A 57,671-nucleotide genomic window follows, 5' to 3' on the forward strand; every position below is an offset into this window, starting at 1 on the left:
TTATTTTATTTTTTATTTCTGGGTGTAGTATTGCTAAACATAAGTCCACTTCCTATGATATTAAAACGAACACCAAAAAAATCATCAATGCTGATTCCAAAACTTGGATTTTCAACGAAGCCATTAATTCTAAACAAACCAGATTTGGAGTTTCCGGCAAAATGGATACTTCCGTCGTAACTAAAGCCAATGATTTAGATTTATGGACTACTTCAAAAGGTGAATTCAAATCTATTGCTACAGGATACAAACAAACATCTTTCTCCGAATGGAAGAAACTATCACGTAAACAATATATGGAATCATACCAAAAAAAGCTTCACTATATGTCTGTCAAACAAGTTAATGAAGCTCTGAAAGCTCTAGGTGCTAAATTCGAAATTAGTAAGATGACTGATCTTATTTTTCTAAAACCTGAAATTGGTGATTTAATGCTAAATCAGGCATTTGTTGCTAAAGGTCACAAACTATATGCCATTGATATTCAATACATGGATGTTGAGCAAACCACCACTATTGAACGTGGTAAATCCTTTGTTGACACCCAAAACAAAAAATCAGCTAAACATTTAGATGTAAGCAATCTTAATGGAACTTGGATTGCTCCTGAAACAACGACTAGTGCCAATGATTCTGGAAAGCTTTTAGTAAAGGATGGTTACCTTTATCAACACCGTTATAGTAGTTTTGAACGTTCAGCTATTCAGGATTTGAGTAAATATTCACTAATCTCTTTAAATCAAAATTCAACTTATGCCTTACAAAAAAGAGAAGCTGCTCAAGCTGGGTATCAGTTATCACGTGACACTGTCGCTAGTGGTGATAGTCTTGGTTATTTATATCTCTTTACTAACAAAAAAGAATTGATCCGAATCGGCGCTGGTCAAACAACAAAATACCAAAAAACAAGTGACACTATTTCTTCAACTGATCTACCACAAAACCAAGTCGATATTTTCACTAGAGTTGATACTGCCAATCCTAAAAATGCTGCTTCAACCATAACTACTAAAGCGGGTCCCTCTGTTGTCGGTATTAGTTCCAGTATTAAATATTTAACTGATTCTGAGGCTGGTCAAATTATCAACGAACAAGTAGCCCAATAAACTGTCAAAGGACACATAATCCGTAAATAGATTATGTGTCCTTTTCGTCTAATTACTGTTTATGATATGAAAAGTATCGTTTACGACAAAATGCATTAATTACCTATTCGTTGCATAAAATATATATGGAAAGGGTGATTAATGGAACTGGATTTTATCGACCTCTAAGTTATCATTTATTGTCTAAGAATTATTAAAGAAATGAAAGATTTATCATTATCCAACTATATTTCACCTAAAATCATAGACATAAAGGGTAAGTTACAGGGTCACCTATTTATTTTTTAGAAATTATATTTTTCACATTAAGGGGATACAAAAATGAATAAGAAAAGAATCATCTTAGCTTCAACACTAGCTGTTTTAATAGCACCAACAGTTTTAGGAAACATTTCAAATAATGCAACCCCTCCAGTTCAAGCTGCCACAACTACTACAGACAATACCATTAAAAATCCAATTGGTACTGTTGATTATGGTGGTGCCTACACCGTTGATGCCAATGGTAAGCAAACAAGTCTCTTCCTTTCTGGTAAATCATCTTGGAAATTAGGTAAATCTGTTCTTATCAATGGACAAAGATATTATGAAGTTGCTACTAACAATTACATTAGTTCCGAACACATTACTCTTACTGATGGTATGCCCGTTGTAAATCCAACTATGGTTAAACCAGCTGTTGATAATCAAATCGGTACTTTGAGCTATGCCGTTAAATTAGTTGATGCTCAAGGAAATCCAACTGGTAGAACTTTACCTGCCGGCTCATCTTGGAGATTAGGCAACATGTACAATATTGGCATGAATACCTACTATCAAGTTGGAAATAACGAATATGCACTTGAAAATGGCATTAAAACAAGCATTGCTAAGCCTGCTAACAACCAAAGCAACACTAACACAAGTACTGATACTAACGCTTCAGGTCAAATTGGTACGGTAACTTACCCTGCACAAATTGTAGACGAAACTGGTCATTTATCTGGAGTAACTCTACCTGTTGGTTCTTCTTGGAAGTTAGGCAAAGTTATCGGTATTGGTATGAATAACTATTATCAAGTTGCTACTAATGAATACGTACCTGTTAAAAATATTCAGGTCAAAGGTACTTCAAATACCGTTGGACAAAGTACCCCTGTAAATACAACTATCAATTTGTACAGTGCTTCATACATTCTTGATGATAATGGTAATAATACTGGTAAAACTCTACCAGCTGGCTCTTCATGGCATACTGATCAGAAAAAGACAATGAATCATTATATCTATTATCGTGTCGCAACTAATCAATGGGTAACTAACGGTGGCTATGAAGGCAGTTCCAATAGTATCTACTCCAACGGTCCTATTACCATTACTCTAAATAAAGATATTACACTGTATGACACTTCAACTAACTCGTTAACTAGAACACTTCCAAAAGGTAGTTCTTGGAGAGTTAACCGCTCCGTTCAAAATAGTAAGGGTCAATACTTTGTTCAAGTTTCAACTAACGAATGGCTCCCCTTCAATGACGGATCGATTCAAGATTATGCTGGTGGTAATACAATTGTAAGTGGCTTAAAGTATGCTGCTGCGATTGAACCAACTTTTGCTACTGACGTAATTAAATAGTTTTTAACACACTATGAAAAACAGCATCTTTTTAGAAAACTCAATACACTCTGTATGTATTAAGCAATCAAAATTGATGTTGTTTTTTATTTTGAACTGAAATATCTTTTCGATTGTAAAGCATACATCTTTAATTTATATTACGAATACGCAAATAAAAATTAAGTTGGTGATCTTTTGCAAACAAATTATAAAGGAAACGTATTTTTTGATCTAGACGGAACCCTACTAAATAACCAATCTCAAGTCGAAGATTCAGTTGCTTCTGCTGTTCGTCAGTTAAAGGAAAATGATTATTTACCTGTTATCTGTACTGGACGTGCGCCTATTGAAATTGAAGCAGCCACAAGTGTTACTGGTATTGATACTTACGTTACCTTAAACGGTGCCTTGGTCGAATCTCAAGGTAAAACCATTTATAGCAATGATATTAAACCTGACGTAATCAAAAATATAATAGATATGGCTCATAAAAATGGCGATTCCCTCTTTATGCATGCACACACTAGAAACTCTTTGAGTGCTCAAACGCCCTTTATTAAAGAGTTCTTTCATGCACTAAAACTAGAAATTCCTGAAATTGATCCTGATTTCTACAAGAAAGACGCTATTCCAATGTTCGTTGTCATTACTGATGATGACGGTAAAAAATATCAAAAAGAATTTCCTGAACTTCAAATCTATAATACTGGCTACCATTCGCTCGATACAGTTGCCAAAGGTGTCTCTAAAATGAGCGGTATCAAACACTTACTTGAAGAATTAAATATGAAAGATAAAACAGTCTATGCTTTTGGTGATGGTGCTAATGATATTCCAATGATTGAATTTGCTGACTACGGTATTGCAATGGCAAATGGCATTAATGAAGTTAAAGACATCGCGACTTACATTACTACTGAAAACATTAATGGTGGCATCGTGAAAGGTTTAAAGCATTTCAATCTGATTTAATTCGTAATCAATTTTGTGACAATCAAAACAACTAATGCCAATACTAAAGTAATAATTGTTGATCCAACTATCATCAAAAGCTGCTCTTTCCAATAACCTTTTTGACTCTTTAACCTTTCTTCAGGATTAAGGCTCTTATTCTCTGTAAAGGCTACAATTTCTTTAAAGGTCTTAATATTGTGTCTCTTCTTAATTAGCTCCACTTTAATAGAAGCCCCCATACCGATTGCTAATAAGACAATGGTTATACCAAGGCCCCACCATGACAAAGTGTAGGTCAGTGGAATTCCAACCACTACTCCTAAAATTAGAAAGATTAGCATGACGCCCGTCCAAACACCTGTAGTATGAATATCGATTTCTTTTCGCATAACTCCGACATCCCCTTTTATCAGTTCATCTATAGAGATATGGAATAATGTACTCAAAATAAGTAGATTCTCAATATCGGGATAACTCTTGTTATTCTCCCAATTAGAAATTGTTTGCCGAGAAACATAAATCTTATCAGCTAATTCTTCTTGGGAAAAGTTAAATTGCTTTCGATATTTTCTGATTTCCCAAGGGAAATTTATTGACCCTTACCCCCTTAATTATTTAGATTAAACTGTCGGGAGTTATTCCACTATCAAAGTTATTTGACATCGACCATTTTAAAGACATAACGGTGTTATATTATTTTAATCGAAACTAAAAAATAGAGATAGGAATTTTTTCAATTCCTACCTCCATTTTTTGATTACAAAACAAATTTATTGATAACTTCAGCCAAAGCATCATGATTATTGTCAGCTTCTGTTATGTATTTAGCGACCTCTTTGACACTATCAATTCCGTTAGCAACACTAACTGGCAAACCAACAGCTTTAAGCATTGGTAAATCATTACTATTATCACCCGCAGCAATAATTTCTTCTGGTTTAATACCTAATAATTCACCTAATTGAACTGAAGCACTACCTTTGTCGATTCCGGCTGGGTTGAATTCAACATAGCGATCTGATGAATAAGTTACAGCATAGTCGTTATAGCCAACTTTTGCTTCAACAAGCATATCAATAGGTTTACGTTCAGGCATTGTTGGTAGAGCCATAATAACTTTCATAATGTTGTCATCTTTGAATTGATCAAAATCAGCATTTTTCATCTCTTGGAAACTAACACCGCGATTCTTCAAATAAGCTGAATCTTCAGGAACTGGATTATAAATGTAAAGCTTATCTTGTGTATATACGTGTGTAGCGGCCTTTTTATTGGCTGCTCCCGCTTCAAAAACAGTCTTAGCAACTTCAAATGGCATCGCATTAATAGCTATAGGACGATTATCCTTATTTTCCAAAATCAATCCACCATTATAAGAAATTGAATATTGGTTAGGTTGATTTCTTAAGTGCATTGTCTCTAAATCATTTTGGAAAGAAGTATAGCTTCGACCTGAATTAGGAACAAAATAAACTCCCTTAGCTGCAGCAGCTTGAATGGCCTCTGCATTCTTAGCAGACAAACTACCATCATCATTCATTAAAGTTTCGTCTAAATCACAAACAATCATTTTATACATATTTTTAAATCCCTCTCAGTTATAAGCTTACCTATTCACTCTATCGAAGTGAGTAAGTAAAAGCAAACGCTTTCCTAAAAAATGGGAGTCAAATTACCAAATATTCAGACGTTGTGTTTTATCCAACCACATGCCATCTGTTTTTTTAATATCAAAAGCTTTATATAAATCATCCATATCCTGCGCAATAATATTACAACGTAAGGGTGCTGGTGAATGCACATCTACCGACAAAAGCATCTCATTAACCTGTTTAGTTGACTTAATTCGCCAATTAAGCGCCCAATTAACAAAAAACACTTTACAATTAAAATTTGGTTGTGCTTTAGCTACTTCCAAAGCACAGGCCAATCCCCCGACGTCAGCAATATTTTCACTCACTACCAAAGCTCCATTAACCTTTTTACCCATATATGAAATACCGTCAAACTGATCAATCATCTTCTGAGTTAAACTTTGAAAATTTTCATAATCCCTTGAAGTCCACCAGTTCTTCATATTCCCTAGTTCATCGAATTTAGCGCCATTGTTATCAAAAGCATGTGAAATTTCATGCGCTATTACCGAGCCTATTCCACCATAATTTTGACTAACGGTTTGTTTCAAATTATAAAATGGTCTTTGGAGTATGGCCGCCGGGAACGTTATATCATTGGCTGAGGGATTATAACTTGCATTAACTTCATAACCAGACATATTCCATTTGGCTCTATCAAAGGGCTTATAATATTGTTCAAACATATTTTGGATTTCTAAAATTCTTAAATGACGAACATTTTCATATAATGATTTTCCAGTATCAATAATGAATTTATTGTAAAGTGAATCAAGTTTTTCCGGATAGCCTATTTTAACGATCATCTTATCTAATTTTAATATAGCATTTCTCTTAGTAGCCTCACTCAACCATTCATTCTGTGCCAATCTCTTTTTATATGTATCAATAATTTTAGCAACCATACTAAGAACATCCTTCTTAGCACCTTTACCAAAATGCTTTTTTCCATAAAAAATACCAATTGGTTCACTAAAAAGACTGGTAGTTAAGCGACAAGCATACTTTTCACGCTTCTCTACACCGTTAACCCCCATCAATGCACTTTTGTATTGACTAATAATCTGCCGACTAGGTTCATCAATCAAATCGGCATTCTTCATTAAAAAGCTAACTAGCATCCATGCCTTAACTTCATCAAATGTATCATCATTAACCAATTCATTAAAATGATTAAAGTAACGTGGTTCCCCAATAATTATTTGTTTTGGTTCATCACCAATTAAATTCTTAATTATTGCTTGTAAATCTATGTAATTCGATTTTTTACCAAAATCTATAAAAGAGACAGGGTTATAAATATTAGGATAATCTGCCCATTCTTCCGGATTCTTAACCATTGGCAATAATCTGCGATCAAATTTTAGGGCCTTCTCAACCGTTTGAGAAACAAATGTATCATCATATCCTAACTTGATCAGTAAATCTTTAGCCGCTTGGGAATATAAATCCAGTAATCGCTTACCGATTGAATTACCGGCATCATAATAAGTTTTATCTGGCAAAATCAATTTAGCCCCGGCAGCATAAAATGACTTCTGAGAATTGTCTTTCATATTTTCATGAACTTCTATAATTAAGGGCAAAATAAAATCATTTTCAATAAAAAAATTTAATTCACTACTCAAATCATTCAAATCATTCATATTATTTATTTTTTCTAAATCATTCTTAATAACGTTGGATTTTTTTAATTCCAATGCCATTTCATATAATTTAACTGCCTGGAGTATAACTTTATCTTGAATGCGTTCAGTTCCTGACAAGAAACCATTCAGATCACTTCTTAAACTCTTTTCAACATTAAAGAATAAATTGGGAAAGGTACCCACACGTGGGTAATCCTTAGGTATAACTGCCTTTCTTAACCAATGACCATTGACTGCTAAATATAAATCATCTTTAAGGCTAGTTGATTCGGTACTAATTATGTTACCGGCTCCTCCAATTATATTGCTTCTTAACACCTGATTCACCTTCGCTTAAACTAATTTTGTTATATTATATCATCAAATTAGGAATAAAATAGTACAAATTTTAGGAATAATTAATTTAATTAACATTTCTCTAATAAATATTATTAGGTAAACTTAAAAAATAAAGTATAATTGGTATATGCCTAAATAATTCAAAATTATAAATTGAAACATAATTATATTAACACAAAGAAAGCCCAGTATAGTAACCATTTTTAATGATCACTACACTGAGCTTTTTTAACACTGCAAAACAATTGGTCTAGTCTTTTAATTTTACTAAAAATTCAATTATGATACTTATTTATTCTGACCGATACTACCGCTAGCCAATAACATCATCATCTGAATAGTAGCTGGATAATAATTATTTGTCGGTATTTCAGCTGTTAAATATTTTGTATAATTATGTTTTAATTTCTGATCAGAAAGTACTTGAGATGCATAAGCCACTGGAGCTGTAAAAGCGATATTAGTATAAGCCTCGACTGCCTTACCATTTAAAGTATAAACTGCCGTAATTTTCTTCTTTGATGCAAAGAAATCACACATTTTTTGAGCGATGGCTTTACTTGTCTGACTATGATTCAATTGATAATCATAAGCCACTCGCCACGGTATTCGACAGGCATTAAATCCATACTGGGCATCATACTGAGATGCTACTTGGTTAGCCTTAACACTACCTAATTTCAATTGTTTACCTTTAACAGTAACAAAATCAGCCATCAAACCAGTTTTATGTTGATTGCTCAATTTTTTTAAGGCATTCTGACTACTTTGAACTACTCTTGTCCAACTGCCATCTTTAGTATAACTGGCAAACTTACGGAAATAAGCCGTCATTAAATCAGATGTTCTAACCAAATCAGCTGATTTACTGGCAGTTGCCCAATCACCAACTCGTGGCAAATTCGTCGTAGGATTGATCTCATATTTCTTAATAGCACTCAACAGCTGATTAGCCAATTGATTATATTTCAAATCACCTTTACTGCCCCACTTCTCATCTGCCAAAATCAGAGCATAAGCAATATCCAAATCACCGTCAGTCGCACTAGTTTGTTCTGCCTTAGTGCTGAGCATTTTGCCATCTTTTTGATTTTGACGCCATGACATCAAAGGATTATCCGTACTAATCTGGTGGGCTAAATAATAACGAGTTAACTGATCAAACGATTTTTGACTCCCAAAGCCTTGTTTAGCTGCCATAACAGTAATCAGCATCCCATAACCCTGAGCCTCAGAAAGAGTCTGTGCTTTCTTAGCAGTATTAGTCTTAACATACCTTTGTTGACCAGAACCTTTTAAATAAGCTTTCTTCCAAGTACGATAACGAGACTTAATAGTTGCCGTACTAACATTCGAGGTACTCTGTGGTGACTGAGTATTATAAATTGCGGTTCCAATTGCGAAAGCAACCAAAATAATCAGTCCACTAAGCAGCCACTGATACTTATGTTCCTTCAAATTACTTTTCCCCCATTAAAATCTTTGTGTCTTATACCATTGCGTATGACGTTTACCAGTAATTTTATCTCGTAAAATGGCCCAAAAGGCTGCAATTGAAACGATGATAAATAGTTGCGCATAGGTAAAGTATGAGACTAACGTATAGAAGAAATTCTTCACCGTCTCTTGTCCATAATCACTTGCTAAGGCAATATTCATCTGTAACAAATATAGGAAAAACATCATTAGCCAGTTAACCATAAATAGAACTGATAGCGGTGTTCCCAGCGATACCAATTGATGAACTTGTGGAAAGATAGTCTGCACTCCCGCTAAGATCATATTCAAAATAAAAATCGTATTTGAAATAATAATTGCGGCATTGAACCAGAAAAATGTACAAACATAATAGAAAACTTCCAATTTGATTCGCCAAGATGTGCGATCAAACAGATGCTTTAAATTATCCAAAATGACCTCATAATTACCACGAGCCCAACGTTTACGTTGATTGTAATAAGCAAAAAGCGTTTCAGGTTCTTGTTGGAAAGCTTCAGCTCGATGTGCCAAAGCAATCAATTTTCCAGAACGCATTAAACTAAACGAAATAGCAGTATCTTCTGTTAAGGCACCATTATTCCAACCACCAATCGATTGAACTATTTTCTTATTGATAATGAAATTGGTTCCCGGTATTCGACCAATTTTAAAAAGCTGCCAAAGACCTGTATGTTGAATTCTTTGTGTATTGACGATCTCCAAGTTAATACAGCGAGTTAAGAAATTTTGCTGGTAATTACGTGTCTTGTTACGACCAAATGCCGCAGCATAACGTTCAGGATTCTCTAAAACCTTCTGAACTAGAAAATAAAGTGCATTCTTTTCTGGTGCCGCGTCAGCATCGTAAACACCCAAATACTCACCTGTCGACACTTTTAAGGCATCATTTAGGACTCCAGCTTTCCCACCAGTACCAGTTCTTTCAATAACTCGAAAATTATGATTCTTAAACTCTTTGATCTGTTTTAATTCACGAACTCTATCAGCTGTATGATCATTACAATTGTCGGCATAGACTAACAGTTCAAACCGATCAAGTGGATAATTTAGACGCAAAATTGATTGTACTGTATCTTGAATTACCAATTCCTCATTATGAGCTGGTACTACTAAAGTTACCCTTGGATAACGTTTTAATGGCGGACCATTAACAATATTAGTATGCTGTAAATGTTTGAAAATAAAAATTACCCCACCACTTAAAGTAACTACGGTCATAAAAATCGATAACCAAATGGTAATTATTGCGATGACATATAAATTATCGATCATGCTGTTTATCCTCCGTATTAAAACGACGGATAGTTAACTTAAAGATTTGCCACCAACTGATCGATAAGATAACAATGACAATTCCAAAAATAATTGTAACTACTAAACTGAATGAAAAGAGCCAATTTAAGCTTCCTAAGACCATCTAATTCTCCCTCAGAGATATTCTTTAACGATATCTGTTTCTGCACTACGTTCCAATTGTGTCAACGTATCCTCAACATTACGATTCTTAACTCTATCTTGACTAGAATAAGTTATTTGTCCCATTCTTAACACCAACGCGTTTCTAGCCAATCCAAATTCTTCAGCAATATCATCAATGTGACTCTTAATTTTTTTCTTCATAATTGGTGCATTATCAGCACCCAACATTGGTGATAAGATAACAAATCTACCAGCACCAATATAGTACAAATGATCAACCGTAAATAACATTCCATTCAAATGTTCTGCAGTTGCTCGTAACAAACGATTGAATTTTTGATTACCCAAGAATTAACTATGTTTTCAAGAAAATCTATTTTGACCATCGTTAAAGTAAAACGATAATCTTCTTCATGATAGAAGACTAGTTTCAACTCTCTAGCAACAGCAATATTTAAGGCTCGTGCATTCAAAGCGCCCGTAATCACTTCCAAATCAGGTTTTTCCTGTTGTAACTGTGCTAATTCAGCAGCCAAAGCTTTCCGCTTCAATAATTGGTGATCTAATAAATACATTAAGTAGGTAGTTAATGGTGTAATTGTCAATAAAGCAACCGCTGGCCACAAGTACAATTCTCTAGTATAGGGAATCATCAACATTAATCCTCCAGCACACATGCTGACAAATGACAGAACACTTCCTAAGATAATGTATGTTGTCCGTCCCAAAAGTAATCCTAAAATGAATACTAACGATACAATCAAGAAGTTCAACCATGATCCATCAATGACACTTAAGTACAATAAGGTATACTGATAAATCAATATCAGGAGCATCCCCACAAAGACCATGTTGTCGACTGATTTAAACTTCATTCACTCATCCTCATTTATAAAAATATTTATCAATTCATTCCAATCAATCTAGTTAACAATAATTATTAGGCATTGTCAAAATGATTGTCTACCACATTTGGAAAAAATTGACCTACTAAAAATAACTTTAATTTTCTATTTTTTGAACCACTTCATTTATTATAAAACAAAAGCCAACCACAACAATAGTTTTGTGGTTGGCTTATTAATTTATCCGTATCCATTAAATTCTTTCGAACCAAGTTAGACCTGCTTGCGTAGCACTCCATTCAATACCTTCACACTTAGAATTGATTCTTCTGGCTTCATAGTATAAATCAATCAAAGCTTTAGGAAAGTTCTCACTGTCTTTCATATACTCACTAGCAATGTATTTACATATTAATGAAGAAATTTGATCAATATTCTGTTGATTTTTTAATTCGTTAATAAATTGACCAAGTACTTTTTTTAATTTCGTCCATCTTTCAACCTCAAGACCATTGTAAGCATCCTCTAATCGATCCAAAAGTTTTAAATCTATCTCTCTTAATTCTCTTTGTTTTTCCGTCTTATTCATTCGTATATTTCCCCATTAGAATATATTTTTCGAACAAAAAATTTGAATACATTCTAATTATTGTTGTTGATATACATTAATAGCAATGAATACACTAATTGAATTTTTCATATATTTTAAATATAGATTAATCGTTATTTTATTTGTATTGTTTTTCTTTAAAAATAAATATGGTCAAAAATCCACATACGATAAAAGGCAATTCCCATTTATATAACTTTAAAAATGCATCTGTTAATTGATTATGAATATGTTGCTTCACATCCTTAAAGATGCCTTTCAATTCATGATTGATAGTTTTAACTTTATTCTGTGTTGCTATTAAAACTTTTTGATACAATTGTTGCTTAATTTTCGTTGGCAAAATTATACCAGCATCGGATTTAGTACCGATAATGATTTTCGTTTGAGTTTTTGCCAATTTAACTGTTTGATCAGTTCCTATCTGTGGTAGTTTGATACTTTGTGAATTAATTTGACTGGTACTATCATTTTCTTTAACTCTATTAATCATTTTATTTTGTACTGTCTTAGGTAACTTGGAATCCTCTATTCTATCAGTCGCATAAGAATGAACATTTTGTTTGGCCGAATCAATATTGCCATCTAATAATGATAGAAAGAGTGCAATACCAATAATCACACCAATATTTCTAACAACATTCAGTACGTTTTGTGCTGCCGTCAATTCTGTTCCTTCTAGGCTACCTACTGCAATCGACATGGCAGGCCCAGCTATTGAACCAATGCCTAAGCCCAATAAGATATCAACTAAGTAAAGTTGATTATAACTATTTTTCAAATTTAAATGACCCATAAAATATACTGCGATGCCTAAAATAATAATACCGAATCCTACTAATACCCTGCTGTTAACTTTCCCCACCAATTTGGTTGCGATTGGAGTTGAGAACAATAACGTAATTGACATGGGAGTAATTAATAAAGCAGCATGAAGTTCTGAAACACCAATAACTTTAGTTAAAAAGGTTGGAATGATGCCAATAAAACTAGCCATAACAATAAAGGTAATCAAAATTACTACGTTAGCACCAACATAATTGCGATTCTTAAACAATTTCAATGGAATAATAGGCTCACTACTATGTTGCTCATGATAAAGAAAAATCATGAATAATAGTAAGGACGAAACCAAACAACCAATGGTTTCAAAGCTGATCCAACCCCAATTTTTACCTTCTACTAACGATAAAGTTAACAAGAATAAAAATCCAGCAATTAAAATTGTTCCACTGAGATCAATCTTAATTTTCTTAACCTCTTCATTCTTCATTGAAAGTAACAGTAAATTCATTGTTAAAACAATTGCTACTAATGGAATATTAATTAAAAAGACCCAGTGCCAACCAAAATATTGAGAAATAAAACCACCAATTGTAGGTCCAAGTGCGGCACCTAAAGCTTGTGTAGCAGCAAAGATAGCAATTATTTTATTACGTCTATCTTTTTCAACTTGTCTGAAGCCTAAAATCATCCCTGACGGTAACATTATTGCTGCACCAATACTTTGAACTGAACGGCCTATTAATAATACATTCAAGGATGAAGCTAAACCACTAATCATTGATCCAATAGCGAATACTATCAAAGCTATATTCAATAACTTGACATGTCCAACAATATCGCCAATTCGACCAAATGGAATTAAAAAGGAAGCAAATAGAATTGTATAGATATTAATAGCCCAAGATAAATCGGTTAAAGATACGTGCAATCCTGATTGAATTTCCGGAATAGCGATATTCATAATATTTGTATCCAAAATTACTAAGAAACCTATAACCGATAAAGTTAAGATAATCAGTTTCTTTTTCATTGTCATAATATTCACCTTCAAGTCTTTATGCTGTAACTTATGTATTTTTTTGATACACTTGTTTCAACAAGAACATTATTAAACATTTCAGCTTGTAAATATATTTAAATCGCCTGATTTTAATGGATTGGAAGTTAATGTTATGACTAGAGACACAAATGGTAAAAATGTAACACGTATGCAATTACAAACCAGAATCTGGATCAAAGATGCACTCATGCAATTGTTGAAAGAATATTCATTTGACGACATAACTGTCAAACAGATTGTTTTAACCGCTAAAATATCTCGACCAACCTTTTATCGTAATTATTCATCTAAGAAAGAGGTCCTTGATGATGCGATTACCGATATTATGTTGGACTATAAAGAAAAGTTTAATCAAAAAAATATTACTGATCTGCATGGTTTATTAGTTTATTGTTTTCAATATTTCGGCAACAACCACGACTATATCAGCATTATGGTAGGCGCTCATTTAACTGGTTATCTATCCGATAAACTGACTCGCCAATTTGCTGAAGGAATTCAGGACAATATTCGTACTTGGAGACAATGGCAGACACCACTTCAAAAACAAATTGGTATTCACTTTGCCTTCTATGGATTTCTAAATGTCATTATTTATTGGATTGCTACTGGATGTAAGGAAACACCTGAAGCCATGGCTGAACAAACGATTGAAATCATTAAAAATTTGGTCTAAAAAAGAGTGGCTATATTAGCCACTCTTTTTACTTAATTCTAATTATTATATTTCTGATTCAATTCATCAGTTAAATTCTTAATACTTTTAGCCATTTCGGGATTAGCCTTTAATTCCTTGGTAGCTTTCGGATTATTCAAGTGGTATTGCTTATCCTTAGAATCCTTAATCCAAAAATTAAATGCTGGCATATCTAAATCATAGGTATTTGTGTTCGCCAAATTGTTCTTCTTGATGGTCTTCATATAAACCGTTGGTTCAGTTTTTCCAATCGGCTTGATTCCACCAATTATTTTGGAACCAACTTTAGGAAGTGGTGCCTCGTTATATTGAACCAGAATATCATGATTTGCTTCTCGAGTTTGATTTTGATTCTTGTACCATCTGTTAGTTGTAGTAATTCCACCATTCATCACTAACACAATTTTCTTACCTTGAAGTGACTTCTTACCACTGATCACTTTATCAACGTAAACTGTTACCTTAGTGTAGGCACCATTATCAAGATTATCCATTTTGGACATATCGTAAACCGTTCCTTGAATAACTGACTTGTTAACTTTTTTCAATTGTTTCATTGTTTGGGCAATGTAGCCACGGTTATTCCCAATCTTGTCAGTTTTAACGACTTCTAAATCAGAAATCGTCTTGTGCCATTTACTGGCATTTTCTTTTATAGCAGCGTCTTCAGACGTATTACCACATGCAGCTAAAGGTAAAACAAATATTAAAGCTATTAAAGCAATCAGTATTTTTTTCATTTTATCATCCATCCTTGGGCGATATTATCTCATGTTCTACAAGGATAGAGTAGCTCGATTTCTTTATAAAAAGTTAACGAAGATATTATATCAATTTATTTAAGATATTCAGAACACCTTCGTCATTATTGGAATCCGTAAAATGAGTGACTTGAGCTTTAACTGAGTCAACGGCATTATCCATCGCATAACCATAAGGTGTCAATTTCAACATTGCCAAATCGTTTTCATTATCACCAAAAGTCATAATTTCATCATCAGCAATATCATATTTTTCTTGTAATTCGTGCAAACCGGCCGCTTTATTAACTGTACTCTCACTAATTAGTTCAGTATTATAACCAGACGTTTGACTCGATAATTCTGCTGGTAATGATTGACGAAGATTATTCATTGCAACATCAAAATCTACATGTTCATCGAAAGTTATACCGATACTAGTGATTTGATCTTGCAAGCGTTGTGGTGTCACTGTTGCCAAATCAGTAACTCGCTTTAAATGATTATAGTAATGATACGTTAAATCGTAAATTGGTTGAGAAATTGACTGATCTACATAAGCAGATTTCACACCAACTACTAAGTGTTCAACGATATCCTTCTTATCAAATTGCTGATTAATGACATTCAAAGTAGCCGTTACTGCCTCTTCTGGCATAGCACGAATTAAAAGTGGTTGATTGTTACTATAAACGGCTGCTCCATTTTGGGAAACAAAATCCATTTCATCTTTAAACTCCGCAAACTGATCCTGCAGACGTTGATATTGCGAACCACTGGCAGCTACTACCCGAATATCTTTGGCACGTAACTGCTCCAATATTTCACTGAAACGTTGATGATTATACGTATTCTTATCGTTTAAAAAGGTTCCATCCATATCGAATGCTACTAATTTGATTGCCATAATTTCTCTACCTTACTGTAAAAATCATCTTTCCATGATATCACAAATTAAATAACCCTCAAACGATTTACAAATTTTTCAATCCGTATAACGTTTGAGGGCTTTATTAATTTAGATATTTTTTTGTTTTAGTTATCGTAGTTAAGATGTTCATCTTTATTTAAACCATTGATAGCCTTAATTTCATCAGCTGTAAGTTCAAAATCAAAGATGTCAAAGTTTTCCTTTACACGACTAACCTTTGATGACTTAGGGAAAATAACATAGCCAGTATCAATGTGCCAACGTAAAACAACTTGAGCAGCTGTCTTATTGTGCGCCTTAGCAATCTTATTGATTGTTGGATCTTCAAGAATAAAGTGACCATGTCCAATTGGTGAGTAACCTTCGTTAACAATATCATTGTCTTCGTCAAATTTACCCAATTCAACTTGTGTCTTGTAAGGGTGACGTTCAATTTGGTTAACCATAGGTTTAACTTTTGCCATTGCAAAGACTTCTTTAAGTTGTTTCTCAGAGAAGTTTGATACACCGATAGCTTTAACTTTACCTTGATCATACAGTGTTTCCAAAGCTTTCCAAGTATCCAATGTCAAATTGAAGTCCTCTTCATTTGGCCAGTGAATCAAGTAAAGATCTAGATAATCCATTTGCAAGTCTTTAAGTGTTTGTTCAAAAGCAGCCAATGTCTTGTCATAGCCTTGATCAGCATTCCAAACCTTTGATGTGATGAAAAGATCCTCTCTCTTAACGCCAGCATCCTTAAAGGCTTTACTAATAGCAGCTTCATTGCCGTAAATATGAGCACAGTCAAAATGACGGTAACCAGCATCCAAAGCACCTTGGATAGCAGCTGGAATATCAGCATTATCAATACGATAAGTTCCGAATCCTAACATAGGGATAGAAACTCCATTACTTAATGTTTTAAATTGCATATTAAATTCCTCCTACCTTTAATTAAACTACACTTATATACGCTTTTTCAAAGATACTAACTTATCCATTCATATTTTTACATCAATTTACTTATTATTAACTGCACTGTCTCTAACATCATTACCATTTACGATAGCTTTTAAAATGTAATAGATGCCCATAGCCAAAAAGAATAAGAAAAAGACAGATCGTAACAAAGCAAATGGCGTCTCAAATAAAAAGGCTCTCCAAAATACGCTTCCTTGCATATTCCACAAACCTGGTGTCAAATACCAGCTTTTGAAGTCAAATAGATTTTTCCAATTGAAATATCCTGCTTGTATAAGAACAAAAAAATCAGTGAAAAATAAAATTGCATAAGTTATCGCAAAATTTGTGAATCGTTTTCGGGGCAAATTTTTAGATTCTGAATCTGAAAAAATATCTCTCGGTGATTGAGCATCCTTTTGTTGAAAATACTGTGCCCCACCATGACGACTTCCATACACCAACTTCCAGCCACTATCTGAAAACATTGTTACGTAATCTAAATACTTACCGGTGCTCATATTTTCATTGTGAAAGTCGATACGCGTATACGGATTAAAATCAGCTTTTGAATTTAACTTTTCAAATGTATAAATGTGTAAAAAGGGATTGACCTTAACTAAACGATAGCCTGTCTCCTGAACTAAATTAATCCATTTTTCTTCTGTATTTAAAGATAGAAATAATTTAAATCTTTTCATCATAATTGACCTCTAATATCCAAATTTATTTGCTACTTTAACCAGTTGTTGCATTCTTTGTGTTTCCAATTCCAAAATATTCTTGCCATCTTCAGTTATTTGATAGACCCGACGACGTTTGTCCTGACTAGGAACTTCTTTAATCCATCGTAGTTTTAACAAATTCTCAATGGCTCCATACATAGTTCCGGCAGCTATTTTGACATCCCCATTACTCAGTCGATCAATCTCTTGAATTGCCCCATATCCATGCAGTGGTTGATTCAAGACTAAGAGAATGTAATAAACTGTTTCAGTTAAGGGTAAGTTTTTATTTCTCATAGGAGAAGCTCCTTTTAATATACAGTTCAGCTTTATATTTTTAAGCTATATACAGTGTAACTGTATATTCGATTTATGGCAACAAAAAACCACATTTTTTCAAATGTGGTCTAAATAATTATTGGCTTCGGCACGTGACTTAAAAATAACCACGTTTACCTTATCTTTATACTTATTGATTGACGTATAAATTTGTGGCAATTCATCTTGAGCAAAATTTTCAATAAATTGCTTGAATTCAGGATCAAAACTAGTCTCTGTCCAAGGCAAATCCTCACGAGTTTTACCAACACGAGATTCGGCCCCAGCCAAACAAACGTCAACTGGATAATCCAAAAGAAAAACGGTATCGCAATATTTTAAACGCTCTTCAATCGTACGTTGATAATTTCCATCAATAATCCAACTATCCTTTTGTAGAATCTGTCGCAAAGTCGCATCAAATTCAACTTTAGTATGCGTTGTTTGATCTGACTTATGCCACAACATATCTAAATAATATAATGGCAATCCAATTCTATCACGTAATTTTCTTGCAAAAGTACTCTTACCAGCACCCGGACTACCAATGACGATTGCTCTCAACATTAGTTTTACTTCCTATTCAAATTTTTGCCAAAATTTCTGACGATAATGCTCTACCACTATAAATGATAAAGCAATTATTAGAAGGGCCGCTGTCCCATTAACTATAAATGTCGGTTTACCAGTACCGATTAAAAAACTATAAAGTATTATGATACCAACACTAAGAATCATGACGATTAACATCTTCAAAACAATTGCCATATTTCCGCCACCACGATTAAATAACTCTGTAACATTAGTCCAATTTGTTATACGCAAACGATAATCACGACTAAAATAGTACAAACTTACCAAATAAGTTCCCCAAATAGTACTGAGAATCATAGATAAGGACAAATAAAGATTCAATTTCCACACAATAATCATCACTATGATCAATGCCAGATTAATTATTATTTGGAAAATAAACCCTAAAAGAAATTTACGTTTTAAATACTGTTTCATTGATATTGGCAATGAACTGACAAATTCTAAGCTACCTCGATCTAAAGAAATTATATTAGCAACCACTGTCGTCGAATTAGTTGTAAAAGCACTAAAAGCTAATCCACCAACGAAGAAAACTCCCACCCATTTCAAAGGTAAATCATTAGGGATTTGTGTGAATGCAAAACTGATAATAAAAATCAAAGGTAGTGCAACTGAATTAACAAGTACCTGTAATAACATATTTGATTCTTTCAATACTTGACGATTATAAGCATCCAAAATAGCATTAAGATTCTTTCGCTCAACGTGCTTACGTTTACCAGAAGCAGACAACATCTGTGAATTAATACTTGTCAATTGACTACCTAAATGAGGTAAGATAGAACGTTTCAAAATAAAACCTAGAATCAGCAACACAATGATCAATCCCGCCCAGTTCAACAGGCTTATTACTGACATTGGTTCTACAAAAGTTTTGAAAAGTGGCAATATGATTGGATTGATAGCTTGATGCTTCCCTGCCATGTAATCACTATTATTCACCAAAAGGATTCCGGCCATAGCAATTACTAAAGTAACAGCCATTAAACCGTTCATAACCATTTTTTGATGTTTACGGAAGATCTTAGTTTTAGTTAAGGCAAAGACAATAATCGCACAAGCAAACAAAATTATTGTCAAAATAATACAAAAAGCTATTACGGATAACAAAAGTGCTATTGGAATCATAACTCCAGCATGCCATGCCGTTGAAAAAAAGGCTATGAATAATGGAAAAACAAACGGTATAACATTCATGGCAACTACGGTCACCTTGCTGAGAAAGATCTCTTTTTGTTTAAAAGGTAATGGCAAATAATTGTTTAAGTCTTTACCAGCAAAGAAAACACTGTATATACCGGAAATACTTTGAGAAATAGCTAGCAGAACAAATAAAACGACATAATAAGTGAACATATCAGGATATTCAACTAAATTAATTGGTAACATTACCGTTCCGTAAATAAGGAAAAATATCAGTCCATTAAGCAAAAATTGCATCTTCAATTTATTTGTTAACTCAACACCACTCTTACCTTTCCTACGCAAACGGTCGGTTACTTGAGGATTCAATAGTCTCAAGTTAACAGCCAACAGATTCTTGAATTGATCCTTATTCATGGGAATCACCTTCAATATCATCAACTAAGCCATCACCATTTTGGCGACCTGCCATTTTCAAGTAGATTTCTTCAAGTGACTCATCGTTATTCTGATCCAAAAGATTTTGTACTGAACCGTTATAGATCAAAACACCTTTTTTCAGAATTGCTAACTCATCACACAATTGTTGAGCTGTATCTAAATTATGAGTTGAAAAGATAACTGTTTTACCTTTAGCCGCATGTTTTTTCATCAATTGCTTTAAATCATAAGCTGCCTGAGGGTCTAATCCTTGCATTGGTTCATCTAGAATCCAAACATCCGGATCAGGCAACAAAGCTCCAATTATAATTGTCTTTTGACGCATACCGGGAAAAAACCTCGTCATTGTTTCATCAACGTGCTCAGACATATTAAATAAAGTTACTAATTCTTGGCGTCTCTGTTGTACATCAGCTACCGACAAATTATAAGCTGACGTTAAAAGGTCCCAATATTCCGCTGCTGTTAGTTGCAAGAAAATATCCGGGGTATCAGGAACATAGGCAATTTTCTCTTTGATTTCTTGACGATGCTCTTGTAAATCTAGACCGTCAACTTTGATAGAACCACTAGTTGGTTCAATAATGCTGACTAAATTTTTGATTGTGGTCGATTTACCAGCACCATTGTGACCTAGAAATCCAAAAATTTCTCCTGATTTAATTTTGAGATTCAAATGCTGCAAAGCCTTCTTATCTCCATAATTTTTACTTAAATCCTCAATTTCAATCATTAATTAATCTCCCGTCGAGTAATCTCTTGATTCAATAAGTATAACAATTCCCGTTTTTTCAATATAGACAATTAGTAATTTATTCTTTGAAAAATTTATCAATATAAATTGACAAGAATTATCTTTTCCTGTATTGCATTATTCATCCAATACAATTAACAAAAAATCATAGGACAATTAAATCGTTCTATGATTTCTATTTAGTTCTCTTGTCTCACTAGTGCAACATCTTGGTGAGTTTCTTTTTCAACTATTTCAATCATTTCCGCAATATCGGACGTATCGGAAACAGAACTGGATAAATCTAGATTAATTTCATATCCATTCTTTAGTTTTACTGTCAGATAATAGTCAGATGGGAAACGGTCCAAAACAGTATCCGGACTATAAGCAAAAAGAGCACCACTTTCCTTTACCATTGATGGTGCCTTAATTCCTGCTGTTGCCACTAATTTAACGGCTTCAATTTCAGAGTAATTAATAAGACTTTCTTTAGTCTTCTTGGGTACGAGTATTGCCTTTACTTTTTGCCCGGTGCTAGAGAGATCACTGTATCTAATACTTTGTTTATCAACTTCCCAATATCCATAATTCTTAGTTAAGTTCAGAGTACAAATCATGATCATCACTACTAAAGACAAAATTCCCTACAGAAGACTGATTGATACATTATTGAACATCAAAAAAATTGCATAGCCGATAATGATACTTGATGCTAAACAACTCAGTAATGGTACGTAATTAATTTTCTTACCAAAACTAACTTCCAAAACCATCATCCCCTTTTAAACTAAGTATAGTTCTTTCGAGTAAGCGTTTACTGTAAATTTATAAAAAAACTTCAGTTGATCAAAAAAGATCAACTGAAGTTTTATTTTTTTAATTTAACTAGAGTTCTGGTGCCTAACACCGAACAGAGAACCTTTTCACCGTCTATCATGGTAGCCTCACGTGTATGTTTATTGACTGATTCAACATTATCAACGTTAACCACATAAGATTTATGACATCTAAAGAAGGACTCATTCTCATCTTCAATTCTTTTAATCGTACTGTAAAATTCAAATTGTCCATCTTTCAAGTGAACAATTACTTTATGTGGTACAGGCGAACTTTCAAAGAACAAAATATCACTGACTTTAATTGATCGAACTAGTTCACCGGTTTTAATTTGATAGTATTCCTCACTATCTGAAGCACTTTCTTCAAATTGCCTATTGCAAAGATCAATATCCTCAATAATTCGACCTTGAATTTTTTCTGGATAATCTTTTAGAATAAAGTCCAATGCTTCAATTTGATACTTAAAGGTTAAAAATACCATTTCTGAATGATTCGTGATAAAGACAATTTTACCTTCAAAATCGATTTTTCTAATTTCTGCAGCTAATTCAATGCCGTTGATTTTATTCTCACCTAAGTCGATATCAATGAAATACAATCCTTTATCAATCTCATTATTATTTAAATAATCCAAGATTTCATTAGGATCATCTGTCGCGATTCTAACTCTCATATCAAGATCCTCTATTAGAAGATAATTCTTAATATATTCAACGACTTGACTCAATTGTTTTGGATCGTCTTCACAGACATAGATATCAATCACTGGCATCATCCCTTCGTATTAATCGTTATCTTTTGCAAAAAATAATTATTCAATTTCATTGTTTCTAGTGTTGCTCGGTTGTTCCGATTGATTATTTCGCTTAGATTTTTCAAACCGAACCCACGATTAGAACCTTTAGAAGAAAAGCCTCTTTCTTTCATTTTCCAAACGGGAATATTATTTTTTATAAGTGAATTCTGAACAATGATTATAATCGCTGCAACTTCTTTAATAAAGCCAACTTGAATTGTCCCATGTTCTTGATCTCTCGTTTCCTCAATCGCATTATCCAAGATAATTCCCAATGCTAAAGCTAAATCTAGTGAATCCATTTGAAAACTCTTAATCTCATCCTTAGCTTCAAATGATACCTTAATACCATCTAATTGTGCAGCATAGAGCTTGTTAAAAACAATACTTTTAATCTCCTTATTATCGATGCGACTAAGATCCTCAAACTTATACTTTTCTTGATTCAAATCCACTGAGATAGGTTTAATAGAATTATTGTAATATTTTTTTAATCCTTCAAAATCGTCAGTTCTTAAATACTCCTCTAAAGATAATAAAGTATTTTGATATTCATGTCTAAATTTTCGCAATTCATTATAATGTTGTTCTATTTGAATAAGATATCGGTTAGTACTCTCATTCCGAACTTTTTGTTCACGCAACTGCAAATCCTTATTTATCGTTTTAGTTCGAGCTATGTGAACAACAATAAAAGTAATAACAAAGAGTAAAACAATTACAAAATTATAAATAACATTTTGTAATTTGTTACCGTTCATTGCTTCTGTGACAGTAATTAAGCTCATTGTTACAACCAGCATAATAGATGTAAAAATTATTTCTGTACTAGAAAATTGATAATCTTTCTGCAAATTATTTTCTAGGTCACTTTGTAGAAAATAATATAATCCTACAGCCAAAACTATTCCCCAAATTAATATTGAAGAGTTATAAAACCAACTATAGTTTCCTAATTTCATTATTCGAAAAATAATATCAATTACATGATCTAATAAAACTCCAATACTGTAATCTATTGCAGCAATGGCGATAGAAATCTTAAAACTTTTTGTTAACAATAACAAGTATGTCAAAAGTGTTCCCATCATTCCAATTATTGTAGCCAATTGGCCATACTCGGCCAAAACAAACATTACGGGTATATTAACAAATAAGTAAAATAAATCTACTCTCTTAAAACGTAAATCCTTAATAAGCACCTTAGTATTCAAAAAAAACAAAAGTAATTGAATAAAAAGTATTGCCATAAAAATCTCCTCATTTTATCTTATAAAAATCCCAACACAGTTTCATTTCTTCATACTTTTCCTATTCCTGGCGAGCCCGATGAATATTCTTTAACTGAGAAATCATATGGATTAATTAGATCACGGTTATTTAACTTAATGATCATCGAATTAACAATTTTAACATTAAGCGTAGATCGAATTTCTACAATTATTTTATATTCATGCTTATTACTTAATTTACACACATTTCGTAAATTAATGCGACAATTTTGCCAATTAAAAGGTTCATCTTTTTCATTGATGGCCTTTTTTGCTATCTTTGTAAATTGTCTTTTTTGATATTTATTGAGTCGATGAATTTTTTCATTCTCTAATATTATCGTTTTATTAGTGGAATTGTAATACGGTGCTGAATGATAATTTTGATATAACTTAGGAATTCCTACAACTCCCATAATTATTAAAATACAGATGATCCAAATTATTCTTGCTACTTTATTATTCATTATAATCTCCTAAAAAAATCTCGACCAATTTTACAATCGGTCGAGATTTTCAGTTGCGCGTCAATAAATACCACTGTGAATAGTTTAGTTGTTAGAGGTTTTATTTATGTATTTTAGATGAACCATTAATTCAAAGCCATAATTACTGATTCCACCCTAGACAATATTCAATTAGAATGAGTTCATTATAAAATACATGTATCGAGAAAATAAAATATTTATTTCAGCACTTCTTCGACTGGTGGGAGGTAAGGGGGTTCCCATCAATCTACGTTTATATTCTACAAAACCATGAAAATTATAGCTGCTTTTATCTTAAAAGCCACAAATGCCATCATTATCTCAAATCTTTTTTGACTCAAAAAGCCTGATACCATCGTTTATATACTGATAAATATCGTTTTTATTGAATACTTTTAAGGATTCATTCTTCGCCACAGTGAAATCTGATTTAAATTCAGCAACTAATAGCGGTAAATCAGTATCTTCAATTTCTTTAACATTGGTAACAATTGGGAAAGATAAGTTTGGTTCAGACAAGCCATATCTTAGAATCAAATCATGATTTAGTACTGTGAAATCAGCATAATACTCCTCTAATAATTCTGCTTTAGGATAACTTTTATTGTTAAGAATATATTTTTTAAAGACTGTTTCTAGCCACAATTTGTCCCCCAATAAATGTAAATAATATCCTAATTGAAATTGTGTTAGATTTGGTCCATATTCTTCAAAAAATAATTCAGGACAAATATTTCTTTTTCCGTGAATAAAATGTGTCAATGCCTTGGGAGTTTTAGAATCCTTATTAACATCAGGTGCAATACTACCTAATAAAAATTCTTGATTGTATCCATGTTTGTCGGCCAATACTTTTGCCATTGAGTAATGCATAATTCTTGATCCCATTGTTTGCCTCTATTTTGTCTTAATGCTTCCCCACCAATTAGGGAACAATTCTCCTAGTGTAGTAGTTTCTCTTTTATCATAATTAACCATAATTTCTGTATCTTTATTATTGCTAGAGAATTCCATCAAAGTTTCACGGCAAGTTCCACATGGTAATCCATCCAATCCTGATGGTGGTGTATCTCTAAACGCAATGATTCGCTTAACTTCCATTTCGCCACTGTCTTGCAACATGTTCAAAAGAGCGACTCTTTCTGCACAAAGATTGATCGTACCACAAGCCATTTCAATACAATATCCCGTATAAATTTTTCCGGATTTACTTTCTAAAGCGCAGACGACATTGTTTGCATAAACAAAGTCATTCAATTCGGCTGGCTTATACAATGGTTTCGCTGCTAAATATAATTTTTCCCAAATATCCATAAAAAAGCTCCTTTAAGTAATATGAATATAAGTATATCACCATTTTAATCTATCGCTAATTTTATTAGTTAAAAACTAATTATAGTTTAATTGTTAATTCTTGTTGAAATTTTGTGATTATTGTTTTACTGTATTAGTGTACTGGTACAGGCGAACAATAAAGGAGAGAATTTCTTTGAATACAACACTTTTAAAAATCCAAGATTTAAACAAATCATTTGGCAACAAAAAGGTATTGAACAATATTAATTTCACGGTCCAACAAGGTCATATTATTGGTTTGATTGGTGCCAACGGTGCTGGTAAAACAACTATTATGAAAGCTATCCTAGGTATTTTACCTTTCAATGGCAAAATCACTATTAGTGATAAGGAAGTCTCCATACATCAACATCGACCACTACAATCAGTTGGTGCCTTGATTGAATATCCAGGACTCTACCCTTATTTGACCGGTCGAGAACAACTTAGACTCTTCTCCACTGGTAAAGATCGTGAACAAAAAGTTAACAGTATTATCAATAAATTGAGAATGGATCACTTTGCCGATCAAAAGACTAAGGGTTATTCACTCGGTATGAAACAAAAACTTGGCGTTGGTTTGGCACTCTTAAACAACCCACAGTTTGTCATTCTAGATGAACCAATGAATGGTCTCGACCCTAAGGCTACAAAAGAATTACGTGATCTAATCGTCCAAGAAAAACAGAATGGTGTTACCTTCCTAATCTCCAGTCACATTCTTAGTGAATTGCAACGTATCGCTGACGATGTGATTGTCATCAATCATGGTGAAATCGTTACTTCAACAACTATGGACAATCTTTTAGCTGCTAATAAGAAATTCTACTTAATCGAAACCAGCAACAATGAAATGGCTTCTGACTTATTATTAAGAAATAATTATCAAGTTGAAAATAAATCAGCTTTAGAAATTCCTATTACCGATAACTTTTCAATCAACAATCTTTTACAGCTATTGTTGTCCAACAACATCACGATTAACGATATTAAACAACAAGATGGAGACCTCGAAGAATCACTCTTGAAGGTCTTAGATAGTGAAGGTAAATAAGCATGAAAACATTAATTAGACAAGAATCTTATAAACTCATGAAGCAACGTAGTACGCAAATATTTTTAATCGGATTATTCCTTTTTCAACTACTAGTCGTCTTTTGTTCCAAAAAGTACCCTAAATTCTTAAGCGATAAAGACGCCTTTCTTAACAATTACATGGCTATTATCCTAATTACATTTTTTATCATTGCCATCTGTAGTACAGTCATCACTAAAGAACGACAATTTGGAACTTTGCGTTCTCTGCTCTATCGAAAATTTTCCTACATTCAAATCATCACTAGTAAGATAATCACATTATTAACTTTCACTATTTTACTTTTTGTAGGTAACTCACTGGTCAGCTTAGCATTCAAATTCATCTTTGCTAATAATCTCGATTTAACCCATAAAATTTGGAAAACTTGGTTACTAACTAATCTCAACAACTTTCTAACATTGTTGTTCTTAATGAGTCTAGTCATTCTATTAGGAACTTTGCTCAATAGTTCTAATCTTGCATTAATGATTGGTATCATTGGTTACTTCGTCATCAACGTCTTTAATCAAATGTTACTTGCATTAATTGCTAAATTCGATTGGCTCAAGTGGAATCCCTTAAATATGATGAATCTTGGCGAACAAATTCAAAGTCACGGTCTTCATCAAATGACTCAACTATCATTAACACAGATTTCCATTGGTTATATCATCTATGTTGCAATCTTTATTATTCTAGCTATTTATAGTTTTTGTAAAAAATCCGTATAAGAAAAGTCTAGTAAATTTGGAAAATAATTCCATCTTTACTAGACTTTTTATTTACGCTTGAAGTAGTACTTGTGGATCAACATCAGGTTTCTTACCACCATCAATAAAAAATACTTTGTACCAAATTAGGAAAATATAAATTGTCCATACTTTACGACGATCATCATTCTTTCCTTCATGACAATCATCCAACATTTTTATAATTAGTGACCGGTCAAAGAATTTTTCAGCAAAATCAGTTGAGAACAATTTACGAAATTCTAGATATACATCATCTGTTTTGATCCAATCTCTAATCGGAACTGGGAACCCTAATTTTTCTCGTTTAGCCCATTCTTTAGGAAGATTTCTTTCGGCAGCTACTCGCAAAGCATATTTACTATCTTTACTATTTAACAGATGCTTAGTAGGAATCTTCGCTGCTATCTCTGCCATTTCTGTATCTAAGAATGGTACTCGTAATTCAGTTGAATTAGCCATACTCATTCGGTCGGCTTTCAAAAGGATATCTTTGGTCATAAATTGATGTAAATCTAGATATTGCATCTTCTTGACTTCATCTTCAGATTGACTAACTTTTTGATAACTCTTCATCACTATTTCTGAAACTGATTCTGAATCTTGATACTCAGACTTCAATATTTGTTTAGCTTCAGTTTCATTGAAAACCCTGGCCTGTCCAATAAAGAATTCTTCTGCCTTAGCAGTTGATTCATATAAGTGCAATCGACCCTGAAAATTGGGAACGTGTTTTAATCCACGTGCTAGATTGTATCTTATTCCTTTTGGCAACTTCTTTAAATTTTCTCCTAAAATTCGGACTGCTTTGGAATGTGAGTGATAACCGTAGTTAGCATAACCAGCAAATAATTCATCGGCTCCCTCACCAGAAAGTATCACTGTCACATCTTTACTAGCCAATTTGGTCAAAAAATATAACGGAACACAAGATGGATTAGCTTCTGGCTCATCCATATGATACTGAATCAACGGTATCGATTTGATAGCTTCTTCTCTAGTTACTATTCCTCTGGTATTTTCCAAACCTAATTTAGAAGCCAACGCTGAAGCAGCGCTACCTTCTTCATAGGTATTCGTATCAAAATCAATAGAATAGGTATGTTGTGGTTTAAAGATAGCTGTCACATAACTGGAATCGACTCCACTAGATAATAATGAGCCCACTGGCACATCACTAACAGAATGTTTTTTAACCGAATCATGCATAGCCTGATCAATTTGATCTACAGCATCCTCTAACGACAAATTCTCTTCAGAAAATTTCATATCCCAATACTTAACAATCTTTAATTGACCATTCTTAAATGTAAAATAGTGACCTTCAGGAATTCGATAAACATTTTTAAAGAAAGTTTCGTCAGTCGCTGAATATTGGAAAGTTAAAAACGGCTTCAATGATCTTTCATTGAATTCTTTTTCAAAATTAGGATGACGTAAAAATGCTTTGATTTCAGAAGCAAATAGAAAGGTACCGTTATGATTGTAATAGTACAAAGGTTTAATTCCAAAAAAGTCTCTTGCACCAGTGATCTCACCTGATTCAAAATCATAAATGATAAAAACAAACATACCACGAATTTGCTTTAATAACTCGTCAATACCCCACTCTTCAAATCCATGTACCAATACTTCTGTATCTGTAGAAGTATTAAAAACATGTCCTAAAGATTTCAATTCTTCTCGTAATTCTACATAATTATAAATTTCACCGTTAAAAACAACAGCTTTTGTTTTATCTTCATTGTAGATTGGTTGCATCCCATTATTAACATCAATGATACTCAAACGTCTAAAACCAATCGCTACATTCTTATCTTGAAGTGTCCCCGCACTGTTGGGTCCACGATGTCTAATTGCTTCCATCATTGAATTCAAAACTGGTTTTTTATCGGCAATCTTTCCATCGACAAAGCCAACAATTCCGCACATAATTTTTCTCCCTAATCATTCAAATAAATATTATTTTAAGATTCAAAAATTTAATCCACTGCTACAAAGTCACCCGTTTGAACATACTCATTCGTTGCTACTCTTACATAGGAAATTCCATTGATCGTTATGAATCGATCAGTATGCCAAATTGTGTTAGGTGCTAAAGAACGTGAGATTCTAACGCCACTTCTGTTATAAAGACTTGCTGGTGTTTTACTACTAATCTTGATATTACCTGTATCATTCTTGTAAAGAACAACTTGTTCACCCTTTACAAATTCATTATTCCCCACACGATAATAGATATTTCCACCAACAGCATTTTGAATATCGACTCGCCACGAAGTGCCTTCTCCTAAGAAACGTGGAAGTTGCTTCCCATTAACATCATATAGTGGAATAGATTTTTCATTTACCATTACGCCACTAGCAAATCCGGTAATTGATGATTGACTATTTTTTGACGGTATAAAAGAACTGGTACCATCAGCTGAGACTGTATTAATGTTTGTCACGACAATTGATAATGATGCTGCTACAGCCAGACTTAGAGACATAAATCTTTTAATTCCCATTACGTTTATTCCTTCCACTTCCATCATTAATGCTTAGAATTTATCAATAACTTCGAAATAAAGAAAGACATTTTTTCAAGTTTATTTGGCCCATTTATTTGACGAAATTTAATAGTTTAAAAATCCCCAACAGAATTAATTATATTTATTAATACTTAAATATAATTTTTCGGCATTTCATTGTCATATCAATAAAGATCAAAATTTGAATCTATATCATGTTCAATAACTGCGAGATATAAAATAATAAAATAAATATGTCTGTTCATACAAAAAAGGCAACCACATTATATTAAATATGTGATTGCCTTTATTCGTAATATTCATCAATCGTTTCTAATCAATGATAATGAAACACCGTGCTTTTTTGGAACTAATTTATAATCTGTTGCTTCCATTCTCATATCGTAACTTCCCCGATATTGACCATTCTTAATAGTTAATACGTCATCATAATTAACTTTATACCTGTAAATTTGCTGATATAAACCATTTTTCAATTTCATCTTTGATTTCGTAAATTTTGCTACACCTTTTTTATCACCATTTTGTTTTACAACCCAACTGAACCTTTCCAAAACCTGGGTAGTAGTCAGTTCGTGAGGACTTTTAACAATCCAAATTCCTACCACAACAATGACCATCACTACTCCAATAAGGTATTTCTTCTTCATGTCAGATTACATCTCCTTGTTTCTAATCACTACTACCGACAACACAATGGTAACCAAAAGTACTAATAAGCTGACTGAAATGTAATTCCACAACTGATTATTAGGAATCAATCCTAAACTAATCTTCATTGCAACACTGAAGAAATCAAAGTACTTTAACCAACTCCAATTAGCAATGTTATGCACTGTTGTTACTAGAATTGGACAAATCACAATGAAAATTGAACCAATTACGATTGACGAAGTTAAAAGTAATACTAAAATGGCTAAACCAAAAATCACACTAATGAAAAAGGCAATTACTAAGGATGTCTTAAAAACTGTTGCTAACAATTTTGACCAACTCGTACCTACAGAACGAGATAATAACATCCCTGTAACTATACTAGTAAAAAAGTAGACTAGGCTTAACACAAAAATATTTATTAACATAACCAAATATTTAGAAATAATAAATTGTGTTCGAGTTATCCCTGAAACCAATGTATTTTTATACGTCTTTTGACTAAATTCGTAGCCAATTGTCATTACAAAAATACCGATAAAAGCATATACCAGAAGACTTGATGATAAGGTGCTGGCATTAATACCGTCTTTTAATGTCCAAAGCTTTGATGAATCCAGTTTTGCCATTGAATCAGTCGTGACCATGATTCCACCAACAATATTTTTACCAGTAATAACGGCTGAATACCCAATAGCAAAGAGTAATGTTAAATAAATTCCCAAAGTGTGACTCAAACGATAGAAGTCAGTTCTTAATTGATTGAGCATTCTTAATCCCTCCTATCAAATTTGTATAATAATCCTCTAATGATTTTTCCTCTTTAGTTAAACTGATAACTGAGATACCATTTTCAACTAATTCTCGATTCAATTTAGAAGAATCAATCCCTAATGAATGGATCAAGATATTTTTATCGTCAACTACCGTGAATTTTTCCATAAACTTTTGATCAATCACTTGTGCTGCTTTTGAAACATCATCGACTGTCAAAACAAGACCAGATTGATTAGCCTTATCCAACTCCTCTTTGGTAATTTCTTTAATCAATTGTCCATTATAGATAAAGCCGAATCGTGTCGACACTTGATACAACTCTGTCAAAATATGACTGGAAATTAAAATGGTGATTTGTTTTTCCTGATTTAATTTCTTTAATAATTTTCTAAATTCAATAATTCCTGATGGATCAAGTCCATTGATTGGCTCGTCCAATATCAGTAGGTCTGGCTCAGGCAAAATAGCGATTGCCAACCCTAATCGCTGTCTTTGACCAAGTGACAAATTCTTAGCCTCCGTATGAACCTTTTCCGTCAAACCAACGCATTGCATTATTTCTGTAATCTTCTTAGAGTCATTGATACCACGCTGTATGGCAACTAATTTCAAATTTTCTTGAACTGTCAATTTGCCAAAAGCGGCTGGAGTCTCAATAACGGCTCCCACATGTTTAAGTGCTTGCTGATTATTTTTTTGATCAAATAGCTTAATTTCACCAACTTTGAGTGGCGATAATTGTGTGATCAAACGCATAATAGTGGTTTTTCCGGCACCATTGGAACCAATCAGACCGTAAATATCACCTTTTTGTAAACTGAAACTCACATTGTCGATGGCTTTATAACGGCCAAATGACTTGCTGATATTATTCACTGATAGAATTGTTTTCATCATAACAATCCCTCCCCTTCAATTAATATAGTAAAAAACGTTACTTAATTTGAGATATAAATAAACCTTAATTAATTATTAATTCTAAAGAAACCAACTTTTTTATACGATAAAATTAAGTTAACAAACAATTAGGGGTTAAAGTATGCATTCAAAAATATTAATAATTGAGGATAATGAAGATATTCAGGCGCTTCTATTCGATGTTCTTTCAAATGATTATTTAATTTATAAAGCCCTTGACGGTGTCAGTGGCATCAATGAATTCAAAAACGTTCAACCAGATTTGATTATTTTGGATTTAATGTTGCCACAGATCAATGGCGAAAGTGTTTTAAAAGTCATTCGTAATCAATCACAAATTCCCATTATTGTCTTGACTGCCATTCAAAGTAAAGAAAAAACCGTCGCTTTACTTAACGACGGCGCTAATGATTATTTGACTAAACCATTTGATATTGCTGAATTGCAAGCTCGTATTTCTGTACAATTACGAAATCAGACTCAACCTGACGACAATCATTTATTATCCTATGACAATATTACTTTGAATGACCAAACTCATGAGGTTACTGCCAATAACCAACCACTGGTGTTATCCAAAAAAGAATTCAATTTACTACAAATTCTCTTGGCCCATCCCCATCAAGTCTATGAAAAAAGTCAACTATTTCAAATGGTTTGGCATGAAGAATACTTTGAAAGTTCCGACAACACTTTAAATGTTCATATTAGCAATTTACGTCATAAATTAACCGAGGCCACTGGTAACAATTATATTGTTTCTATCTGGGGCATCGGCATTCGTTTGGTCTGAGGAGGATTCCTTAATGATTATATTTTTAACAATTATCTGCTTCATTCTAATTTTGGTTCTTAGTCTTATTTTGCACGATATCAAACGAATTACTAAAGATTTAAACTATATCAATAAAAATGGCACTAATGGTGAAGTCACAACTGGAACTAGTTTGCCTATTATTAAAGAATTAGCTCAAGCTTGTAATTTCAATCTTAACGAGACTCATCAACTTAAGGAAAACCAAGCAATTCAAAATAGACAATTCAATCAAATGCTGACTAATTTGACTCATGATATCAAAACACCGCTAACTGTTTCAATTGGCTACGTCCAGCTATTAACACAACAGAGCACTGGAAAAAATCAACGTGATCTAGTTCGAGTTCAGAACAACCTCGACTCAGTTAACTACTACCTACACTACTTAATGGATTTCAATTTGATTCGAGAGAAGAGCAAAAACCTCAATGTCACTCAATTTAATTTGTCCGATACTTTACAAAAAGAGTTGTTCAACTATTACGACCAACTCACCGCCAAACAAATCAACGCGCAAATAGAAATTGCCCCTAAAGTTATTGTGAATAGTGATGAGATGATGTTCAAACGTATTTTTCAAAATCTTATCGGTAATATTTTGAAATACGCCTCAAACAACATGGCTATTACTTTAAAAAATGAAGATGGTATCATTCAACTTTCATTTGAAAATCAAACCAACGAAAACATTCACGATAGTAATCAATTGCTCAATCGTTTTTACACGGCTGACAATTCTCGTACCAATCACAGTGTTGGTCTAGGATTGAGTATTGTGCAATCCCTTGTTACAACGCTTGGCGGTAGAGTCAATCTGGAAACGAATCATAACAATTTCAAAATCACTCTAATTTTTAAACATTTACAAACACAAAAAAACTAGGTAATTCTATATTAGATTTGCCTAGCTTTTATTATGAAGTCATTTTAAATATAACCATAACTCTTTAATATATCAGCGGATGTTTTATCAGCCGGTTTGTAGCCTTGATTTACCATGTCTTTCACGTAAAGACGATTGTAAAAGAACGCAAAGACAAGTGTCACTAGAAATGCTCCACCACCCCAAGTGAATGAACCAAATAATATTTCCGCCAGAACCAAGATGGCAGCCCATTTGAAATCAGAGCGAAATACTGGTGTCCAAAAGCCGAAAAACATTTCAGTCCAAGAAAAGCCTACTTTGACGGTTAACTGTTTTTGACTGCTCTCATTTATTAAATTAGCAAACATAGCTTTCCCTCCATCACTTTATAGTCCATTGACAATATACTTAATTGGTTGCTTTGAAACAGCCGCAATAACATTTTCAGCAACAATTGTTGCCATAGCATCACGTGCTTCAACAGTAGCATTGCCTAAGTGTGGTGTGAGTAAGACATTTTGCATCTGTTTCAATTCATCAGATACTTCTGGTTCATGTTCGTAAACATCTAAAGCTGCACCAGCAATAACGTGTTCCTTCAATGCTTTCGTCAGAGCCACTTCATCGATAATGGGGCCACGAGCAGCATTGATCAAAACTGCACTGGATTTCATTTGAGCGAATTCCTTAGCACCTAATAGATGTTTGGTATGTCCATTGAGTGGTAAATGTAATGTCACGATATCGGACTTTTCTAGAAGTTCAGCTTGAGATACAAATTTGGCTCCTAACTCAACTTCACGACTAACTGGAAGACGATGATGTTGAGTATAAAGAATTGGCATATCAAACGCATGCATCCTTTTAGCAACGGCTTGTCCAATTTGACCTAATCCGATGATTCCTAAGGTCTTACCTTGTAATTCATGGCCTAAGAAAAATAGTGGTGCCCACCCATTGAAGCCAGTGGTCCTCATCAAATGATCACCTTCAGCGATACGATGCATCAAACTGATAATTAAACCAGTAGTAGATTCGGCCGTTGAAACAGTTGAAACAATTGGCGTATTGGTTACTGGTATACCTAACTCCTTCGCATACGCTGTATCGATATTATTCGTTCCGGCACCAAAATTAGCAATTAACTTTAACTTAGGAGCGTGATCTAACACATCTCGATCGACTGGCGTTGACAGTGGTGTAATCAAAAAATCACTATCAGCCACATGTTGCTTTAAAGTTGTTGCACCAATTAGCTTGTCATCAGTGTACATATCAATTGTTAAGTCAGTTGCTTTTAGTAAGGCCGCTGCTTTATCTGGAATTTTGCCAGCAATAAAAACTTTTGCCATTATTGAACCTCCATCATATAAATAACTCTTTATTTTAGTATGATATATGATAATTTCTCTGACAAGTTTTTAATACCGAACAAGTCTATTTAACCAAATATTTCTTAAAGAATGCCATTTCATCGTCATTAGCTTGTTTAGCAATTGCATCTTTTTGATTGATCAAGAAGACGTGTTCACGTGGATTCTTTTCATCACCGTACATTCTGAAAACATGTGGAACTTTTTTGGCCGTCAAGAAGCCGTCGAATTTAACAGAATTATTGCGGATAAAGTCGTTATTAGCGGTACAGATATATGTTGGTAAAAAGTTATCTTGAATGTACTCTTCCGTATTCAGTTGATCATGTTTACTTTTCAATAATTCATCGGTAAAGTAAGCCTGTGTTACATTTCTAACTGTATCCGGATCAAACATAAAATTAGCAGAACTATTTAAAGCCACAGCACGGAAATGCAGATCAGTTAATTCATAGTTGAACATTTGACGATATTTTTCGTTGGTCAAAATAGTAGTATACTGTTCAGCCATTTGTCCACCGGCACTATCACCTACTAAGAAAACATTATTGGTATCAAGACCATATTCAGCTGCGTGATCGGCTACCCAATGAATATAGCGGTTGACATCATCCAATTCTTCTGGAAAAACTACGTCTGGGGCCAAACGATAATTAGGATTTACGAACGCGAATCCTCGTTGTGCCCAATTCAATCCATAAAATTGATAGGTTTCCTTAGTACCATAACACCAGCCACCACCGTGGATATTTATAATAGTAGGAATTGGTCCTTCAACATTTTCTGGTAAGTAAAGGTCTAACAAATTCCACTTTGGATCTGATCCATAAGCTATATCGTCAACACGTTTAACACCTTCAACTTCAGTTGGAAGTCCTTCATCACGTTTGTCGTCGTTAGCCTTAGCTCCTTTTCTAAAATCCATTATTGCATCAATTATTTTTTGTCCCATTTTGTAAGCGCCCCCATATACTTAAAATTTTAGCATAAAAAAACAATTAATAGATTAATTCTGTCGATATTAACCTATTAATTGTTTTATTTAGTTGCAACAACTGTCTTCCTATTAGTGATATATTCGTAGACCACCATCAAGATGGCACCAACGACGATACCTAAAGCGTTCGCTAAAACATCATTGATATCACTAGTCCGATTGATCAGGAATATATGTGATAAGTAATACTGGGACGTTTCAATTCCACCACCAATCATAAACCCAGTGAAGGCCATTGAAAGTATCGATACATGTGGGAAAAATTTTCTAATTAAGAATCCCAATGGCACCGTCAAAATAATATTTTCCGCAAAACCGATATCAATTATATCAAGTTGATGCAGATTTACCCGTCCAGTTCCCGCTGACATCACATAAACCGATGTTCCATCGAACGAAATTGGCGTAAAGAGAATCATCCCTAGAAAAGTTAAATAAACTAAACTTATTAGATAGAAATGACGCTTCTCGAATTCCTTAATATTATGATTGATGATTAAACCACTGATTATCGAAATAGTTAATATTATTAGTAAAGGTATAAAACGCATAACCAACACTCCCTTCATAATTTGTCCATTTGCTAATTGATACTTATACTTTAAAACTTGTTTATTTAAGCAAACTTAAAATTGATTGACGAAATTATGAAGTTATTGTGTTTTTTGTTTATTTCTAATTTAATCAGAATAGTTATTTTTAAATATTTCCACCAAAAACCGATTCAGTTTCCATACCCCAAAATTCTGGTAATTTATAAGTATATGCATACTCTAGAATAGAACTATCCACGGTAGGTAAATAAGTTAATCTTTCCTGATATACGTATAAATTATTTGTCCTATTAAAATAATTTAAAATATTGGAATCTTTCACTTTACTAATAGTTGTTTTTTGAGTATACGGCAACTTATAGGGATCAAGACCAACATCTTCCTTAATTCTGCTATAAACAGAGTCAAAGTTACTATCATCATCTAATTTGTTCTTATCAATATAATCCAAGCGAATATTACTTACAGAATATTGAGATGTTTTTTCTCCAATACATCTTATCCTTGTTACTTTTAAATACTTGTCGCTTGAATGAAGCCCCATTTTTTTTAATACTGTCTTGTCATCTTTGATTTCAACATTTAAAACCTTAACTCCTTCTGAATGACCATTAGACATATTTAGATCAGTGTAAAGGACGACACTTTTATGATTTTCCTTGGCAACAAAAGTACCCTTCCCTTTGATTCTAGTAACTTTATTTTGTTGTTGTAAAACATTTAATACTTTTACGGCCGTGGTTGAGCTTACATTAAATCGGCTACAAATTTCAGATTCACTATAAAATTTGTCTCCCTGATGTAATTTTCCACCACCTAATTCTTCGTTTAAGACATCTATTATTTCTTTATACTTAGGTACTGACATTTACCGAGATTTTCTCCTTAATTTTCAAAGTCAACCTTGGCAACACGGACTATCAAATCAGTCCCATACCTGAAACCGGTTGCGTTAACAGTAAGCATATCATTATTTTGCAAAAATTTTAATTGTTCATTGTTATCCAACCAGGTTATTTTCTTTACCTTCTTATCAATTCCAACGAATGAGCGTGGATTTGTACCTTCACCACCCAAAACTACATTACTATTTCCAGTGACCTTAATATCATAAATAAATAAATAATCGCTTTTACCATCACTTAATACAAAATCCCTTAGTCCTTCCGCGGCTTTTATTTGCGTTGGTTTTGCACTATAAATGGCTTGACCATAAAACTTCATCCAAAGACCAATCATTTTCATATATTCCTGAGATATAATCGGAATTTCCCCGGTACCTGTAAGACCTATATTCACTAATACGTTTGCACCAACTTTTTTCCCATGACAAATGGTTTCAATCACTTCCCCTGGAGATTTATAATCAATATCATTAGCAGCGATACCCCAGTGTTTGTTTAAAGTAATTGACATTTCTCCTGCAACATATTTTTGGCCTTTTTCTCCATGATTAATTGTGTCAGGAATTCCACGCTCATAAGTCACAGCATCAATTTCTGGATTAATGACTTTCCCCATATTCTTTAATCCAGTGTTATTGATAATAATCGCTTCTGGTTGATATTTACGAATAGTTCCATACAATTCATCAAGATGCCAATCGGCATCTTTTTTATTCCAATTACCATCAAACCAAAGACCACCAATCTTGCCATAATTTTTGCATAATAACTCTACTGATCTTTGTAAATACTTTAAATATTTATTGAAGTCATCTTTATACAAGGGGTTATGCCAATCATAGGATGCCATGTAAAAAAATGGACTAATATCGTATTTATGACAGGCATCAACATATTCTTTGATTAAATCTCTTTTTGCTGGACTATGCATTACATCAAAATCACTTAACCCTTTTGTATCATAAAGGAAAAATCCTTCGTGGTGCTTTGTAGTCAAAACAATGTACTTAGCACCCATATTTTTAGCTTTTTTAACAATTGACTCCGCATTAAAATCTTTTGCAGTAAATGTATTTATTAATTCTTCATATTTTCTTTGATCAATGTCATGGATGAATTCTGTCCATTCTCCTTGTTCCATTTGAGAATAAAGCCCCCAATGAATAAACAGTCCAAGTCCCATATGTTCATAATTTTTAATTCTCTCTACAGGCATACTCATCATTACAAACTCCTTTTTGGATATTTGCCATTAGGATAACACATTAGGTTACATTTTTTCAAATGACACTTTTACAATGATAATCATTGATACATAGGGATTAATTGTATTTTTAAAATGTAATTGTATTCGCTTACTTAATGTGTTAAGCTGATTTTAAAATTAAGTTAACACATTAAATATGTCGGAGGTGAATCTTTATGTATGTATTAGCTAGTCATGGTAATTATTCAAAAGAAACTCTGAGTAGCTGTGAAATGATTACTGGTAAGTTAAATGATTTCCAAATAGTATCTTTTAAAGATCCAATGGGAATTGATGATGTAGTAAAAAAATATCAAGGATTATATGAAAAAAATAATGATGATTTCTTCTACATCATTTGTGATATCAAAAGTGGAACACCAGCTAACTCCGCTTTAATTTTTAAAGGAACGCATAAAAAAGTTAGAGTATTCTCGGGACTTTCTTTTGGATTAGTTTTATCAATTGCAACAGGTACTCCTATTGAAAATGCTCTTGAAGAAAATAAAAAATTCTTGGTAGAAATCGATCCATCAGATCCACATAAAGCAACTACTAAGAAACAGATAGCAAGAAAAGAATCGCCTAAGAAGATGCCTGGTAAAGATCCAATTATCAATGTCAGAATTGACGCTCGATTGATACATGGTCAAGTCGCTACCATGTGGACAAGTAGTTTATCCGCTAGCCGAATTATGGTAATTGACGATAGTATTGTGAAAAGCAACGTTCAAAAAATGACTTTGAAAACAGCTGTTCCAGGTGGTGTGCATTTAAGTATTTTAACTACTGATGGTGCAGCAAGACGGATAAAAGAAAATCAATACGCTGGACAAAGGGTATTCATCATTGTTAGAAATCCTGCCGTGTTAAGTAAATTAACAGATGATGGAGTTAAGTTGAAAGAAATAAATGTTGGAAATATTTCAATGAAACAAGGTGCTCGACAAGTTGCTAAAAGTGTCGCCGTTACAGAGGAAGATGTAAAAACCTTTAACGATTTAAATAGTAAAGGAATCAATTTATATCATCAAATGGTGCCGAATGATAAAAAGCAAAATTTCATGACATTATTGGATAAAGGAGAATAAATTATTATGAGTATTGCTTGGTGGCAAATATTATTACTGACTTGTTTATCATTTTGGATGATTATCGATCAAATTACTGTTGGTATCTTATGTAATTATCCATTATTAATTGGATTTGTTTCGGGTATTATAATGGGCGACTTAAAAACTGGACTAGTTGTAGGTGCTACGCTTCAATTAATGGTCTTAGGAGTTGGTACTTATGGCGACATCATTTTCAGTAATTTCTTTTCCGGTGCCATCATTGGTACCGCCTACGCGGTTATGACAGGTAAAGGAGTCAACTTTGCCATTGGATTAGCCGTTCCTGTTGGACTATTAATGGTTCAGCTTGATGTGTTAGCAAGGTTCACAAATACCTTCTTCTTACATAAAGTCGATAAATATATCGACAAAAATGACACAACAAATGTAGCAAAAAATATCATCTATGGTGTATTCCCTTGGGGACTATCTAGATCAATCCCTGTGTTTGTTATGTTGATTGTTGGTAATAGCGTTGTAACTAAAATTGTTAATGCCATCCCTACTTGGCTATCAAATGGATTAAATGTAGCTGGTGGTATTCTACCAGTCGTCGGTATTGCCATTTTATTGAGATTTTTACCAACAAAGAAATTTATTTCTTACTTAATAATAGGCTTTATTGCAGCTTCATATCTCAAAATTCCAATGCTTGGAGTTGCCCTTCTAGGTCTAGCCTTAGCTATTATGCATTACAAACAAGGTAATAATAGTAATAATTCAAACTCAGATAATACTACACGTGAGGGGGAAACTGAAAATGAACTCGGTGAATACGAAAACTAATAAAGTCATTACAAAAAAAGATTTATTCAGAGCTAACTGGCGTTGGCTTTGGTCAAGTCAAATTTGTTGGAATTATGAAAGAATGATGTCTACTGGTTACCTATATACCATGCTTCCAACACTTAAAAAACTTTATTCAAAAGATAACGATCGTGTAGAAATGATGAAGATGCACAACCAATTCTTTAATACCAATGCCTACGTTGGTGGTTTCATCATTGGTATGGATATGGCTATTGAGGAAAAAGAAGGAATAAAAGCGAAAGATACGATTGCTGGATTAAAGACTGGCTTAATGGGGCCTTTTGCAGGTGTTGGTGATACTATTTTTGGAGTTATTCTTCCCACCATTTTTGGATCAATTGGTGCTTATATGGGACTTCACGGAAATCCAATTGGCGCAATTATCTGGCTTTTAGTTAATTTTGCCGTATTATTCTTAAGATTTTCATTATTACCATTAGGTTATTCTCAAGGTGAAAAATTAATTTACGCTGCCGGTGACAAACTAAACAAAATTACCGATTCAGCAATCTTGCTTGGTGTTACTGTTGTTGGCGCATTGATTCCAACCGTGGTATCAGTTAAAGTTCCCTTAGTCTTCAAAACCGGTAAGGTTGTTCTTAAAGCCCAATCTATTTTGAATCAAATTATGCCTTCTCTTGTACCAGTCATTTTAGTGGCAATTTGTTATTGGCTATTAGGTAAAAAGAAAATGAATTCAACAAGACTAATCGTTTCTGTTTTAATTGTTGGAATTATCCTTGGTGGATTAGGTATTTTAAGTAAGTAACTTCTTGAACATTAACTATTTTCTATCATTAATAATAAAAAAGAGCCTGATCAATCACAGGTTCTTTTTTATTAATTATTTTCCATCATGTAACTTTCTAAACTCACTCAACGGCATACCATCAAACGAATTATCTTCATGATTCAATCCATTCAACAATTTTATTTCAGCTTGTATCTTATTCCATTCTTTTGAATTAACTAAGATTCCCACTTCATTGCCATCTTTTGTAAAAGTTATTGGATTACCTTCTCTTAATTCACTAAACACTTTTGTATATTCCTTTAGAGCTGAAATTGGCCTTACCTCTGACATTACACCCACTCCTCTCAAGTAAATTTGAATACATAATATCATTATATTCTAGTGTAATCATTACAAAAAAATCCCGACTCCATTTTGGAATCGGGATTTTGCTTATTTATCTAATTCGTTGATTTGTGCTTCAATTTGATCATTACTTCTGAATTCATCATAAGTAGTATCTGCTCGATCAATCACACCATTTGCTGTTAAGTAAATCAAACGGTTAGCAATTGTCTGAATAAATTGGTGGTCATGTGAAGCAAAGATAATTGAACCTTTATAGTCAATCAAACTATCATTCAAGGCTGTAATTGATTCCAAATCTAAATGGTTAGTTGGATCATCAAGTAGTAAAACATTGGCCTTCAATAACATCATTTTTGATAACATGACACGAACTTTTTCTCCACCAGATAGAACGTTAACTTTCTTTGTAACATCATCCCCAGAGAATAACATTCTTCCTAAGAAACCACGCAAGAAAGTATCGTCATCTTCACCTTTTTCAGCAAATTGACGTAACCAATCAATAATCGGCGTGTCTTCATTGAACATTGAATTAAAGTCTTTTGGTAAGTATGCTTGGCTAGTTGTAACACCCCAAGTTACTGTACCTGAATCTGGTTCTAATTCACCTGTCAATACTTTGAATAAGGCTGTTGTTACCATATCATTTTTGGCTAAAAAGGCTACTTTATCATCTTTATTCAAAATAAAGTTAGCATTCTTCAAAACAGTCTTTCCATCAATAGAAATCGTCAAATCCTTCACCTGTAATAAATCATTTCCGATTTCACGGTTAGGAACAAACTTGATAAATGGATAACGACGTGAACTTGGTTGAATATCATCTAACGTAATCTTATCAAGCATCTTCTTACGAGAAGTGGCCTGTTTAGATTTAGAAGCATTCGCCGAGAAACGAGCAATAAAGTCTTGTAACTCTTTGATTTTTTCTTCTTTTTTAGAGTTCTGATCTTGTTTCATTTGTTGAGCTAATTCTGAAGATTGTTGCCAGAAATCGTAATTACCAGCATATAGTTGAATCTTACTGTAATCCAAATCAGCCATATATGTACATACTTTATTCAAGAAGTAACGGTCATGGGATACGACAATAACAGTATTTTCAAAATTGATCAAAAATTCTTCCAACCAATCGATTGAATCAACATCAAGCCCATTAGTAGGCTCATCCAATAGCAAAACATCTGGTTGACCAAATAAAGCTTGGGCTAACAACACTTTAATTTTTTGACCGGCTGTTAAATTAGCCATTTTTTCTTGATGCAGACTTTCAGGAATATTTAGGCCTTGAAGCATTTGTGAGGCTTCGCCCTCAGCTTCCCAGCCACCCATTTCACCAAATTTTGCTTCCAAGTCAGCAGCTTTTAGACCATCTTCTTCATTAAAGTCAGGTTTCATGTAGATGGCATCTTTTTCTTGCATAATTTTATACAAGTCAGCATGACCCATGAGAACAGTTTCCATGACTGTGTAGTCATCATAGTCAAAGTGGTTCTGCTTTAAAGTAGCCAAACGTTCATTAGGTCCTAATTTAACAGAACCAGTTGAAGGAGTTATCTCACCTGATAACACTTTTAGAAAAGTTGATTTACCGGCACCATTTGCGCCGATTAAGCCGTAACAGTTTCCTGGGGCAAATTTAATATTTACATCCTCAAATAACTTACGATCAGCATAGTGCAAACTAACGTTACTTACAGTAATCAAATATATAATCCTCATTTCTTAAACATAATTAAATTGCATTATACGGACTATTTTCAATGTATGCAAGTAAATATTCTCGTTATAGAGCCGTTATCAAGTAATAACAGCCACTAATTCCGATAAAAATATAAATGAAAAATTCCATAACTCGAATATTCAAATGACTAACCAATCGGTTGGCCAAGATTGTTCCTAAAACAGCCCCTATAAATCCTACTAAAACAAATTTCAAATTGTCGACTGTTAGAATTCCAGTTGAAAAACGTAAGCTGGTCATGATAATCGTATCAATTAAAAAGAACGTTTGAATACTGGCTAAATAATTCTCTTTAGAATCAGAAATAGTCAAAAAGTACAGTGCCATTAGTGGTCCACCAATACCAAACATTCCATTGAAAAATCCTGAAATCAAAGCAAAGACCACCATGACATAAAATGGAATTGACTTAACCGATATCGACTTCAAATTCATTACAGTGTAGTACAGTGCCAAAATTATCAATAACAATCCTAATAAAATTTTTAAATACCCTGCTGCTAAATATTTACTCAAATGCAGTGAAAAAACGGCCATGACGATATAAATCAAAAATGGTCCAACCAATTTTTGCCACTTCAACGCTTTACGATACTTCCAAGCCACCATGATAATAGCAATCGACATCGTTAACGTGGAAACTCCAGCACTTTGATTGATCGGTAAAAGTTGTGGTAAAAAAACCATTAAGACAATTCCTGAACCAAAGCCAGTGACCCCTTGAACGAACCCCGCTAACGTGGCTGCCAAAATCATTACAAATATCCAACTCATAAAATACCCTCCATATTAATATATTAACGTATTAATAGGTAGTTATCAGTTATCTTTTGAAAGGAAATTGTAGATCATTGCCATCATGCCACCAATAACAACACCTGTGGCATTAGAAATCACATCATTAATATCGCTTGTACGATCAATCAAGAAATGATGTGACAAGACATATTGCATAGACTCAAAACTAGAACCAATCAGAATTCCCAAAATAGCCAACAATATCAGTGGAAATTTCGGAAATACTTTTTTAATAAAGAAACCAAACGGTACAGTCATAATAATATTTTCATAAAACTCAATTCCGGATAATTGTAATTCATATAGATTCACGCGTCCCAAACCAGGTGGCAGAATCTTAACTGTTATTCCATCAATAGAAATCGGCATGAACAAAACAGCCATCAATCCCACGAAATACAGCCAATAGAGTCACCTTTTGTATGGTCGAGAAAGTTTCTTTAAATTGCCAAAAATATATAAACCACTGACCATTGCTAATAGCAAAATAAATAATGTCGGTATCCAACGCATTGCTATACACCTCTCTTCCTTATTTTTTAATAATAAAAAATCGACCCATTTATAATTCATCGGTCGACTTATTATGCCACTATACACGTTGCTTTTCTAATTTAACCTGCAACTTAGTTCTTTCTTCAATCTTTTTAATAACTTCATTTATGGCTGCCACATCATGGCCATTGGAGGATAAATCTAAATCAACATCCCTACCCTTAGCCAATTTTAATGACAGATAATAAGGACTATTGAATGCCTGATATGCCGAATCCACCACATAAAACGTAGCATCAATTGAACCATCCGGTCCGATTCCCTTTGGCAAATCTATTCCTTTTCCAACAACGATTGAGAAGGCCTTAATTTCGTTAAATTTTACAGTCTCCTCATTGGATATATTGGGAAACAATATGGCCTTAACCCTCTTACCAGTTGTGCTGTAATCCTGATAATGAATGCCCCGATTATCAACGATCCACTGATCTAAATTATCTCTTGTTTTAAGAGTATATAGCATCACAATGGCTATCAAACAAGCAATACCAAACAAAATAGCTATCAATACTTTTCGTGATAATAGGTAAAAGAAAAATCCAATGATAATTCCACCAAATAGAGAAACCATCAACGGTAAATAATTAATCTTATGACCAAAACTCAAACTCATTATCAGCACAACCCTTCATTTTTAATGTAAACTCTTACATTGATTATAACTCACATTTACTCCTCCATTGGGTTTGCATTATTCAATTTTTCTTTGGAGCTATTGCCCATTTAAAGAGATGGCTCCTTGTTGACGTTGTGGTCTTTGTTTAGGATCAAGGATATATCGATTAATTAAATCGATAATCTGGTCATTTTGAGGCAAATCAGAATGTTGAGCATCAGATCCGGAAACGGATATAGAGGTAAAGTGTTTAACTTGTCCCTGATAGATATATTTTCCGGCCATAACACTTCCCAGAGGCACCAATCCATCAGAGTTATAAGTCTCTATCCCTGCAACTGAATAGACACTAAGACTTGATGGAATCTTATCACGATCGTCAATAAAATCGGATAACATTTGAGTTTTATGACGAACCGATTTTTCATTAAAATTATATGGTGAACCAATTGTCATTAATTGCTTGATTTTTACCTGTTCTGAATATTCAGAATAATAATTTTCCAAAAAGGCTGTATAAATCAATCCACCATTTGAATGTCCAATGGCTTTAAAATTATTGAAATTATATTGTTTTGTCAAAAATTTAAAGGCTACGTTGAACCATTTAGCCTGCTTCTTAATATTGTCATAACCATCATGATTATTTTCAAAACCAACGACTATTACCGGCTCATTATCACCACGACGCAAACGTCCAGAAATATGTAGTTTACTATCGGTGGTAACTCGTATTTTGATTAAACTATGCGGATGTTTATTATTTTTGTTCAGTTTATCGACTAACGTATCAAACCGATTTACTGAAGCAGAACTACCTGGAATCATTATAACTGGTGACAGCTTAGAATTGTGAATCTTGGCTAATTCGGTTGTATTCTGATGTGACCAGTTCAATGAAACAAAAATCAGTGTTACTGACAGAACGATTCCTAGGATAGTCCAAAACCAATGCTTAATTTTCATTGATGTCACCTGCCCTCTGACTAATTCGATCTGACAATTTGACGAACGGCATATAGATCAAGACATCAATCACTAATAAAATAGCCCCTAAAGCCAAAGTTATCCAGTTACCATTCGTACCAATAAATGCAATCAATGGGCCTGGAGTTCCCAAGGGAACTGGATAAGCAGCCACGGGCATCCAATGTAAGAGAATAAAAATTGCGGCCACTATCATATTAAACAATGGTGTAATGAGAAATGGTACTAGAAAAACTGGATTAAAGAGCACTGGTATACCAAGCATCATAGAATAATGACTATTAAATACCGCTGGAAAAATCGACCATTTGGCGACATTACGGTTTCGATTCTTTTTTGAAAAAATCAAAATAGCAATAATCAAAGCAATCATTACCCCACTACCACCAAAATTGGCGAAACTGTGGAATAAAGTTGTGTCGGTAAACTTATACGGTACATTCCAAGATGAACCGGCCTTCAAAGCCGCATTCATGTTAGCCATCGAAGGCGCATCATTAAAGGTAGGGTTATTGCTAAAAGTACCCCCAACTGCCATCCAAGATAGTAAGTCAGTTAAGAAGCCCATGCCTAAAACATAGACTAATGAATTGAACGGAGAATGTTCAGTTACAAAACTAGCCACATAAGTTGGTATTTCCAATTTCACTACAAATAATCCAGCTAAATTCAAAATTGCTGAAACTAATAAAACAATGAAAACAGGAATAATAATTTTGTAACGTTGTTGAATCTTCGAATTATCAAAACTAACCCAAAGTCGACCACAGAGATAACCGATAATCAAAGCTATCAACATCCCCTGCGACATAAAGAAGCGACTAAAATTAGGTAATCCATCTTCAGTTGGTTGATATGAAATAATCAAAAACGACAACAATCCAATAGCTCCAGCACTGGCACCGTCCTTCTTATACTCTTTAGCAGTGAAATAAGCTATTCCATAAGCAGCATAGAGAGCAATCATATCAATTGTACAGTGAAAAATTACTTCCATAACCCAACTCAATTCACGTGAATATGGCAGCCAATTAGTAATGCCAAACATTTGTGCCATATAACCTGTTTTAGTTAAAAATGCGAACTTAATAACATCGGCAAAACTGCCTAATAACATAATCGGAAATAATAGCGTTAAAGTATTACGAACAGCACTCGCAACTTTAGTGTTACGAATCTGAGCAAAAGAATTCAATAAACGAGTGACCATGTTTACCCCTCTTAACTATTCAACAAAGTATGTTCGTTATTCAATTTTATATTATTGACTTCTTATCAATTTTTATCCATAAAAAACACCCAAATTATCTGAAAAAAATGAGTTTATCTAACAATAAATTACACAAAAAATGGAATATCTTGTTGATCAAGATAAACATGGAACATACTTAAAATAAATAGAAGCAGGTAACCAAAACTGATTACCTGCCTCTATTTTCCCTAATACGGTTTTACTTTACTGCCGTAAATCTCATTACCATCGTAAACTGCATCGTTAACAGAGAATTTGTTGTCATCCAATAATTTAATATCACTACCGATCCAATACCAGCCCGGAGTCAATGATGTTAATCCCAAGTGTGGACGTTGGAAGACGTGAGTCTCCATATAATACATCTTACTCTTAGCAAATCTCACTTGATTGTTATCATAATTTACTCGTAGGTAAAAATTTGGTAACAAAAGAACTGATTTAACACGTGGTGTCTCTTCATCCATTCTATCTTCCCCTTTCAATCTTTAATAAATTTAATATAACATTAATTTTTAGAAACCGCTTTCAAACATTGAATAGAAAATACATCCGTTATAAATTTATTTGTAAGTTTTCAATAAGTCTTATATCATGATAAGTATACTTTATAGAAATCAGGTGAAAACCATGAATTTAACTAACATCATGGCTTGTATGCCCGCAAATGATGCAGGACGTTTTTCAGCAAAATAAAATTTAGGAGTCTAAAATGAAAAACGTCCGTAACACCGTACCATCACTTTTATTGATCATTGTACTTGTGGGATTTCCTCAAATCAGCGAATCAATATTTACACCCGTTCTACCTCAAATCAGTTCTCAAATGAAGGTCAGCGCTGGAACCTCTCAATTAACAATGAGTATTTACTTTGTTGCCTTTGCCATCGGAGTTCTCTTTTGGGGTCAATTATCTGATAAAATTGGCCGTCGTTTGGCTATGTTAATCGGAATCATCTTTTATTTACTAGGAAACTTTGGTTTATTACTGAGTTCTAATTTCAATTACTTATTAGTGGCCCGCTTTGTTCAAGCTTTTGGAGCTAGTGTTGGCTCAGTCGTCACACAAACTATCATGCGTGAAAGTTTTTCTGGTATTGCCAGTACCAAAGTTTTCTCCAAGGTTGGAGCCGCAATGGCTTTGTCACCCGCTTTTGGTCCACTAATTGGTGGACTAATTCAGACCTATCTAGGTTATAAAAATGTTTTCAGTTTTTTAATCGCCATGGCCGTGACCACATTACTTTATGCTTATTACCGTCTGCCGGAAACGATTGATCGTGAAAATATTCAAGAAGTCTCACTACTCAAAGTAACTTTTAGACTATTAAAAGATCCAATCGTGTGGGTTTACAGTATTCTAATTGGCGGAATAAATGGCATCTTATTCGGTTATTACTCCGAGGCACCATTTATCTTTACCAAACATTTCCACTACTCTTCAATCCAATATGGAAGTTTAGGCATGTCTTTGGCACTAGCCAGTTTGTTGGGTGCCATTTTAGTCAACTTCCTAGCCAAGTACATCAAAGCCAAATATATCGGTTTGATTGGACTTACTTTTAGCAGTATTTCGGCCTTACTTTTAGTAATTAGTCTCCAATTCGATAGCTCATTTTTAATGATTATTGGATTCTTCCTGATTTTTCTAGGCTTGAATACGACATTACCAATTGCCTTAAATCTAGCTCTAAAGGGTTATGAAGATGTTATTGGCAGTGCCAGTGGTTTATTCAGTTTCGGTTATTATTTGATCGTCAGTGGATTAACTTATCTAGTGAGTTTCATTCACAATGGAACTATTCTTTCACTACCATTATCTATCCTTGCCACAAGTTTGATCATGTTAATAGCTTACTTGCCAATTGCACGAAAAAATAATTTATAAACTAAAAATGGATCATAGAAGATTTTCTCTTATGATCCATTTTTATATATTTTTCATTTCGTTAGAATCACCAATCAACGGCAACAACTGTGGCTTTCCATAATAATAGCCTTGGCGGAAATTAATTCCCAATTTATTGCTGATTTCATCATCCTCAGAATCTTCAATTCCTTCGAGAATTAAACGTTGTCCATATTCAGTACTAATACCTTTCCAGGCGCGAAGTTTTTCACGTAAATTAGGATCTTCAATATTTGAACGAAAGTTTTGCAAAGCAAATTTTAGTTCTGAAGCTAATGGCAAGAAACTACGTACACTATCAAAACTATTGTCGCCAGTTCCTACGTCATCCAATGAAATTTGCATGCCATGTTCCATAAAATTACGTAAATAAGGTACCAGGCTGGAATCACAATATTGTTGTGGTCCTTGCTCTTCAGTCAGTTCTACAACAAGTTTAGTGGGATACAGTTGCATCTGACTCTTAATGATAGCCTTAGCCATTTGCGTATCCATCAATTGTTCACGGCTAACATTTACAGAACAATATTGAACCTTTTTCCCCAATATTTTAGTTGTCTCAACCAACAACTTTGCGTTCACATTCAAGTCAATATCGACAAAAGATTCGGGAAGTCGCCAGCCGTCTGGAGTCCATTGCTTGATTAAAAGTTCATAACCAAAAATAGAATGAGTTCTTACATCTATTTGTGGTTGTACAAAATAACGATAAATCGGTTTCAATATTACATCGCCTTCTAAATTTAAAATAAAGTATTAATTCTCTACAATTTTGATATTAAACGTCTATACTTTAAGTATACTATAAGTTAGAATAAATAAATAAATTTATGAAAATTGATAAATGTAAAAATAATAGAAAAGTCGTGGTAATTGAATGAAAGTAGCCATTATAGGATGCACTCACGCAGGTATTTCTGCCATGAATCAATGCTTGAAATATTATCCAGATGCAGAGATTACAAATTATTGATAAAACGCAGACATATCCTATTTATCCTGTGCAACTTACTTGCATATTGGCGGCGCTGTAAAAGATTTAGGAGACGTTTTTTACGCTATCCCAGAAGAATTTGTTAAAAAAGGTGTTCACATGCGTATGCAACATGACGTCATTAAAATTGATGCTCAAGCTCACACTATTTTGGCTCAGAACTTGAAAACACGTGAATTTCTTCATGATAAGTACGATAAACTTATCATGGCAACAGGTTCAAGAACAAGTATTCCTGTCATCGCAGGAATTGAAAATCCCAAAGTCATGTTATGTAAAACTTGCAATCAAGCCCATCACCTTTCCGAAACTTCTAAAAATAACCATAAGATTGCCGTTTTAGGCGGTGGTTATGCTGGTGTTGAATTAGCTGAAGGTTTCGTCAAGTCTGGACATGAAGTTGTATTATTCCAAAGAAATAAACAACTATTGGATGAGTATGTTGACGCAACTATTTCTGATCGAGTTAAGAAACTTTTAGAGGATAATCATGTCAATGTTTTGACTGGTACCGACGTAACTCGATTCAGTGATACTGAAGACAAGCATATCAAGATTTCAACTGAGAATAGCGAATATATTGTCGATATGGTAGCTATCAGTCCAGGGGTTCTTCCACAATCCGACTTACTTAAAGGTCAAGTTAATATTGCTAAAAATGGTGCCATCATCACTAACGCTTACATGCAAACATCTGATCCTAATATTTTTGCTGCCGGAGATGTTACTGAAATCCAATACAATCCAACTTTAACTTCCAAGTATATTCCTTTGGCATCCCATGCTGTTCGTCAAGGCACTCTGGCTGGCATGAATCTTTTCAAACGTCGTCGTAAATCAATGGGCAGTCAAGCAACTAGTGGTATGTTGTTATTCGGTCAAACAATTGCTTGTACCGGTCTCACTCTAGACGCTGCTAAAGAGGCTAATTATGATGCTCATCATGTTTTCTTCGAAAGCAATTATCGTCCTGACTTTATGCCAACCAATACTAAAATAAATATCGAATTAGTCTATGACCGCAAAAGTCGTCGTGTCCTAGGTGCTCAATTTATGAGTTCTCATGAAGTCGTACAATCAGATCTTTCGTCTTTTAATATTCATTAATTTTATAAATGAACCGAAGACTTAATGTATGTTGATATGCTCTTCTCACCTAACTTTGATGAGCCCTTCAATTACCTTAATTTAGTTGCTCAAAAGGCAATTGATAAGGAAATAGATTATTGGGGTATGGATTAAATCAACGAAAAAAAATAAAGATACGATTATGTATCTTTATTTTTTTACACTTTTTATTCCATACCTGTAGGTAACTTTTGATAAGCACGACCATGTGTGTCATTGATTGTTGCTTGATACAAAGTATCAATAGCAGCTGGGCCACCAACATGTCCCATTCCCCAATATTGTAGTGATTTATTTAGATTAGCAGCTACTTGATGGTAGTTGTTTGTGGACTTCAATTGTTTAGCACTCTTAATTAGAAGGTCCATCAATTCCGAATTTTTTTGAACTTCTTTATCTTGACTTGCAACATGAATTGCTTCCATCAAGGCTTCAGCAGGTTCTACATTTGCCATAATCTAAAATCCCCTTTCATAACATGTAAAGGTTAACATTAGTATCTTTTTATCGTCAATACTTAGTTGACGGATTGCCAATCTTTCAAATTTATTTCTGTTAATTAATAGCTATACCAATTGACAATCTCTCATGTTATCCCCTTTCTGATATGATGCGTTATTATGTTTCCGATAACAGGATATTAGGTAGCTTGTTATTAATTCATTACTTGATAAATGTATCTTTGGGAGATAATATTATGAAACTATTTAACAAATGTCTATTATTAACTTCTCTTTTTACAATTGGTTTAGTTCCAACAATTTCAACTATACCTGCTCAAGCAGCTTCCACTACTAAGGAATGTGATGTTAAAAAGCTCAATGAAAAAGATCTCTACTTCCTCGTTGGCAAGGATGAACTAGTTAAAGCTAAAGGTGTTGAAATAATTACTAATAATTCACATGATGTAGACGAAATGGATGAAATAACCTCATCCAGCGATTATATGGTTAAAGTATTGGTTCCTAAAACTGCCACATACAATCTTAAAGGAACCAAATTATCACACACTTTGTCACAAGGAACTGTTTGTTCATTAGGCGGTCAAAAGAAATTTGCCGAGAAAACTTATTATAAAGTAGGTGCTGAACACTTTGTTCCCATGACAGAGGTCTACTAAATAATAAATGAATTTCATTTTTAAAACGACTATGATTAGTCGTTTTTTATTTTAGAATTGTCACTAACCACTTTCAAAACTGTCCGCTAATGATTAACTTTCGATGATAGACTACGCCTATCAATTAATTAACGAGGGCCATTATGAAATCCACTAGAACAACTATTAGTATTCTTAGTCTTTCCACGGTTAGTAACATAACTACTGTTATTACAGGAGTTATTCCCCAATTAAGACGGGAATTTCCCAACATACCAACAACCATGATTGAATGGCTAGTCACTATTGCCAATTTCAGTGCTTTGCTAACGATATTGCCTAATCCTTTTCTCAGCCGAAAATTAGGTATTAAAAAAGTTGTTATTATTGGACTACTTATTAGTGCTACTGCCGGAATAATACCTGCTTTCAGTAATAATTTTCTACTGATAATGTGCAGTCGTTTTATTCTAGGATTAGGTGTGGGCCTCTTTTCACCACACGCTATCAGTCTAATTGCTCACAACTATAGTGGTGAGTTTCGGGCCAAATTATTAGGGTATCAAACAGGTTTAACAGCTCTAGGCAATGCAATTTTACTAGGTTTAGCTGGATTACTAGTGGGAATCTGGCATGCGGTTTTTGGACTTTATTTGATTCTTATTTTTATTGCCATTCTAATTGGTCTCTTCGTACCCGAACCAGAGAAACCTTCCATAGAGACTAAGAATTCAAAAGTCAAACTTCCTTGGCAAAAATGGCAACTAATTATCCTAACCTTTATCACTTATCTATTAATTTGGGGTGTACAGTTAAAATTACGCTAACCAAAATTATATCATACAAAATAATGATTTAAAGTATGACCAATCATATCCTAAATTAAATTTAACTTCTTTAAACTAGAATACGTACTGTTTGGGACTCTACATAAGAAAATTCACCGTTTTACTTTAACGATGGGTTATTTAGGGGCTACCCTTACTGTTCTGATTTTATGGGCTACCGATACCAGTTACATTGCAATTACAGCAGCTATTTTATTTAATTTTGTTTATTCATTTACAGGGCCCTATTTAGTTTTTGCTAGTAATCAAGGGCTAGAACCAGCACAGATTAATTCACTAAGTAGTTACTTGACCGTTTCTACGATTATTAGTGCTTTCTTTGCTCCACTGATCTGGAATTATTTGGGAAACTTCGGACCTCAAAATTTGACTAGCAACGTATTACTCTGGATCACAGTGACTCTCTTTATTATTTCCATTATTACCATCTTTCCTAAAAAATCATGAGCAAACTATTTGCGCCTAAATTATATATGCTGTAAATTTATAAGTGTAATAAAGGTTGTGTGCAAATAGCAATTGCACAATCTATTTATCAATGGAAAGGATCTTAACTATGAAAATCAACTTTAAAGATGAAGCACTAAAATATTTGGAAGACAAGATTCCAGCCGGTAGTACTGTTATTTTAACAACAGATGACGGTTCTAATAAATATTCCAGTCTAGGTGGTAGCTGTGCTATCGGTGATAAATTTCAATTAGTTATTCTTAAAGATGCTGATCCTAAATATACTGTTCCAATCGAAAATAACGCTGGTTACAACTTGAGTACTGAAGAACAATACACTGACTTCTTTACTGATGGTTTGAATATCTCACGTTGGCATAATGCTTTAGCTCTTAAAGATAATAGTGGTATTCTTGATGGTGCCCTATCAGTTGTTGACTGGAGAAATGTTAAACCTGAAACTGCCGAAGAACGTCACAACAAGATGGTTAAACTTGGCGATCAAATTTGCTAATAAATTAAAAAAGATGTAATTGAATTGCATCTTTTTCTTCAAAGCAAAAGATTGTGTGCAACTCATTTGCAATCAACTTAAATATAATGTATAGTAATACTTGTAATAAAGATTCAATCAAAAGAACTTTTAAATAAAAAATAAGCGAGGAAAACAACTATGAAAATTAATATTAAAGATGAAGCACAAGCATATTTAGCAGAAAGAATTCCTAGTGGATTCCCAATGATTCTTACAACAGATGATGGTTCAAACAAATATTCTAGTCTTGGTGGTAGTTGTGCTATCGGTGATAAATTTCAAATTGTCATTTTAAAAGATGAAGATCCTAAATATACCGTAGATCTTGAAAATGATGCTGGTTACGATTTGAAGACATCCCCTTCTGATGCCGACTTACTAACAGATGGTTTGAATATTTCACTATGGCATAATGCTCTAGCTCTTAAAGACAATAGTGGTATCCTTGACGGTGCCCTTTCAGTTGTTGATTGGAGAAACGTTAAACCTGAAACTGCTGAAGAACGTCGTGAAAAGATGGTTAAACTTGGTGACCAAATCTGTTAATCAAATTACATTTAAACAAAAGACTTAGGACAATTTTCCTAAGTCTTTTTTTTGCGAACAAATTTATCGGTATAATGTATGTAACATAATCTTTATGGAGGAATCATATGAAATATCCTATCTTACTATTCGACCTCGACAACACCATTCTTGACACTAAGGCCAACGCCGAAAAAGCTCTACACAAATTGTCAAAGCAAATTGACTTTCCCTTTACCGACGACCAAATTGCCTACTGGCATGAATTAAACGACGACCTCTGGGAAAAATTGGAACGCAAAGAAATTGAACGTGACGACCTTTTGAATACTCGTTTTGAATTATACTTTGATCATTTTGGTAAAAAAGTTGACGGTATTAAAGTTAATGCAACCTATCTCGAACTTTTTAAACTGGAAAATATTCTTATACCACACGCTAAGTCAGTTTTAGACACTTTGCATCAATCTCACCGTATCTTTGCGGTCTCAAACGGTACTAAAGAAAAGCAATATTCACAATTAACTCGCTCTAATCTATTGATTGACTTTGACGATTTATACTTATCCGAAGATCTTGGTTACCAAAAGCCTGATCCTAATTTCTTCAAAGCTGTTATCGATAAAATTGGCGTTGATCAACAAAAAATGTTAGTTATTGGTGATTCATTAACAGCAGATATTTCTGGTGCCAATGCTGCTCATCTGGATTCCGTTTGGTTCAATCCTAAAGAGATTACTAATGAAACTACATTCAAAGAAACTTATGAGATCAAGGATTTAGACCAATTAATTAAAATAACAAACCTATAAAAAAGGTGTTCACATCAACCAGACCGGTTAATATGAACACCCTTTTAGCTTATAATCTTTTTTTAATAAAAGATAACGATTTTAGAATCGCTCTATTTATTATTTGTCAGCACGACGTTGGAAGAACTTAACAATTTCAACGATAAGTACCATCAAGACACCAGCACCTAAAACAATCGACCATTGTAACATGTTCAATTCAGTTACATGGAATAAACCATTAAAGCCTGGTACTAAAATTGTCGCTGCAACCATAATGAATGAAGTGGCAACTCCAATATTAAACATCTTATTCTTAAATGGATGTACTTTGAAAATTGATTGATAAGTCGATTTAACGTTAAATGCGTGGAACAACTGAATCAAGGCTAAAGTAGCATAAGCCATTGTTAAAGCATCGGCGTGCATAGCAGCATTAGTGGTATAAATTACGTTCAACATCACCGAATTCAAACTTACCAATGTGATCAGACCTTCTCTTAACTGTTTGATTCAAATTGAAGAACCAATTCCTCCGCCCAAGAAACTGGATTTACGACCACGCGGTTTACGATCCATAATGCCCGGTTCTGTAGGTTCAACACCCAATGCAATTGCTGGAAATGTGTCGGTTGCTAAGTTGATCCACAGTAGTTGAACTGGAAGTAAAATGTCCCAACCCAATAGTGTCATCATGAATAAAGTCAAAACTTCACCTAAATTAGCTGAAAGTAAATATTGAATCGACTTTTGAATATTTGAGAAGACTTTTCGGCCCTCTTCAACAGCTACAATGATAGTAGCAAAGTTATCATCAGCTAAGACCATATCAGAGGCACCTTTAGATACTTCAGTACCGGTAATACCCATTCCAATACCAATATCAGCTGATTTTAGAGCAGGAGCATCGTTAACTCCATCCCCTGTCATTGCTACAACTTTACCTTTGTCTTGCCAAGCACTAACAATTCTAACTTTGTGTTCTGGTGAGACACGTGCATAAACCGAATACTGTTGAACTTTTTTGTCAAATTCTTCATCACTCAATTGATCCAACTGAGCCCCAGTAATAACCGTGTTATCATCACCTGGTTTAATAATACCTAATCGCCCGGCAATAGCTTCAGCCGTATCTTGATGATCACCAGTAATCATAATTGGACGAATACCAGCTTTTTTAGCCTCTGCTACAGCTTGAGCAGCTTCTGGACGTTCTGGATCGATCATTCCTATCAATCCGGCAAAAATCAAATCATTTTCGACAGTATCAGAATCAACTGTTGTTGGTACCTGGTCAATTATCTTATAACCCATTGCCAATACTCGTAAAGCCTGAACAGCCATACCTTTATTCTGCTTCAAAATTTCAGCCTTATCGGCATCTGTAAAATCTCGTACTTCATCTGGTGTAACCTGAATTTTGGTAATACGTTGTAATAACATATCAG

At 33.6% G+C, this 57,671-nt stretch carries 65 protein-coding genes and 2 pseudogenes (2 of these 67 cut by a window edge); 19 read left to right on the plus strand and 48 right to left on the minus strand.

Annotation, left to right across the window (positions count from 1 at the left end):
* The 3 genes from ATN92_RS10160 to ATN92_RS10170 form a co-directional block, all read left to right on the plus strand.
* On the plus strand, positions 1-1,106 hold the 3' portion of the coding sequence (locus tag ATN92_RS10160; RefSeq protein WP_056952740.1) for a hypothetical protein. 31 nt of this gene lie to the left of the window's left edge; only the last 1,106 of its 1,137 coding nucleotides appear in the window; the start codon falls outside the window, past its left edge; the stop codon is at positions 1,104-1,106.
* A gap of 321 nt (positions 1,107-1,427) precedes the next feature.
* The gene (locus tag ATN92_RS10165) at positions 1,428-2,720 is read left to right on the plus strand and encodes an SLAP domain-containing protein (protein ID WP_158106711.1); all 1,293 of its coding nucleotides are present in this window, start codon (positions 1,428-1,430) and stop codon (positions 2,718-2,720) included.
* A gap of 177 nt (positions 2,721-2,897) precedes the next feature.
* Positions 2,898-3,674, plus strand: coding sequence for a Cof-type HAD-IIB family hydrolase (locus ATN92_RS10170; RefSeq protein ID WP_056952742.1), 777 nt, complete (start codon positions 2,898-2,900; stop codon positions 3,672-3,674).
* Here the strand turns inward: ATN92_RS10170 and ATN92_RS18865 are convergent.
* From ATN92_RS18865 to ATN92_RS10220, 11 genes and pseudogenes are all read right to left on the minus strand, one after another.
* Positions 3,671-4,045 (minus strand): hypothetical protein, encoded by a 375-nt coding sequence (locus tag ATN92_RS18865; RefSeq protein WP_234032573.1) that lies wholly within the window; start codon positions 4,043-4,045, stop codon positions 3,671-3,673. The two genes, ATN92_RS10170 and ATN92_RS18865, sit on opposite strands and share 4 nt — an antisense overlap.
* Positions 4,046-4,114: 69 nt before the next feature.
* A pseudogene (locus ATN92_RS19540) lies at positions 4,115-4,249 on the minus strand (helix-turn-helix transcriptional regulator); the annotation flags it as partial.
* Positions 4,250-4,413: 164 nt separating this feature from the next.
* Positions 4,414-5,235, minus strand: a complete 822-nt coding sequence (locus ATN92_RS10180) for a Cof-type HAD-IIB family hydrolase (protein WP_158106712.1) — start codon at positions 5,233-5,235, stop codon at positions 4,414-4,416.
* A 93-nt stretch (positions 5,236-5,328) separates the two neighbouring features.
* Positions 5,329-7,257, minus strand: coding sequence for a M13 family metallopeptidase (locus ATN92_RS10185; RefSeq protein WP_056952748.1), 1,929 nt, complete (start codon positions 7,255-7,257; stop codon positions 5,329-5,331).
* A gap of 309 nt (positions 7,258-7,566) precedes the next feature.
* Positions 7,567-8,736: a family 8 glycosyl hydrolase gene (locus ATN92_RS10190; RefSeq protein WP_056952749.1), complete on the minus strand. Its 1,170-nt coding sequence runs from the start codon at positions 8,734-8,736 to the stop codon at positions 7,567-7,569.
* Between the two features lie 15 nt (positions 8,737-8,751).
* Positions 8,752-10,050, minus strand: coding sequence for a glycosyltransferase family 2 protein (locus ATN92_RS10195; protein ID WP_158106713.1), 1,299 nt, complete (start codon positions 10,048-10,050; stop codon positions 8,752-8,754).
* Positions 10,040-10,195: a hypothetical protein gene (locus ATN92_RS10200; protein ID WP_156638756.1), complete on the minus strand. Its 156-nt coding sequence runs from the start codon at positions 10,193-10,195 to the stop codon at positions 10,040-10,042. Before ATN92_RS10200 ends, ATN92_RS10195 begins: the two co-directional genes overlap by 11 nt.
* 11 nt (positions 10,196-10,206) lie before the next feature.
* Positions 10,207-10,497, minus strand: coding sequence for a hypothetical protein (locus tag ATN92_RS10205; protein ID WP_056952753.1), 291 nt, complete (start codon positions 10,495-10,497; stop codon positions 10,207-10,209).
* Positions 10,494-11,072 (minus strand): hypothetical protein, encoded by a 579-nt coding sequence (locus ATN92_RS10210; protein WP_056952755.1) that lies wholly within the window; start codon positions 11,070-11,072, stop codon positions 10,494-10,496. Before ATN92_RS10210 ends, ATN92_RS10205 begins: the two co-directional genes overlap by 4 nt.
* 223 nt (positions 11,073-11,295) lie before the next feature.
* Positions 11,296-11,631, minus strand: a complete 336-nt coding sequence (locus tag ATN92_RS10215) for a bacteriocin immunity protein (protein ID WP_056952757.1) — start codon at positions 11,629-11,631, stop codon at positions 11,296-11,298.
* 139 nt (positions 11,632-11,770) lie between these two features.
* A complete protein-coding gene (locus ATN92_RS10220; RefSeq protein WP_056952759.1) occupies positions 11,771-13,474 on the minus strand; it encodes an MFS transporter in 1,704 nt (567 codons plus the stop codon).
* A gap of 136 nt (positions 13,475-13,610) precedes the next feature.
* On the opposite strand from ATN92_RS10220, the gene ATN92_RS10225 reads away from it, so the two are divergent.
* Positions 13,611-14,174 carry a TetR/AcrR family transcriptional regulator gene (locus tag ATN92_RS10225; protein WP_056952761.1) on the plus strand — a complete coding sequence of 188 codons (564 nt, stop codon included), beginning with the start codon at positions 13,611-13,613 and terminating at the stop codon, positions 14,172-14,174.
* 38 nt (positions 14,175-14,212) lie between these two features.
* Here ATN92_RS10225 and ATN92_RS10230 read toward each other — a convergent pair whose 3' ends face one another.
* From ATN92_RS10230 to ATN92_RS10295, 15 genes are all read right to left on the minus strand, one after another.
* Positions 14,213-14,935: a substrate-binding domain-containing protein gene (locus ATN92_RS10230; RefSeq protein WP_056952763.1), complete on the minus strand. Its 723-nt coding sequence runs from the start codon at positions 14,933-14,935 to the stop codon at positions 14,213-14,215.
* Between the two features lie 85 nt (positions 14,936-15,020).
* Complete coding sequence (locus ATN92_RS10235) at positions 15,021-15,842, minus strand: Cof-type HAD-IIB family hydrolase (RefSeq protein WP_056952765.1); 822 nt, start codon at positions 15,840-15,842, stop codon at positions 15,021-15,023.
* A 128-nt stretch (positions 15,843-15,970) separates the two neighbouring features.
* Positions 15,971-16,780 (minus strand): aldo/keto reductase, encoded by an 810-nt coding sequence (locus ATN92_RS10240; protein ID WP_056952767.1) that lies wholly within the window; start codon positions 16,778-16,780, stop codon positions 15,971-15,973.
* 87 nt (positions 16,781-16,867) lie between these two features.
* Entirely contained in the window at positions 16,868-17,512 is a 645-nt protein-coding gene (locus tag ATN92_RS10245) for a DUF2812 domain-containing protein (RefSeq protein WP_411762962.1), read from the minus strand.
* Between the two features lie 9 nt (positions 17,513-17,521).
* Entirely contained in the window at positions 17,522-17,830 is a 309-nt protein-coding gene (locus tag ATN92_RS10250) for a PadR family transcriptional regulator (RefSeq protein WP_056952769.1), read from the minus strand.
* Between the two features lie 99 nt (positions 17,831-17,929).
* Positions 17,930-18,418 (minus strand): P-loop NTPase family protein, encoded by a 489-nt coding sequence (locus ATN92_RS10255; RefSeq protein WP_056952771.1) that lies wholly within the window; start codon positions 18,416-18,418, stop codon positions 17,930-17,932.
* Positions 18,419-18,430: 12 nt separating this feature from the next.
* A complete protein-coding gene (locus ATN92_RS10260) occupies positions 18,431-20,008 on the minus strand; it encodes a permease-like membrane multi-spanning protein (protein ID WP_056952772.1) in 1,578 nt (525 codons plus the stop codon).
* Positions 20,001-20,765: an ABC transporter ATP-binding protein gene (locus ATN92_RS10265; protein ID WP_158106714.1), complete on the minus strand. Its 765-nt coding sequence runs from the start codon at positions 20,763-20,765 to the stop codon at positions 20,001-20,003. Before ATN92_RS10265 ends, ATN92_RS10260 begins: the two co-directional genes overlap by 8 nt.
* Positions 20,766-20,965: 200 nt before the next feature.
* A complete protein-coding gene (locus ATN92_RS10270; RefSeq protein WP_143444152.1) occupies positions 20,966-21,406 on the minus strand; it encodes a hypothetical protein in 441 nt (146 codons plus the stop codon).
* Positions 21,407-21,412: 6 nt separating this feature from the next.
* A complete protein-coding gene (locus tag ATN92_RS19095; protein WP_256970539.1) occupies positions 21,413-21,535 on the minus strand; it encodes a hypothetical protein in 123 nt (40 codons plus the stop codon).
* 101 nt (positions 21,536-21,636) lie between these two features.
* Positions 21,637-22,374, minus strand: coding sequence for a LytR/AlgR family response regulator transcription factor (locus tag ATN92_RS10275; protein WP_056952999.1), 738 nt, complete (start codon positions 22,372-22,374; stop codon positions 21,637-21,639).
* A gap of 5 nt (positions 22,375-22,379) precedes the next feature.
* A complete protein-coding gene (locus ATN92_RS10280; RefSeq protein ID WP_056952778.1) occupies positions 22,380-23,654 on the minus strand; it encodes a GHKL domain-containing protein in 1,275 nt (424 codons plus the stop codon).
* A 50-nt stretch (positions 23,655-23,704) separates the two neighbouring features.
* Positions 23,705-24,142 carry a hypothetical protein gene (locus ATN92_RS10285; protein WP_056952780.1) on the minus strand — a complete coding sequence of 146 codons (438 nt, stop codon included), beginning with the start codon at positions 24,140-24,142 and terminating at the stop codon, positions 23,705-23,707.
* 342 nt (positions 24,143-24,484) lie between these two features.
* Positions 24,485-25,051, minus strand: a complete 567-nt coding sequence (locus tag ATN92_RS10290; RefSeq protein WP_056952782.1) for a hypothetical protein — start codon at positions 25,049-25,051, stop codon at positions 24,485-24,487.
* A 9-nt stretch (positions 25,052-25,060) separates the two neighbouring features.
* A complete protein-coding gene (locus tag ATN92_RS10295) occupies positions 25,061-25,477 on the minus strand; it encodes a cytidine deaminase family protein (RefSeq protein ID WP_054643679.1) in 417 nt (138 codons plus the stop codon).
* 175 nt (positions 25,478-25,652) lie between these two features.
* Here ATN92_RS10295 and ATN92_RS10300 point away from each other — a divergent pair, with 175 nt between their 5' ends.
* Positions 25,653-26,552, plus strand: coding sequence for an ATP-binding cassette domain-containing protein (locus tag ATN92_RS10300; RefSeq protein WP_056952784.1), 900 nt, complete (start codon positions 25,653-25,655; stop codon positions 26,550-26,552).
* A gap of 2 nt (positions 26,553-26,554) precedes the next feature.
* Positions 26,555-27,307, plus strand: coding sequence for an ABC transporter permease (locus ATN92_RS10305; protein WP_056952786.1), 753 nt, complete (start codon positions 26,555-26,557; stop codon positions 27,305-27,307).
* Between the two features lie 51 nt (positions 27,308-27,358).
* Here ATN92_RS10305 and asnB read toward each other — a convergent pair whose 3' ends face one another.
* From asnB to ATN92_RS10330, 5 genes are all read right to left on the minus strand, one after another.
* The gene (gene asnB, locus ATN92_RS10310) at positions 27,359-29,257 is read right to left on the minus strand and encodes an asparagine synthase (glutamine-hydrolyzing) (RefSeq protein WP_056952788.1); all 1,899 of its coding nucleotides are present in this window, start codon (positions 29,255-29,257) and stop codon (positions 27,359-27,361) included.
* A gap of 50 nt (positions 29,258-29,307) precedes the next feature.
* Positions 29,308-29,835 (minus strand): SLAP domain-containing protein, encoded by a 528-nt coding sequence (locus ATN92_RS10315; RefSeq protein ID WP_056952789.1) that lies wholly within the window; start codon positions 29,833-29,835, stop codon positions 29,308-29,310.
* 326 nt (positions 29,836-30,161) lie between these two features.
* Positions 30,162-30,509 (minus strand): hypothetical protein, encoded by a 348-nt coding sequence (locus ATN92_RS10320; protein ID WP_056952791.1) that lies wholly within the window; start codon positions 30,507-30,509, stop codon positions 30,162-30,164.
* 6 nt (positions 30,510-30,515) lie between these two features.
* The gene (locus ATN92_RS10325; RefSeq protein ID WP_082604536.1) at positions 30,516-31,283 is read right to left on the minus strand and encodes a DUF2705 family protein; all 768 of its coding nucleotides are present in this window, start codon (positions 31,281-31,283) and stop codon (positions 30,516-30,518) included.
* The gene (locus ATN92_RS10330; protein WP_158106715.1) at positions 31,261-32,187 is read right to left on the minus strand and encodes an ABC transporter ATP-binding protein; all 927 of its coding nucleotides are present in this window, start codon (positions 32,185-32,187) and stop codon (positions 31,261-31,263) included. The genes ATN92_RS10325 and ATN92_RS10330 overlap by 23 nt, the downstream gene beginning before the upstream one ends.
* A 142-nt stretch (positions 32,188-32,329) precedes the next feature.
* Between ATN92_RS10330 and ATN92_RS10335 the strand changes: the two genes are divergently transcribed.
* Together ATN92_RS10335 and ATN92_RS10340 are read left to right on the plus strand one after the other, a co-directional pair.
* A complete protein-coding gene (locus tag ATN92_RS10335) occupies positions 32,330-33,001 on the plus strand; it encodes a response regulator transcription factor (protein WP_056952795.1) in 672 nt (223 codons plus the stop codon).
* Between the two features lie 13 nt (positions 33,002-33,014).
* Positions 33,015-33,908: a sensor histidine kinase gene (locus ATN92_RS10340; RefSeq protein WP_056952797.1), complete on the plus strand. Its 894-nt coding sequence runs from the start codon at positions 33,015-33,017 to the stop codon at positions 33,906-33,908.
* Positions 33,909-33,952: 44 nt separating this feature from the next.
* Here ATN92_RS10340 and ATN92_RS10345 read toward each other — a convergent pair whose 3' ends face one another.
* The 6 genes from ATN92_RS10345 to ATN92_RS10370 all read right to left on the minus strand — a co-directional run bounded on the left by ATN92_RS10345 (position 33,953) and on the right by ATN92_RS10370 (position 38,941).
* The gene (locus ATN92_RS10345) at positions 33,953-34,258 is read right to left on the minus strand and encodes a hypothetical protein (RefSeq protein ID WP_056952799.1); all 306 of its coding nucleotides are present in this window, start codon (positions 34,256-34,258) and stop codon (positions 33,953-33,955) included.
* Positions 34,259-34,276: 18 nt separating this feature from the next.
* Complete coding sequence (locus ATN92_RS10350) at positions 34,277-35,242, minus strand: 2-hydroxyacid dehydrogenase family protein (protein ID WP_056952800.1); 966 nt, start codon at positions 35,240-35,242, stop codon at positions 34,277-34,279.
* A gap of 85 nt (positions 35,243-35,327) precedes the next feature.
* Positions 35,328-36,215: an alpha/beta hydrolase gene (locus ATN92_RS10355; RefSeq protein ID WP_056952802.1), complete on the minus strand. Its 888-nt coding sequence runs from the start codon at positions 36,213-36,215 to the stop codon at positions 35,328-35,330.
* Between the two features lie 86 nt (positions 36,216-36,301).
* On the minus strand, positions 36,302-36,811 hold the full coding sequence (locus tag ATN92_RS10360; protein WP_056952804.1) for a VanZ family protein: 510 nt from the start codon (positions 36,809-36,811) through the stop codon (positions 36,302-36,304).
* A gap of 148 nt (positions 36,812-36,959) precedes the next feature.
* Positions 36,960-37,682 (minus strand): GntR family transcriptional regulator, encoded by a 723-nt coding sequence (locus ATN92_RS10365; RefSeq protein WP_056952805.1) that lies wholly within the window; start codon positions 37,680-37,682, stop codon positions 36,960-36,962.
* Between the two features lie 17 nt (positions 37,683-37,699).
* The gene (locus ATN92_RS10370; RefSeq protein ID WP_056952807.1) at positions 37,700-38,941 is read right to left on the minus strand and encodes an alpha-L-fucosidase; all 1,242 of its coding nucleotides are present in this window, start codon (positions 38,939-38,941) and stop codon (positions 37,700-37,702) included.
* A gap of 200 nt (positions 38,942-39,141) precedes the next feature.
* Here ATN92_RS10370 and ATN92_RS10375 point away from each other — a divergent pair, with 200 nt between their 5' ends.
* The 3 genes from ATN92_RS10375 to ATN92_RS10385 are packed head-to-tail and all read left to right on the plus strand — an operon-like array spanning position 39,142 to position 41,659.
* Complete coding sequence (locus tag ATN92_RS10375) at positions 39,142-40,056, plus strand: PTS sugar transporter subunit IIAB (RefSeq protein ID WP_056952808.1); 915 nt, start codon at positions 39,142-39,144, stop codon at positions 40,054-40,056.
* Between the two features lie 6 nt (positions 40,057-40,062).
* Entirely contained in the window at positions 40,063-40,866 is an 804-nt protein-coding gene (locus ATN92_RS10380) for a PTS mannose/fructose/sorbose/N-acetylgalactosamine transporter subunit IIC (RefSeq protein ID WP_158106716.1), read from the plus strand.
* On the plus strand, positions 40,841-41,659 hold the full coding sequence (locus tag ATN92_RS10385) for a PTS system mannose/fructose/sorbose family transporter subunit IID (RefSeq protein WP_054643663.1): 819 nt from the start codon (positions 40,841-40,843) through the stop codon (positions 41,657-41,659). The genes ATN92_RS10380 and ATN92_RS10385 overlap by 26 nt, the downstream gene beginning before the upstream one ends.
* A 75-nt stretch (positions 41,660-41,734) precedes the next feature.
* Here ATN92_RS10385 and ATN92_RS10390 read toward each other — a convergent pair whose 3' ends face one another.
* The 8 genes from ATN92_RS10390 to ATN92_RS10425 form a co-directional block, all read right to left on the minus strand.
* Complete coding sequence (locus ATN92_RS10390) at positions 41,735-41,974, minus strand: type II toxin-antitoxin system Phd/YefM family antitoxin (RefSeq protein ID WP_056952812.1); 240 nt, start codon at positions 41,972-41,974, stop codon at positions 41,735-41,737.
* Between the two features lie 102 nt (positions 41,975-42,076).
* Positions 42,077-43,699 carry an ABC-F family ATP-binding cassette domain-containing protein gene (locus tag ATN92_RS10395; RefSeq protein ID WP_056952814.1) on the minus strand — a complete coding sequence of 541 codons (1,623 nt, stop codon included), beginning with the start codon at positions 43,697-43,699 and terminating at the stop codon, positions 42,077-42,079.
* A 79-nt stretch (positions 43,700-43,778) separates the two neighbouring features.
* Positions 43,779-44,510, minus strand: coding sequence for a sulfite exporter TauE/SafE family protein (locus tag ATN92_RS10400; RefSeq protein WP_056952816.1), 732 nt, complete (start codon positions 44,508-44,510; stop codon positions 43,779-43,781).
* A 45-nt stretch (positions 44,511-44,555) separates the two neighbouring features.
* The gene (locus tag ATN92_RS10405) at positions 44,556-44,927 is read right to left on the minus strand and encodes a VanZ family protein (protein WP_267901948.1); all 372 of its coding nucleotides are present in this window, start codon (positions 44,925-44,927) and stop codon (positions 44,556-44,558) included.
* A 199-nt stretch (positions 44,928-45,126) separates the two neighbouring features.
* A complete protein-coding gene (locus ATN92_RS10410) occupies positions 45,127-45,702 on the minus strand; it encodes a hypothetical protein (protein ID WP_056952819.1) in 576 nt (191 codons plus the stop codon).
* Between the two features lie 99 nt (positions 45,703-45,801).
* The gene (locus ATN92_RS10415) at positions 45,802-46,671 is read right to left on the minus strand and encodes an alpha/beta hydrolase (protein ID WP_056952821.1); all 870 of its coding nucleotides are present in this window, start codon (positions 46,669-46,671) and stop codon (positions 45,802-45,804) included.
* A complete protein-coding gene (locus ATN92_RS10420; RefSeq protein WP_158106718.1) occupies positions 46,661-47,902 on the minus strand; it encodes a PTS transporter subunit EIIC in 1,242 nt (413 codons plus the stop codon). The genes ATN92_RS10415 and ATN92_RS10420 overlap by 11 nt, the downstream gene beginning before the upstream one ends.
* A gap of 230 nt (positions 47,903-48,132) precedes the next feature.
* Positions 48,133-48,411, minus strand: a complete 279-nt coding sequence (locus ATN92_RS10425; protein WP_056952825.1) for a hypothetical protein — start codon at positions 48,409-48,411, stop codon at positions 48,133-48,135.
* A gap of 245 nt (positions 48,412-48,656) precedes the next feature.
* On the opposite strand from ATN92_RS10425, the gene ATN92_RS10430 reads away from it, so the two are divergent.
* Entirely contained in the window at positions 48,657-49,832 is a 1,176-nt protein-coding gene (locus ATN92_RS10430) for a multidrug effflux MFS transporter (protein WP_056952827.1), read from the plus strand.
* A 42-nt stretch (positions 49,833-49,874) separates the two neighbouring features.
* On the opposite strand, the gene ATN92_RS10435 is transcribed toward ATN92_RS10430, so the two are convergent.
* The gene (locus ATN92_RS10435) at positions 49,875-50,576 is read right to left on the minus strand and encodes an EAL domain-containing protein (protein ID WP_082604538.1); all 702 of its coding nucleotides are present in this window, start codon (positions 50,574-50,576) and stop codon (positions 49,875-49,877) included.
* Positions 50,577-50,865: 289 nt separating this feature from the next.
* On the opposite strand from ATN92_RS10435, the gene ATN92_RS10440 reads away from it, so the two are divergent.
* Positions 50,866-51,954 (plus strand): FAD-dependent oxidoreductase, encoded by a 1,089-nt coding sequence (locus tag ATN92_RS10440; protein WP_267901949.1) that lies wholly within the window; start codon positions 50,866-50,868, stop codon positions 51,952-51,954.
* A gap of 188 nt (positions 51,955-52,142) precedes the next feature.
* On the opposite strand, the gene ATN92_RS10445 is transcribed toward ATN92_RS10440, so the two are convergent.
* On the minus strand, positions 52,143-52,430 hold the full coding sequence (locus ATN92_RS10445) for a bacteriocin immunity protein (protein ID WP_025085655.1): 288 nt from the start codon (positions 52,428-52,430) through the stop codon (positions 52,143-52,145).
* Positions 52,431-52,672: 242 nt separating this feature from the next.
* On the opposite strand from ATN92_RS10445, the gene ATN92_RS10450 reads away from it, so the two are divergent.
* The 6 genes from ATN92_RS10450 to ATN92_RS10470 all read left to right on the plus strand — a co-directional run bounded on the left by ATN92_RS10450 (position 52,673) and on the right by ATN92_RS10470 (position 56,244).
* Complete coding sequence (locus ATN92_RS10450; RefSeq protein WP_056952830.1) at positions 52,673-53,095, plus strand: SLAP domain-containing protein; 423 nt, start codon at positions 52,673-52,675, stop codon at positions 53,093-53,095.
* Positions 53,096-53,238: 143 nt separating this feature from the next.
* Entirely contained in the window at positions 53,239-53,901 is a 663-nt protein-coding gene (locus tag ATN92_RS18870) for an MFS transporter (protein WP_234032576.1), read from the plus strand.
* A 132-nt stretch (positions 53,902-54,033) separates the two neighbouring features.
* Positions 54,034-54,369: an MFS transporter gene (locus ATN92_RS18875; RefSeq protein ID WP_234032577.1), complete on the plus strand. Its 336-nt coding sequence runs from the start codon at positions 54,034-54,036 to the stop codon at positions 54,367-54,369.
* Between the two features lie 109 nt (positions 54,370-54,478).
* On the plus strand, positions 54,479-54,886 hold the full coding sequence (locus ATN92_RS10460) for an iron-sulfur cluster biosynthesis family protein (RefSeq protein WP_056952835.1): 408 nt from the start codon (positions 54,479-54,481) through the stop codon (positions 54,884-54,886).
* 159 nt (positions 54,887-55,045) lie between these two features.
* The gene (locus ATN92_RS10465) at positions 55,046-55,453 is read left to right on the plus strand and encodes an iron-sulfur cluster biosynthesis family protein (RefSeq protein ID WP_056952836.1); all 408 of its coding nucleotides are present in this window, start codon (positions 55,046-55,048) and stop codon (positions 55,451-55,453) included.
* 107 nt (positions 55,454-55,560) lie between these two features.
* Positions 55,561-56,244 (plus strand): YjjG family noncanonical pyrimidine nucleotidase, encoded by a 684-nt coding sequence (locus tag ATN92_RS10470; RefSeq protein ID WP_056952839.1) that lies wholly within the window; start codon positions 55,561-55,563, stop codon positions 56,242-56,244.
* Between the two features lie 99 nt (positions 56,245-56,343).
* On the opposite strand, the pseudogene ATN92_RS10475 reads toward ATN92_RS10470, so the two are convergent.
* Positions 56,344-57,671 (minus strand): annotated as a pseudogene (locus tag ATN92_RS10475) (cation-translocating P-type ATPase) (it continues 1,363 nt past the right edge of the window).

This window comes from Companilactobacillus bobalius, assembly GCF_009764355.1.

Excerpts from the sequence above, each read along its gene's own strand:
- ATN92_RS10165 (WP_158106711.1), top strand. The coding sequence starts at position 1,428 with ATGAATAAGAAAAGAATCATCTTAGCTTCAACACTAGCTGTTTTAATA.
- ATN92_RS18865 (WP_234032573.1), bottom strand. The coding sequence starts at position 4,045 with ATGCGAAAAGAAATCGATATTCATACTACAGGTGTTTGGACGGGCGTC.
- ATN92_RS10180 (WP_158106712.1), bottom strand. The coding sequence starts at position 5,235 with ATGTATAAAATGATTGTTTGTGATTTAGACGAAACTTTAATGAATGAT.
- ATN92_RS10195 (WP_158106713.1), bottom strand. The coding sequence starts at position 10,050 with ATGATCGATAATTTATATGTCATCGCAATAATTACCATTTGGTTATCG.
- ATN92_RS10200 (WP_156638756.1), bottom strand. The coding sequence starts at position 10,195 with ATGGTCTTAGGAAGCTTAAATTGGCTCTTTTCATTCAGTTTAGTAGTT.
- ATN92_RS10210 (WP_056952755.1), bottom strand. The coding sequence starts at position 11,072 with ATGAAGTTTAAATCAGTCGACAACATGGTCTTTGTGGGGATGCTCCTG.
- ATN92_RS10215 (WP_056952757.1), bottom strand. The coding sequence starts at position 11,631 with ATGAATAAGACGGAAAAACAAAGAGAATTAAGAGAGATAGATTTAAAA.
- ATN92_RS10220 (WP_056952759.1), bottom strand. The coding sequence starts at position 13,474 with ATGACAATGAAAAAGAAACTGATTATCTTAACTTTATCGGTTATAGGT.
- ATN92_RS10225 (WP_056952761.1), top strand. The coding sequence starts at position 13,611 with ATGACTAGAGACACAAATGGTAAAAATGTAACACGTATGCAATTACAA.
- ATN92_RS10230 (WP_056952763.1), bottom strand. The coding sequence starts at position 14,935 with ATGAAAAAAATACTGATTGCTTTAATAGCTTTAATATTTGTTTTACCT.
- ATN92_RS10235 (WP_056952765.1), bottom strand. The coding sequence starts at position 15,842 with ATGGCAATCAAATTAGTAGCATTCGATATGGATGGAACCTTTTTAAAC.
- ATN92_RS10240 (WP_056952767.1), bottom strand. The coding sequence starts at position 16,780 with ATGCAATTTAAAACATTAAGTAATGGAGTTTCTATCCCTATGTTAGGA.
- ATN92_RS10245 (WP_411762962.1), bottom strand. The coding sequence starts at position 17,512 with ATGATGAAAAGATTTAAATTATTTCTATCTTTAAATACAGAAGAAAAA.
- ATN92_RS10250 (WP_056952769.1), bottom strand. The coding sequence starts at position 17,830 with ATGAGAAATAAAAACTTACCCTTAACTGAAACAGTTTATTACATTCTC.
- ATN92_RS10255 (WP_056952771.1), bottom strand. The coding sequence starts at position 18,418 with ATGTTGAGAGCAATCGTCATTGGTAGTCCGGGTGCTGGTAAGAGTACT.
- ATN92_RS10260 (WP_056952772.1), bottom strand. The coding sequence starts at position 20,008 with ATGAATAAGGATCAATTCAAGAATCTGTTGGCTGTTAACTTGAGACTA.
- ATN92_RS10265 (WP_158106714.1), bottom strand. The coding sequence starts at position 20,765 with ATGATTGAAATTGAGGATTTAAGTAAAAATTATGGAGATAAGAAGGCT.
- ATN92_RS10280 (WP_056952778.1), bottom strand. The coding sequence starts at position 23,654 with ATGGCAATACTTTTTATTCAATTACTTTTGTTTTTTTTGAATACTAAG.
- ATN92_RS10285 (WP_056952780.1), bottom strand. The coding sequence starts at position 24,142 with ATGAATAATAAAGTAGCAAGAATAATTTGGATCATCTGTATTTTAATA.
- ATN92_RS10290 (WP_056952782.1), bottom strand. The coding sequence starts at position 25,051 with ATGGGATCAAGAATTATGCATTACTCAATGGCAAAAGTATTGGCCGAC.
- ATN92_RS10295 (WP_054643679.1), bottom strand. The coding sequence starts at position 25,477 with ATGGATATTTGGGAAAAATTATATTTAGCAGCGAAACCATTGTATAAG.
- ATN92_RS10305 (WP_056952786.1), top strand. The coding sequence starts at position 26,555 with ATGAAAACATTAATTAGACAAGAATCTTATAAACTCATGAAGCAACGT.
- asnB (WP_056952788.1), bottom strand. The coding sequence starts at position 29,257 with ATGTGCGGAATTGTTGGCTTTGTCGATGGAAAGATTGCCGATAAAAAA.
- ATN92_RS10315 (WP_056952789.1), bottom strand. The coding sequence starts at position 29,835 with ATGGGAATTAAAAGATTTATGTCTCTAAGTCTGGCTGTAGCAGCATCA.
- ATN92_RS10320 (WP_056952791.1), bottom strand. The coding sequence starts at position 30,509 with ATGAAGAAGAAATACCTTATTGGAGTAGTGATGGTCATTGTTGTGGTA.
- ATN92_RS10325 (WP_082604536.1), bottom strand. The coding sequence starts at position 31,283 with ATGCTCAATCAATTAAGAACTGACTTCTATCGTTTGAGTCACACTTTG.
- ATN92_RS10330 (WP_158106715.1), bottom strand. The coding sequence starts at position 32,187 with ATGATGAAAACAATTCTATCAGTGAATAATATCAGCAAGTCATTTGGC.
- ATN92_RS10335 (WP_056952795.1), top strand. The coding sequence starts at position 32,330 with ATGCATTCAAAAATATTAATAATTGAGGATAATGAAGATATTCAGGCG.
- ATN92_RS10340 (WP_056952797.1), top strand. The coding sequence starts at position 33,015 with ATGATTATATTTTTAACAATTATCTGCTTCATTCTAATTTTGGTTCTT.
- ATN92_RS10345 (WP_056952799.1), bottom strand. The coding sequence starts at position 34,258 with ATGTTTGCTAATTTAATAAATGAGAGCAGTCAAAAACAGTTAACCGTC.
- ATN92_RS10350 (WP_056952800.1), bottom strand. The coding sequence starts at position 35,242 with ATGGCAAAAGTTTTTATTGCTGGCAAAATTCCAGATAAAGCAGCGGCC.
- ATN92_RS10355 (WP_056952802.1), bottom strand. The coding sequence starts at position 36,215 with ATGGGACAAAAAATAATTGATGCAATAATGGATTTTAGAAAAGGAGCT.
- ATN92_RS10360 (WP_056952804.1), bottom strand. The coding sequence starts at position 36,811 with ATGCGTTTTATACCTTTACTAATAATATTAACTATTTCGATAATCAGT.
- ATN92_RS10365 (WP_056952805.1), bottom strand. The coding sequence starts at position 37,682 with ATGTCAGTACCTAAGTATAAAGAAATAATAGATGTCTTAAACGAAGAA.
- ATN92_RS10370 (WP_056952807.1), bottom strand. The coding sequence starts at position 38,941 with ATGAGTATGCCTGTAGAGAGAATTAAAAATTATGAACATATGGGACTT.
- ATN92_RS10375 (WP_056952808.1), top strand. The coding sequence starts at position 39,142 with ATGTATGTATTAGCTAGTCATGGTAATTATTCAAAAGAAACTCTGAGT.
- ATN92_RS10380 (WP_158106716.1), top strand. The coding sequence starts at position 40,063 with ATGAGTATTGCTTGGTGGCAAATATTATTACTGACTTGTTTATCATTT.
- ATN92_RS10385 (WP_054643663.1), top strand. The coding sequence starts at position 40,841 with ATGAACTCGGTGAATACGAAAACTAATAAAGTCATTACAAAAAAAGAT.
- ATN92_RS10390 (WP_056952812.1), bottom strand. The coding sequence starts at position 41,974 with ATGTCAGAGGTAAGGCCAATTTCAGCTCTAAAGGAATATACAAAAGTG.
- ATN92_RS10400 (WP_056952816.1), bottom strand. The coding sequence starts at position 44,510 with ATGAGTTGGATATTTGTAATGATTTTGGCAGCCACGTTAGCGGGGTTC.
- ATN92_RS10410 (WP_056952819.1), bottom strand. The coding sequence starts at position 45,702 with ATGAGTTTGAGTTTTGGTCATAAGATTAATTATTTACCGTTGATGGTT.
- ATN92_RS10415 (WP_056952821.1), bottom strand. The coding sequence starts at position 46,671 with ATGAAAATTAAGCATTGGTTTTGGACTATCCTAGGAATCGTTCTGTCA.
- ATN92_RS10420 (WP_158106718.1), bottom strand. The coding sequence starts at position 47,902 with ATGGTCACTCGTTTATTGAATTCTTTTGCTCAGATTCGTAACACTAAA.
- ATN92_RS10425 (WP_056952825.1), bottom strand. The coding sequence starts at position 48,411 with ATGGATGAAGAGACACCACGTGTTAAATCAGTTCTTTTGTTACCAAAT.
- ATN92_RS10430 (WP_056952827.1), top strand. The coding sequence starts at position 48,657 with ATGAAAAACGTCCGTAACACCGTACCATCACTTTTATTGATCATTGTA.
- ATN92_RS10445 (WP_025085655.1), bottom strand. The coding sequence starts at position 52,430 with ATGGCAAATGTAGAACCTGCTGAAGCCTTGATGGAAGCAATTCATGTT.
- ATN92_RS10450 (WP_056952830.1), top strand. The coding sequence starts at position 52,673 with ATGAAACTATTTAACAAATGTCTATTATTAACTTCTCTTTTTACAATT.
- ATN92_RS18870 (WP_234032576.1), top strand. The coding sequence starts at position 53,239 with ATGAAATCCACTAGAACAACTATTAGTATTCTTAGTCTTTCCACGGTT.
- ATN92_RS18875 (WP_234032577.1), top strand. The coding sequence starts at position 54,034 with ATGGGTTATTTAGGGGCTACCCTTACTGTTCTGATTTTATGGGCTACC.
- ATN92_RS10460 (WP_056952835.1), top strand. The coding sequence starts at position 54,479 with ATGAAAATCAACTTTAAAGATGAAGCACTAAAATATTTGGAAGACAAG.
- ATN92_RS10465 (WP_056952836.1), top strand. The coding sequence starts at position 55,046 with ATGAAAATTAATATTAAAGATGAAGCACAAGCATATTTAGCAGAAAGA.
- ATN92_RS10470 (WP_056952839.1), top strand. The coding sequence starts at position 55,561 with ATGAAATATCCTATCTTACTATTCGACCTCGACAACACCATTCTTGAC.